General features: G+C 73.9%; 52 protein-coding genes and 1 pseudogene (1 of these 53 only partly in view). 28 read left to right on the top strand and 25 right to left on the bottom strand.

The genetic code is table 11. The features are described from left to right. Positions 1-214: 214 nt before the first annotated feature. Entirely contained in the window at positions 215-607 is a 393-nt protein-coding gene (locus tag ACFWBN_RS04760) for a hypothetical protein (RefSeq protein WP_385170561.1), read from the top strand. Here the strand turns inward: ACFWBN_RS04760 and ACFWBN_RS04765 are convergent. Further along, positions 561-1967: a hypothetical protein gene (locus tag ACFWBN_RS04765; RefSeq protein ID WP_385170564.1), complete on the bottom strand. Its 1407-nt coding sequence runs from the start codon at positions 1965-1967 to the stop codon at positions 561-563. The genes ACFWBN_RS04760 and ACFWBN_RS04765 overlap by 47 nt on opposite strands. Positions 1968-2170: 203 nt before the next feature. Continuing rightward, positions 2171-3685, bottom strand: a complete 1515-nt coding sequence (locus ACFWBN_RS04770; RefSeq protein ID WP_385170567.1) for an FAD-binding oxidoreductase — start codon at positions 3683-3685, stop codon at positions 2171-2173. Between the two features lie 145 nt (positions 3686-3830). On the opposite strand from ACFWBN_RS04770, the gene ACFWBN_RS04775 reads away from it, so the two are divergent. Further along, positions 3831-5018, top strand: coding sequence for a cytochrome P450 (locus ACFWBN_RS04775; RefSeq protein WP_385170569.1), 1188 nt, complete (start codon positions 3831-3833; stop codon positions 5016-5018). A gap of 22 nt (positions 5019-5040) precedes the next feature. Here the strand turns inward: ACFWBN_RS04775 and ACFWBN_RS04780 are convergent, their stop codons facing one another. Continuing rightward, positions 5041-5730: a class I SAM-dependent methyltransferase gene (locus ACFWBN_RS04780; RefSeq protein WP_385170572.1), complete on the bottom strand. Its 690-nt coding sequence runs from the start codon at positions 5728-5730 to the stop codon at positions 5041-5043. A 33-nt stretch (positions 5731-5763) separates the two neighbouring features. Then, positions 5764-7278 (bottom strand): IucA/IucC family protein, encoded by a 1515-nt coding sequence (locus tag ACFWBN_RS04785; protein WP_385170574.1) that lies wholly within the window; start codon positions 7276-7278, stop codon positions 5764-5766. Between the two features lie 118 nt (positions 7279-7396). Between ACFWBN_RS04785 and ACFWBN_RS04790 the strand changes: the two genes are divergently transcribed. Next, entirely contained in the window at positions 7397-8953 is a 1557-nt protein-coding gene (locus tag ACFWBN_RS04790) for an IucA/IucC family protein (RefSeq protein WP_385170576.1), read from the top strand. 116 nt (positions 8954-9069) lie between these two features. Beyond that, a complete protein-coding gene (locus ACFWBN_RS04795) occupies positions 9070-9897 on the top strand; it encodes a GntR family transcriptional regulator (protein ID WP_385170578.1) in 828 nt (275 codons plus the stop codon). Here the strand turns inward: ACFWBN_RS04795 and ACFWBN_RS04800 are convergent. Together ACFWBN_RS04800 and ACFWBN_RS04805 are read right to left on the bottom strand one after the other, a co-directional pair. After that, positions 9877-11439 carry a S8 family serine peptidase gene (locus tag ACFWBN_RS04800; protein ID WP_385170581.1) on the bottom strand — a complete coding sequence of 521 codons (1563 nt, stop codon included), beginning with the start codon at positions 11437-11439 and terminating at the stop codon, positions 9877-9879. The two genes, ACFWBN_RS04795 and ACFWBN_RS04800, sit on opposite strands and share 21 nt — an antisense overlap. 89 nt (positions 11440-11528) lie before the next feature. Continuing rightward, complete coding sequence (locus tag ACFWBN_RS04805; RefSeq protein ID WP_385170584.1) at positions 11529-11780, bottom strand: AsnC family transcriptional regulator; 252 nt, start codon at positions 11778-11780, stop codon at positions 11529-11531. A gap of 229 nt (positions 11781-12009) precedes the next feature. On the opposite strand from ACFWBN_RS04805, the gene ACFWBN_RS04810 reads away from it, so the two are divergent. The 3 genes from ACFWBN_RS04810 (at position 12010) to ACFWBN_RS04820 (ending at position 15990) form a co-directional block, all read left to right on the top strand. Then, positions 12010-12951 carry a SigB/SigF/SigG family RNA polymerase sigma factor gene (locus ACFWBN_RS04810; protein WP_385170587.1) on the top strand — a complete coding sequence of 314 codons (942 nt, stop codon included), beginning with the start codon at positions 12010-12012 and terminating at the stop codon, positions 12949-12951. A 184-nt stretch (positions 12952-13135) separates the two neighbouring features. Further along, entirely contained in the window at positions 13136-14197 is a 1062-nt protein-coding gene (locus ACFWBN_RS04815) for a glycine betaine/L-proline ABC transporter ATP-binding protein (protein ID WP_385171223.1), read from the top strand. Beyond that, positions 14197-15990, top strand: coding sequence for an ABC transporter permease/substrate binding protein (locus tag ACFWBN_RS04820; RefSeq protein WP_385170589.1), 1794 nt, complete (start codon positions 14197-14199; stop codon positions 15988-15990). The genes ACFWBN_RS04815 and ACFWBN_RS04820 overlap by 1 nt, the downstream gene beginning before the upstream one ends. A gap of 87 nt (positions 15991-16077) precedes the next feature. Here ACFWBN_RS04820 and ACFWBN_RS04825 read toward each other — a convergent pair whose 3' ends face one another. Then, on the bottom strand, positions 16078-18291 hold the full coding sequence (locus tag ACFWBN_RS04825; protein ID WP_385170592.1) for an MMPL family transporter: 2214 nt from the start codon (positions 18289-18291) through the stop codon (positions 16078-16080). Positions 18292-18565: 274 nt separating this feature from the next. Here ACFWBN_RS04825 and ACFWBN_RS04830 point away from each other — a divergent pair, with 274 nt between their 5' ends. The 3 genes from ACFWBN_RS04830 to ACFWBN_RS04840 all read left to right on the top strand — a co-directional run bounded on the left by ACFWBN_RS04830 (position 18566) and on the right by ACFWBN_RS04840 (position 20786). Then, positions 18566-19744, top strand: a complete 1179-nt coding sequence (locus ACFWBN_RS04830) for a sensor histidine kinase (protein WP_385170595.1) — start codon at positions 18566-18568, stop codon at positions 19742-19744. Continuing rightward, entirely contained in the window at positions 19741-20409 is a 669-nt protein-coding gene (locus tag ACFWBN_RS04835; RefSeq protein ID WP_385170598.1) for a response regulator, read from the top strand. The genes ACFWBN_RS04830 and ACFWBN_RS04835 overlap by 4 nt, the downstream gene beginning before the upstream one ends. Positions 20410-20552: 143 nt before the next feature. Next, the gene (locus ACFWBN_RS04840) at positions 20553-20786 is read left to right on the top strand and encodes a hypothetical protein (RefSeq protein WP_385170600.1); all 234 of its coding nucleotides are present in this window, start codon (positions 20553-20555) and stop codon (positions 20784-20786) included. On the opposite strand, the gene ligA is transcribed toward ACFWBN_RS04840, so the two are convergent. Continuing rightward, on the bottom strand, positions 20776-22854 hold the full coding sequence (ligA, locus tag ACFWBN_RS04845) for an NAD-dependent DNA ligase LigA (RefSeq protein WP_385170603.1): 2079 nt from the start codon (positions 22852-22854) through the stop codon (positions 20776-20778). The genes ACFWBN_RS04840 and ligA overlap by 11 nt on opposite strands. Before the next feature lie 237 nt (positions 22855-23091). Between ligA and ACFWBN_RS04850 the strand changes: the two genes are divergently transcribed. Further along, complete coding sequence (locus ACFWBN_RS04850; protein ID WP_385170605.1) at positions 23092-26289, top strand: TIM-barrel domain-containing protein; 3198 nt, start codon at positions 23092-23094, stop codon at positions 26287-26289. 6 nt (positions 26290-26295) lie between these two features. Here the strand turns inward: ACFWBN_RS04850 and ACFWBN_RS04855 are convergent, their stop codons facing one another. Further along, a complete protein-coding gene (locus ACFWBN_RS04855) occupies positions 26296-26826 on the bottom strand; it encodes a DUF6817 domain-containing protein (protein WP_385170607.1) in 531 nt (176 codons plus the stop codon). A gap of 184 nt (positions 26827-27010) precedes the next feature. On the opposite strand from ACFWBN_RS04855, the gene ACFWBN_RS04860 reads away from it, so the two are divergent. Then, on the top strand, positions 27011-27919 hold the full coding sequence (locus ACFWBN_RS04860; protein WP_385170611.1) for a LysR family transcriptional regulator: 909 nt from the start codon (positions 27011-27013) through the stop codon (positions 27917-27919). On the opposite strand, the pseudogene ACFWBN_RS04865 reads toward ACFWBN_RS04860, so the two are convergent. Together ACFWBN_RS04865 and ACFWBN_RS04870 are read right to left on the bottom strand one after the other, a co-directional pair. Beyond that, positions 27902-29149: pseudogene (locus ACFWBN_RS04865) on the bottom strand (MFS transporter); the annotation flags it as partial. The gene ACFWBN_RS04860 and the pseudogene ACFWBN_RS04865 sit on opposite strands and share 18 nt — an antisense overlap. A gap of 38 nt (positions 29150-29187) precedes the next feature. Further along, positions 29188-29781: a TetR/AcrR family transcriptional regulator gene (locus ACFWBN_RS04870; RefSeq protein WP_385170615.1), complete on the bottom strand. Its 594-nt coding sequence runs from the start codon at positions 29779-29781 to the stop codon at positions 29188-29190. Between the two features lie 184 nt (positions 29782-29965). On the opposite strand from ACFWBN_RS04870, the gene ACFWBN_RS04875 reads away from it, so the two are divergent. Together ACFWBN_RS04875 and ACFWBN_RS04880 are read left to right on the top strand one after the other, a co-directional pair. Then, positions 29966-31747, top strand: coding sequence for an enoyl-CoA hydratase-related protein (locus ACFWBN_RS04875; protein WP_385170618.1), 1782 nt, complete (start codon positions 29966-29968; stop codon positions 31745-31747). Next, entirely contained in the window at positions 31744-31986 is a 243-nt protein-coding gene (locus tag ACFWBN_RS04880; RefSeq protein WP_385170621.1) for a DUF6158 family protein, read from the top strand. The genes ACFWBN_RS04875 and ACFWBN_RS04880 overlap by 4 nt, the downstream gene beginning before the upstream one ends. 15 nt (positions 31987-32001) lie before the next feature. Here ACFWBN_RS04880 and ACFWBN_RS04885 read toward each other — a convergent pair whose 3' ends face one another. The 5 genes from ACFWBN_RS04885 to rpmG form a co-directional block, all read right to left on the bottom strand. Next, positions 32002-32514, bottom strand: a complete 513-nt coding sequence (locus tag ACFWBN_RS04885) for a DUF6328 family protein (RefSeq protein WP_385170623.1) — start codon at positions 32512-32514, stop codon at positions 32002-32004. A gap of 63 nt (positions 32515-32577) precedes the next feature. After that, positions 32578-32820 carry a 30S ribosomal protein S18 gene (rpsR, locus tag ACFWBN_RS04890; RefSeq protein WP_385170626.1) on the bottom strand — a complete coding sequence of 81 codons (243 nt, stop codon included), beginning with the start codon at positions 32818-32820 and terminating at the stop codon, positions 32578-32580. 50 nt (positions 32821-32870) lie between these two features. Beyond that, a complete protein-coding gene (locus tag ACFWBN_RS04895) occupies positions 32871-34013 on the bottom strand; it encodes a CobW family GTP-binding protein (RefSeq protein ID WP_385170629.1) in 1143 nt (380 codons plus the stop codon). Further along, complete coding sequence (locus tag ACFWBN_RS04900) at positions 34010-34258, bottom strand: type B 50S ribosomal protein L31 (protein ID WP_329124852.1); 249 nt, start codon at positions 34256-34258, stop codon at positions 34010-34012. The genes ACFWBN_RS04895 and ACFWBN_RS04900 overlap by 4 nt, the downstream gene beginning before the upstream one ends. Before the next feature lie 37 nt (positions 34259-34295). After that, positions 34296-34460, bottom strand: a complete 165-nt coding sequence (gene rpmG, locus ACFWBN_RS04905; protein ID WP_030162346.1) for a 50S ribosomal protein L33 — start codon at positions 34458-34460, stop codon at positions 34296-34298. A 64-nt stretch (positions 34461-34524) separates the two neighbouring features. Here rpmG and rpmB point away from each other — a divergent pair, with 64 nt between their 5' ends. Both rpmB and rpsN read left to right on the top strand, forming a co-directional pair. Beyond that, the gene (gene rpmB, locus ACFWBN_RS04910) at positions 34525-34761 is read left to right on the top strand and encodes a 50S ribosomal protein L28 (protein WP_385170634.1); all 237 of its coding nucleotides are present in this window, start codon (positions 34525-34527) and stop codon (positions 34759-34761) included. Beyond that, complete coding sequence (gene rpsN / locus ACFWBN_RS04915; protein ID WP_385170637.1) at positions 34761-35066, top strand: 30S ribosomal protein S14; 306 nt, start codon at positions 34761-34763, stop codon at positions 35064-35066. Before rpmB ends, rpsN begins: the two co-directional genes overlap by 1 nt. Positions 35067-35127: 61 nt before the next feature. Here the strand turns inward: rpsN and ACFWBN_RS04920 are convergent, their stop codons facing one another. Then, positions 35128-35295 carry a DUF6126 family protein gene (locus tag ACFWBN_RS04920; protein ID WP_385170640.1) on the bottom strand — a complete coding sequence of 56 codons (168 nt, stop codon included), beginning with the start codon at positions 35293-35295 and terminating at the stop codon, positions 35128-35130. Positions 35296-35421: 126 nt separating this feature from the next. Here ACFWBN_RS04920 and ACFWBN_RS04925 point away from each other — a divergent pair, with 126 nt between their 5' ends. Both ACFWBN_RS04925 and ACFWBN_RS04930 read left to right on the top strand, forming a co-directional pair. Continuing rightward, a complete protein-coding gene (locus ACFWBN_RS04925) occupies positions 35422-36003 on the top strand; it encodes a TetR/AcrR family transcriptional regulator (RefSeq protein ID WP_385170643.1) in 582 nt (193 codons plus the stop codon). A 38-nt stretch (positions 36004-36041) separates the two neighbouring features. Beyond that, positions 36042-37565: an MFS transporter gene (locus ACFWBN_RS04930; protein ID WP_385170646.1), complete on the top strand. Its 1524-nt coding sequence runs from the start codon at positions 36042-36044 to the stop codon at positions 37563-37565. On the opposite strand, the gene ACFWBN_RS04935 is transcribed toward ACFWBN_RS04930, so the two are convergent. Next, on the bottom strand, positions 37528-38916 hold the full coding sequence (locus tag ACFWBN_RS04935; RefSeq protein WP_385170648.1) for a tetratricopeptide repeat protein: 1389 nt from the start codon (positions 38914-38916) through the stop codon (positions 37528-37530). The genes ACFWBN_RS04930 and ACFWBN_RS04935 overlap by 38 nt on opposite strands. A 139-nt stretch (positions 38917-39055) precedes the next feature. Here ACFWBN_RS04935 and ACFWBN_RS04940 point away from each other — a divergent pair, with 139 nt between their 5' ends. After that, the gene (locus tag ACFWBN_RS04940; protein ID WP_385170651.1) at positions 39056-40414 is read left to right on the top strand and encodes a M64 family metallopeptidase; all 1359 of its coding nucleotides are present in this window, start codon (positions 39056-39058) and stop codon (positions 40412-40414) included. Between the two features lie 13 nt (positions 40415-40427). On the opposite strand, the gene ACFWBN_RS04945 is transcribed toward ACFWBN_RS04940, so the two are convergent. Both ACFWBN_RS04945 and ACFWBN_RS04950 read right to left on the bottom strand, forming a co-directional pair. Next, positions 40428-41261, bottom strand: a complete 834-nt coding sequence (locus tag ACFWBN_RS04945) for a DUF1206 domain-containing protein (RefSeq protein WP_385170654.1) — start codon at positions 41259-41261, stop codon at positions 40428-40430. Positions 41262-41270: 9 nt separating this feature from the next. Further along, entirely contained in the window at positions 41271-41927 is a 657-nt protein-coding gene (locus ACFWBN_RS04950) for a TetR/AcrR family transcriptional regulator (protein WP_385170656.1), read from the bottom strand. A gap of 165 nt (positions 41928-42092) precedes the next feature. On the opposite strand from ACFWBN_RS04950, the gene ACFWBN_RS04955 reads away from it, so the two are divergent. Together ACFWBN_RS04955 and ACFWBN_RS04960 are read left to right on the top strand one after the other, a co-directional pair. Next, positions 42093-43670, top strand: a complete 1578-nt coding sequence (locus ACFWBN_RS04955) for an APC family permease (RefSeq protein ID WP_385170659.1) — start codon at positions 42093-42095, stop codon at positions 43668-43670. A gap of 91 nt (positions 43671-43761) precedes the next feature. After that, positions 43762-44874, top strand: coding sequence for an agmatine deiminase family protein (locus ACFWBN_RS04960; protein ID WP_385170662.1), 1113 nt, complete (start codon positions 43762-43764; stop codon positions 44872-44874). A 95-nt stretch (positions 44875-44969) separates the two neighbouring features. Here ACFWBN_RS04960 and ACFWBN_RS04965 read toward each other — a convergent pair whose 3' ends face one another. After that, positions 44970-45161: a DUF6381 family protein gene (locus ACFWBN_RS04965; RefSeq protein ID WP_385170665.1), complete on the bottom strand. Its 192-nt coding sequence runs from the start codon at positions 45159-45161 to the stop codon at positions 44970-44972. Between the two features lie 167 nt (positions 45162-45328). On the opposite strand from ACFWBN_RS04965, the gene ACFWBN_RS04970 reads away from it, so the two are divergent. Continuing rightward, positions 45329-46174, top strand: a complete 846-nt coding sequence (locus ACFWBN_RS04970; RefSeq protein ID WP_385170667.1) for a class II glutamine amidotransferase — start codon at positions 45329-45331, stop codon at positions 46172-46174. A gap of 50 nt (positions 46175-46224) precedes the next feature. Here the strand turns inward: ACFWBN_RS04970 and ACFWBN_RS04975 are convergent, their stop codons facing one another. After that, positions 46225-46971 (bottom strand): VOC family protein, encoded by a 747-nt coding sequence (locus ACFWBN_RS04975; RefSeq protein ID WP_385171226.1) that lies wholly within the window; start codon positions 46969-46971, stop codon positions 46225-46227. A gap of 195 nt (positions 46972-47166) precedes the next feature. Between ACFWBN_RS04975 and ACFWBN_RS04980 the strand changes: the two genes are divergently transcribed. After that, complete coding sequence (locus ACFWBN_RS04980) at positions 47167-48153, top strand: isopenicillin N synthase family dioxygenase (RefSeq protein WP_385170670.1); 987 nt, start codon at positions 47167-47169, stop codon at positions 48151-48153. A gap of 82 nt (positions 48154-48235) precedes the next feature. Continuing rightward, on the top strand, positions 48236-49411 hold the full coding sequence (locus ACFWBN_RS04985) for an alpha/beta hydrolase family protein (protein WP_385170673.1): 1176 nt from the start codon (positions 48236-48238) through the stop codon (positions 49409-49411). 43 nt (positions 49412-49454) lie between these two features. Here the strand turns inward: ACFWBN_RS04985 and ACFWBN_RS04990 are convergent, their stop codons facing one another. Continuing rightward, positions 49455-50714, bottom strand: a complete 1260-nt coding sequence (locus ACFWBN_RS04990) for a sulfite oxidase (RefSeq protein WP_385170676.1) — start codon at positions 50712-50714, stop codon at positions 49455-49457. A 150-nt stretch (positions 50715-50864) separates the two neighbouring features. Between ACFWBN_RS04990 and ACFWBN_RS04995 the strand changes: the two genes are divergently transcribed. The 3 genes from ACFWBN_RS04995 (at position 50865) to ACFWBN_RS05005 (ending at position 53449) form a co-directional block, all read left to right on the top strand. Then, complete coding sequence (locus ACFWBN_RS04995; RefSeq protein ID WP_385170680.1) at positions 50865-51398, top strand: GNAT family N-acetyltransferase; 534 nt, start codon at positions 50865-50867, stop codon at positions 51396-51398. Positions 51399-51602: 204 nt separating this feature from the next. Continuing rightward, positions 51603-52265, top strand: a complete 663-nt coding sequence (locus ACFWBN_RS05000; RefSeq protein WP_385170683.1) for an ankyrin repeat domain-containing protein — start codon at positions 51603-51605, stop codon at positions 52263-52265. Next, on the top strand, positions 52262-53449 hold the full coding sequence (locus ACFWBN_RS05005; protein ID WP_385170688.1) for a hypothetical protein: 1188 nt from the start codon (positions 52262-52264) through the stop codon (positions 53447-53449). The genes ACFWBN_RS05000 and ACFWBN_RS05005 overlap by 4 nt, the downstream gene beginning before the upstream one ends. A gap of 7 nt (positions 53450-53456) precedes the next feature. Here the strand turns inward: ACFWBN_RS05005 and ACFWBN_RS05010 are convergent, their stop codons facing one another. Together ACFWBN_RS05010 and ACFWBN_RS05015 are read right to left on the bottom strand one after the other, a co-directional pair. Continuing rightward, the gene (locus ACFWBN_RS05010; protein WP_385170691.1) at positions 53457-53738 is read right to left on the bottom strand and encodes a hypothetical protein; all 282 of its coding nucleotides are present in this window, start codon (positions 53736-53738) and stop codon (positions 53457-53459) included. Further along, positions 53735-54472 (bottom strand): HNH endonuclease family protein, encoded by a 738-nt coding sequence (locus ACFWBN_RS05015; RefSeq protein WP_385170694.1) that lies wholly within the window; start codon positions 54470-54472, stop codon positions 53735-53737. The genes ACFWBN_RS05010 and ACFWBN_RS05015 overlap by 4 nt, the downstream gene beginning before the upstream one ends. 202 nt (positions 54473-54674) lie before the next feature. On the opposite strand from ACFWBN_RS05015, the gene ACFWBN_RS05020 reads away from it, so the two are divergent. Next, on the top strand, positions 54675-55071 hold the 5' portion of the coding sequence (locus ACFWBN_RS05020; RefSeq protein WP_385170697.1) for a DUF4132 domain-containing protein. The gene runs 470 nt beyond the window's last position; 397 of the gene's 867 nt are visible here — the first part of the coding sequence; the start codon lies at positions 54675-54677; the stop codon falls past the right edge of the window.

Below are 55071 nucleotides of genomic sequence, written 5' to 3' on the forward strand. Positions count from 1 at the left end.
CGCCGTGGCCCGGCGGTGGCGCGGGGCGGCGCCGAAATTCAGCCCGCCCGGCGTTTGAGGGCACGGGCGCGGAGCGCACGTACGGGGTCCGGGGCGGAGCCCCGGGTGGGGGCCCCTCCCGGACGGAGTCCGGGGGAGGTGGAAGGGCGGGTAGGGGAGTTGCCCCGCAGGGCCCGGCTCGTACCCCGGGAGGGGCCCGGCTCGTTGACCCGGCATGGAACTGCCGACCATCGCGGCGCCGGGTGTCCGGGAACGGGCCGACGCCGTGGCCGATGCCGCCTGCCACCTCTACGACACCGTCGTGCCCTGGGGGACGGGGGCGCCCGGAGGCTGGAGCCGGACCGCCGCCGAGGACGCCGCCGAGGCGATCGAGACCACCGCGCACGCCCTCGCCTGCATCGACCCGGGCGCCGAGCTCGTCCTCGCGCCCGTCCACGCGGCCCTCGCCGACCTGCGCCGCCGGCTCGGGCTCGCGCCCGCCGACCCGCTGACCGCCGACGGGCTCCCGGCGACCCCGCGCACGGTCGGCAACCCGCGCCGGACCCGCTGGGTCCGGGTGCTCACCCCGCCTTCGCCCCGGCAACCGCCTTCTCGTACAACTTCCTGATGTCCGTGCCGAAGTAGGAGCTGTAGGAGGTGTCGGCGGTGTCCCCGCCCGTCTTCCAGCCGCCGATGACCCCGACCACGTCACCGGTTCCGGTCCGCGCGTCGTAGCGGGCCAGGAACGGGCCGCCGCTGGTCCCGCCGGGATAGCCGGTGCAGTCGATCCGCAGGAACGATCCGGGGATCCGCGCGTCGGTGCTGGTGAACTTCGTCGTCCGGTTCACGCACAGGCGCGGGCGCGCGGCGGAGGCCGGATACCCGATCAGGGTGATGCTCGGGTGGACGTAACCGGCCCCGGTGACCAGGCGGTTGCCGCCGACCACGTCTTCCACGGGGAAGCCACGGGCGTCCGGCCCCACCTGGGCGAAGGCCACGTCGAGGGTGGCCGCGCGGTCGGCGCCCTGGGAGCGGTAGCGGGGGTCGATCCAGATCTTGGAGCGGCCGGCCGTGTCCCGCACGACCGGGAACATCCCGTAGGGCTGCGGTTTGGCGCGCGTGTACTGCGGTACGAAGGCGATCTGCCGGGTGTCGGAGCCGAGCAGGCAGTGCGCCGCGCTGAGCACTAGGTTGTGGCGGGGTGAGGCGACCACGCTCGCGGTGCAGAAGTACGCCCCGCCGCCCTTGACCACGAACATCCGGCCGACGACGGGAATGCCGTTGAAGTCCTGCCCGACGCCGGGGCCTGCGGCCGGCAGCAGGGCGGGGAGGGGACGGGCGGCCGGGGTGCGGGCAGGCGTCGGCGTTGGCGTCGGGGTGAGGCTCGGGCTCGGTGTGAGTGTCGGTGCCGGCGTGGGGGCCGCAACCGTCGGCTCCGAGGACGGGGCCGGGTCCGGGGAGGGCGTTGACGCGGGGGAAGGGGCCGGGGCGGGCATTGACCCGAGCGAGGGAGACGGGGAGGGAGAGGCGGCTGGGGACGGCGTCGAGGCCGGCTCGGGCGCGGGGGTCGAGGCCGGCTCGGGCGTCGGGGCCGATGCCGCCCCGGGCGCCTGGGGCGCGGCCGCCTCGGGCGCCGCAGGGGCGGCGGGTCCCGGATCGGGTGCCGGCACGGCGGCGGGTCCCGGATCGGGTGCCGGCACGGCGACGGGCCCCGGATCCGGTGTCGGAGCGGCGACCGGTCCCGCGGCGGGTGCCGGCATGGCGACCCGTTCCGGATCCGCTCCCGGCCCGGCCACCGGTTCCGGATCCGACGGCATCGGCACGGCGGCGGCCATCCGTTCGGCGGTCCAGAAGGACTCCGCCTCGCGGGCGGTCCAGTGCCCCGCGGCCACCGGGACGGCGGCGTTCCCGGCCTCGGCGACGGGAAGCGGCCCTCCGGGCACCAGCAGGGCGGCCGCCGCCGCGGCCATGGTCAACATACGTCGCACGGGAGCTCCTAAGGGGTGTCTTGTGGGTCAGGCCGGATCAGGGAGCGGAGCGGTGTCTGGTGCCGTGCATGGCAAGGCGGAGGAGGGAGTTGACGCGGTGGGGGCACCTCCCAGCGGTAGCTGGGGGACGTCGGCGACCGACGGCAACGCGGCGAGGCGCGGTGCCAGACATCGCGAGCCCGGCATGATCCACAAGACACCCCCTACAGGGCCTGGGGGAAGCGGAAGAGCCGGTCGGGGTCGTAGGTGCGCCGGACCTCGGTCAGCCGGGCGAGGTTCGGGCCGTAGTAGGCCTCGCGCCAGTCCGTCAGCCCGGGGTCCGTGTAGTTCTGGTACGCCCGGCCGCTCGCCCAGGGCCGCAGGTCCCGCCAGAGCCCGTCGAGCCAGCCCTGGTGCCGGGCCGTTTCGGCGGCGGTCGCCTTCGCGGGCCAGTAGGCGAGGTACTGGGCCAGGAAGGCGCTGTCGCGGTGCACGAAGGCGGTGTCCGCGGCCGGGACCCGGTTCACGGCGCCGCCGCAGACCCCGTCGAACTGGACCACCCCGAGGCCGCCGGGCGGCACGGCCCGCCCGTACCGCCCCACGGCGGCCAGCACGGCACGGACGGCCGCGTCCGGCAGCCCCGCGCCCGTCCAGAAGTCGGAACGGGCGGCGTACGAGTCCCTGCCGAGCAGGCCCTGCGGGTCGCGGCCGGGCAGCGTGCCCGGCAGCCGGCACTGCGCCGGACTGCGCTCCGCGCAGCCCGACATGGCCCGTACGGTGTCCCCGTAGTCCCGTACGACGATCCAGCTGTCCCGCACCGGCCGGCCGACCAGGTCCGACAGCCGGGTCAACTGCCGTTCCAGCTCGGAGCGCCCGTCCAGGCACACCACCCGGACCGCCGGGGGCGCGGCGGGGGAGCCGGCCTCGACCGTGAACTCGACCTGGCTCCAGAACGGATCCGGCAGCGCGGCCAGCCAGCGCTGCCAGCCGCTCAGCACCGCCGCCGAGTCGGCATCGGGCCAGTGGAGCTCGGCGAAGGCGCAGTCGCCCGCCGGGTGGGTGCGGAAGCGGAATTCGGTGACGACCCCGAAGTTGCCGCCCCCGCCGCCGCGCAGGGCCCAGTACAGCTCCGGATCCCGGTCGGCGGCCACCTCGCGGACGGCCCCGTCGGGGGTGACCACCCGGGCGCCGGTGAGCCGGTCGGCGGTGGTTCCGTAGACCCGCGAGGCCAGCCCCAGGCCGCCGCCCAGGGTGAGTCCGGCGATGCCGACGGAGGGGCACAGGCCGGTCGGGACGGCGAGCCCCCGCTCCGCCAGGGCCGCGTTCACGTCGCCGAGCCGGGCCCCCGCACCGATCCGTACGCCGTCCCCCTCGACCGTGACGGCCGCCATGGCTCCGGTGTCGACGACCAGCCCGGCGGCGCGGGTGGACCAGCCGGCGTAGCTGTGCCCGCCGCCGCGCGGGACCACCGGCACGGCCGAGCGGCGGGCGAAGTCCAGGCAGACGGCCACGTCATCGGCGTGTGCGGGATAGGCCACCGCGGCCGGCGCCACGGAGTCGTAGCGGGGCTGGAACAGCTGCCGGGCCTCGGGATAGTCCCGGTCGCCCGGGAGCACCACCCGCCCGTCGATCGCGCGGGCGAGCACGCCGTAGTCCGGGTCCCGGGCCGCCGCCGCCCCGAGGCAGGAGACGAGGGCCGCGGCCGCGGTTCCCAGGACCTGGCGGCGATGGAGGCTCATGACTCCTTCCTGCCACCGCCGGGCCCGATCGCCGTGAAGGCGGGCCCACACACTCCGGCCTGCCCCCCGAACGGCGCACAGGCGGAACGATTCGGCCGGTCATATTTCCGGTTCGGTCAGGGGGTGTTGGTCGTACCCTTCCCCCATGCCTCTCGTGGATCTCGGCGCGCACGCCGAAGAGTTCAACGCCGACCCGTACCCCTTCTACGCCGCGCTGCGCTCCGCCGGGCCCGTCCACCGGGTGATGCTGGGCGGCGACCGGTCGTGGCTGGTCGTCGGCCACGAGGAGGCCCGACAGGCCCTGAACCACCCGGCCCTGTCGAAGGACTGGCTCGGCTCCGAGCTGTTCGGGAACACCCCGGCGAGCGCCGCCGCCAGCAACATGCTGGAGGCCGACCCGCCGCACCACACCCGGCTGCGCCGCCTGGTGGCCCGCGAGTTCACGCCCCGCCGCATCGAGGCCCTGCGGCCGCGGGTCCAGGAGGTCACCGATGAGCTGCTGGACGCGATGGCGGCGGCTCCGGACCGCCGGGCCGACCTGATCGCGGCCCTGGCCGTACCGCTGCCGATGACCGTCATCTGCGAACTGCTCGGCGTCCCCGACCTGGACCGGGAGCGCTTCCGCTACTGGTCGGGCGAGATCGTGGCCCCGCTGGACCCGGCGGGCACGGACCCCCGCGTCGTGGAGCAGATGACCGCGTACCTCTTCGAACTCGTCGAGGCCAAGGCCAAGACCCCGGGGGAGGACCTGCTCAGCGCCCTGATCCGGACCCGCGACGAGGACGGCGACCAGCTCTCCCCGGAGGAGCTGATCGGGATGGCCTTCCTGCTGCTGGTCGCGGGCCACGAGACCACGGTCAACCTGATCGGCAACGGCGTACGGGCCCTGCTCGCCCACCCCGACCAGCTGGCCGCGCTGCGCGCCGATCCGGACGGGCTGATCGACGGCGCGGTGGAGGAGATGCTCCGCTACGACGGCCCGGTGCAGCACGCCACGTACCGCTTCGCCCGCACGGACCTGGAGATCGGCGGCGTCCGCATCGAGGCGGGCTCCTCGGTGGTGGTCGCCCTGGCGGCGGCGGACCGAGACCCGTCCCGCTTCGCGGAGCCGGACGCCTTCGACATCCGCCGCCCGGCCCAGGGCCACGTCGCCTTCGGCCACGGCATCCACTTCTGCCTCGGCGCCCCGCTGGCCCGCATGGAGGGCCGCATCGCGATCCGCACCCTGCTGGCCCGCTTCCCCGCCCTCGCACCGACCCCGGAATCGGCCGACCCCGACTGGCTCCCGGGCACCCTCATGCGCGGCGTGACCCGCCTCCCCCTCCGCTGGTAGGCGCCACGGCGGGAGCGCGGGCTCAGGACGACCGGACGGCCCCGTCGGGATCGGCGGCCGCCGCCTTGCGTGCCAGCAGGATGCCCTGTGGGGACCTTTCGCCGGCGTCCGGTGCGCGGATCAGGCGGGCCACCTCCGTCAGGCCGGCGTCCGTCAGGAGGGCGGCCATGCGGTCCGGGGGCGTCCAGTACACGTCGAGGGCGACCGGGTGGCCGTACGCGTGCTCCAGGCGGACGAGTTCGTCGCCCGCCTTGAAGGCGATCAGCGCGTGGCCGCCCGGCGCCAGGACCCGGGCGAACTCCGCGAACAGCGGCGGGAGCTCCGAGGGCGGCGTGTGCACCGTCGAGTACCAGGCCAGGACCCCGCCCAGGACCCCGTCCGCGATGTCGAGCGCGGCCATCGAACCCACCTCGAACCGCAGCCCCGGATAGGTCCGGCGGGCCACCGCCACCATCGCCGGAGAGAGGTCGACGCCGAAGGCCCGTACGCCGAGGCCGTCCAGGTGGGCCGTCACCCGCCCCGGACCGCAGCCGAGGTCCGCCACCGCCCGGCCCCCGCCGCCCTCCTCACCGCGCACGCACTCCGCGAACGCGGCCAGCATGGCCCGGTCCAGCGGCTTGCGGTCCAGTTCCGTGCCGAGCAGCCGCGCGTAGTCGACGGCGACGGTGTCGTAGGACGTCCGTACGGAACTCAGGTACGAGGTCTCTCCCATGCCCCTGGACAGTAGCCCGACCGTCGCCGAGTCTCACCCCCCGGCCGCCGGATTGGGCAGCTCCGCCCACTGGTCGCCGGGGATGCCGGGGCTCAGCCGCATCAGCGTCAGCGCCTTGGTGGGCAGCGGACCCGTCAGCAGCGCCCCGGTGTCGGCGGTCGGCGGCAGGCCGGCGGCCTCGGACAGGGCCTCGGCGAAGGCGCCCGCCGAACCGGCCGTGGCACCGAGCGCCCCCGTCAGCAGGGACCCGAACAGCTTGCGCCGCAGCACCGTCACGTCATCGGTGATCAGCCGGCCGGACAGCGGCGGCACCGGCAGGCCGTGCCGGACCAGGCGCGCCGGGCTGATCCGGATGTCGGCGAGATCGCGGTAGACCAGCCGGACCGGTGCGTCGGTGGGGGAGAGGACGACGAGGAGGTTCTGGCCGTGGGCCTCCAGGGCCACCCCGAGCTCCAGCACCCGCAGGCACACCGACAGCGCCAGCCGGGCGAACTCGGCCCGCCAGGCGGCCGAGCGGGCCGGCGGGAAGGAGCCCAGCGCCGCCACCGGGAGCACCCGCTCACCGGCGGCGGCGTCCGCGAACACCTCCGGCGGCTCGCGCAGCACGGCCGCCAGGTCCGGGCTGTGCGCGGTCGCCGCGCCCAGGGTGCGCGTGACGTGCAGACGGCCGTCGAGCCGCTCGGACAGGGTCTGGGCGAAGGCGGAGACGGCCGCCGCCGTCTCGATGGAGTAGACGGAGATGTCCCGTACGGAGGAGGTCAGCCGGGTGCTCAGCGCCGTCTTGACGTGCGCCCCGCCCGCCGCGGGCGCGAGCGTGCGCAGCGCCATCAGCGGGTGCGCCGCGAGAGCGCCCCGCACCCGCTCGTGCTTCAGGGCGTGCGCGGCCTGCCACGGATGCACCGGGACCAGGATCCGCCCCCCGTCCCGCAGCTCCGCCGGCCAGTCGCCGGTGACCAGGCACTCCTCGGCCCGTACGGCGACCAGCCCGAGCTCCACCACCGGCCGGTGCTCGGGCGCGTACGCCAGCTGCTCGGCCACCGAGAACCCGGGCCGGGAACGGCAGTTGGGGTGGTACGGATGCCCGTCGACCACCCGCTGCTCCCACTCCCAGGTGCTCCGCGCGGGGCTGTCCCGCCCGGCGGGAGGCTGCCCGGCCCGGGACAGGGCCAGGGAGGCCGTGCTGCCGTCCAGCTCGGCGGCGAACCCCTCCCCGTGCGGCACCCCCAGGGCCGAGACCAGCCGCGCGGCCTGCCGGTGGGCCCGGCCGTCGAGCAGCAGCTCCTCCACGTACGGCTCGGTCGCGTACGGGTCCGGCGGCGGCCCCTCCAGCCGGCCGCCCCCGGCCAGCCGCAGCACCAGGCCGCCCGGTCCCCGCTCCCGGCCCACCACCCACGGCAGCGGTTCGAAGGCGAGCGCCCGCCACAGCCGGGTCAGCACGGCCGCGCGGGCACCGGGCAGCGCGGCGGCGTACGAGGGCCCGAGCGCGGGGCGTACGCCGGCCAGCTCGGTGGCGAGGGCCTCCTCGGCCGGGGAGGCGGGAAGATGCATGCTGGGGCTCCGCACATCGGGTTGTCGCTTTGCAGGATGGTCACGTCATCATCGCGGATACTGAAGATCACGGCCGGTGGTCGCGTCCCGCGATCCTCCGGCGCACCGGATGGACCGAATGGAACCAGTGGACTTCAACGCCGTCGCCGACGCGTACGCCGCGACCCCCCTCCTGAACTGCCTGCTCCGGGAGGTCGCCGACCCCGTCGGGCCGGGTGCGGACGTCCACCGGCTGCGCGGCAGCGGGCGGCTGCTCCGGGTGCACGGCGGCCGCCGGCCCGTACGCCCCGAGCTGAGCACGGGGGACGGCTGGCATCCGCTCGGCCACACCGAACTGGTCAAACTGACCGCCGACGAGCTGCTCCGCTACACCGGCGTCCCGAACGACGAACTCCCGGTCGAGATCGACGACAGCCGGGACGCCATCGCCGCACTGCTGGCCGCCCGCGCGGTCGCGGAGCCCCCGGTGGACCCGTACCTGCTCTCCGAGCAGTCCCTGGTGATGGGCCATCCGCACCATCCCGCGCCCAAGGCCCGGGGCGGGGCCCCGGCCGGGAGCTGGCTGCCGTACGCGCCCGAGGCCCACGCCCGTTTCCCGCTGGTGTTCCTGGGGGTCCGCGAGGACCAGGTGGCCGAGGAGGGCGGCCCGGCCGCCGCCGACGCGGTCGACTCCCTCGCCGACGCCCTCGACGGGCCGCGCCCGCCCGCCGGTTACCGGCTGCTGCCCGCGCACCCCTGGCAGCTCGACCTCGTCGGCTCCCGGCCGCCGGTGCGCGAGGCCTTCGCCGACGGGCGGCTGCTGTGGCTCGGCGAGAGCCGCCTGCCGGCCTGGCCCACCGCCTCGATCCGGACGCTGTACGTGCCCCGGCCGGGCGCCGACCTCTTCGTGAAGTTCAGCCTCGACGTCCGGATCACCAACGACGTGCGCCGGCTGTGGCGGCACGACCTGCTGAAGCTGCGCCGCACGGACGCGGCGGTCGAGGCGGGCTTCGGAGCCCTGCGCCGGAGCGGCCGGGACGGGGCGGACACGGAGCGCGCGGCCTGGCTCGCCGACCGCGGCTACCGCACCGCCGAGTTCGCCTTCGAGGAGCTCGCCGTCCTGGTCCGCGACGGCCTGCACGCCCACGGCGCGCCCGGGTCCACCCCGCTGCTCGCCGCCGCGCTCGCCGAGGGCTACGCCGGGAGTCCACTGGCGGCCACGGCCGAACCGGCCGCCTGGTGGCGGGCGTACCTGCGCCACGTGGTGCCCCCGGTACTGGAGCTGTTCGCCCGGCACGGCATCGTGCTCGAAGCCCACCTCCAGAACACCCTGGTCGCCGTCGACGCGGCGGGCCTGCCGGTGCAGGCGCTCTTCCGGGACGCCGAGGGGGTCAAGCTCCTGCCCGACCTGGACCGCGCGGCGGCCTGGCAGCGGCTGGTCTACTGCCTGGTGGTCAACAATCTGGCGGAGATCGCCGGGGCGTTGGCGGAGCTGCATCCGGACATCTCGCCGCTCGTGTGGCCGGCCGTGCGGGAGGAGTTCCTGCGCTGCGACGCCGCGCACGGGCTCCCCGAGATCGCGGAGCTCCTCGCCGCTCCGGCCCTGCCGGCCAAGACCAACCTGCTGCTGCGGTGGACCCGGGCGGACGGCGCGGACGCCCGCTACCTGCCGCTGCCGAACCCGCTGCGGGGGTAGCGAAACCGGCCAAGGTGGTCGCCGTTCCCCGAAGCCCTCTCACGGAAAGGTATAGACCAATGCTACGTTGGTCGGGCAGACCGCGCAGTCCTTGACCACCCGTCAGAGGAGAAGCCATGCCCTCCCCTTCGCGGGGCGGCGGCCCGGCCGCCATGCCCAAGTACCAGCGGATCGCCGCAGCGCTGCGGCACGAACTCGACCGCGCCGCGCACACCCCCGGCGGCAGACTGCCCTCCGAACGCAGACTGGCCGCCCGCTACCAGGTCAACCGGCAGACCATCAGGGCCGCGCTCCAGCAGCTGCGCGAGGACGGCCTCGTCGTCACGGGCCGCCGCGGCACCCGCCCTGCCGCCGGTGTCCCCGGTGTCTCCGCTGTCTCCGGTTTCGAGGGTGTCGAGGATGTCGAGGGCACCGCCGTCGCGGTCGCCGTGCAGGCCCCGGCATCCACGACCGTCCCGTTCCCGGCCCAGAGCTGGCTCACGCGCGTCACCGTGCCGCCCTCGCTCGCCGCGCTGCTCGGCATGAGCGGCGGGGACCGCACCCTGGTCCACCACCGCCGCGAGCACGGCCCGGCGGGCGAGACCCTCACGCACGCGGTCACGTACCTGAGCCCCGGCGCCGTCGCACACAGTCCCGAACTGGCCTACTATCGCGACCGGTTGGCGCCGGTCCGCGACGAGGACCTGGGCCCCTTGAACCGCTGGTTCGACCGCGCCGCGGTGGAGGGGCGGGTCACCGAGACCCTCACGATGACCCGCACCACCCATCCGCCGGCCGCGGCCCCCCAGGCCTGCGGCCTGACCGTGCGCCGCACCCTGCACGACGGCTCCGGCCGGCTGCTGGCCGTCACCGACCTGGCCTTCCCCACCTGGGACCGGCTGACCTTCCACCGTGACCCGGAGCGCTCGTACTCCGTGAAGGGCTCAGAAGCGCAGCGCCCATGAGTCGATGTAGCCGGTGTGGTCGCTCCGGGTGTCGAACACGCGCAGTCGCCAGATCCCGTTCGCGGTCTCCGAGGAGGCGTTGATCGCGTAGACGACGGTGTAGTCGGTCTCGATCCATGCCTCCCACTCGTCCTTGACGGGGTAGGCCGTGCCGTCCGGGGCGATCACGTCGATCCGCAGGTCCCCGACGTCCGGATGTTTGATGGCGATCTCGACGTCGAGGTCCGCCGGGGCCCTGCCGGACACCCCGCTCACGGTCACGGGGGAGTCGACGGTCGCCAGGTCGGCCACCGGGAAGTCCGTGGTGTTCGCGAACCGCTTGCCCGCCGGCCGCTGCGGGGAACCGCCGGAATGGACGAGCCGGTTGGGGGACCCCGGGCCGGGATCGATGACCGAACCGGTGGAGGCGTAGGCGGTGAGGGCCGCGCCGACCTGGGCCGGGGTCGCCGTCCGGTGGGTGGAGAGGTAGAGGGCCGCCACGCCGGTGACGTGCGGGGTGGCCATCGAGGTGCCCGACATCGTCATGTACCAGTCGTCGGAGAAGTACGCGGCCGACTCGATGTCGTCCCCGGGGGCGAACAGGTCGATCAGCGGCCCGTGGTTGGAGTACTCGGCGCGGTGGTCGTAGTCGCCGACCGCCCCCACCGTCAGCGCCTGCTGCACCCGGGCGGGGGAGTGGCCCGAGGCGTCGATGTCCTGGTTGCCGGCGGCCACGGCGTAGGTGAGCCCCGAGGCGATGGAATTGCGGACGGCGGCGTCCAGTACGTCGTCGGGGTCCCCGCCCAGGCTCATGTTCACCACCGCCGGCTTCACCGCGTTGCGGGTCACCCAGTCGATGCCCGCCACGACCTGCTCCGTGGTCCCCGTGCCGGTGTAGTCGAGCACCCGTACCGCGACGATCTTCGCCTGCTTGGCCACGCCGTGCGTGGTGCCCGCCACTGTGCCGGCGACGTGGGTGCCGTGGCCGTGGTCGTCCTCGGAGGTCATGTCGTCGTCGATGGCGTCGTAGCCGTAGGAGGCGCGACCGCCGAAGTCCTCGTGCGTGATGTGGACGCCCGTGTCGACGATGTACGCGGTGACGCCCTGCCCGGCCGAGTCCGGGTAGGCATAGGCGGTGTCCAGCGGGAGCCGGCGCTGGTCGATCCGGTTCAGGCCCCAGGAGGGCGGGTCCGGCTGGGTGGCGTCGAGGGTCAGCTTCCGGTTCTGTACGACCTCGGCGACGGCCGGGTCCGCGGCGAGCCGCCGGGCCTGCCGCTCCGACATCTCGGCGGAGTAGCCGTTCAGCGCGGCGTCGTACGTGCGGCGGATCCGGCCCCCGGAGCGTTCGACGACGCTCCGGCCCCGCGGAGTGCGCGAGGTGGCGCGGGACGGGTTCAACAGGACGAGGTAGCTGCCGGCGACGGCCCCGGGCGCGCCGGCGTAGCGGACGGAGCCCTCGGGAGGACTCACCGCGGAGGCCCCGGTGTCCACCCCGAGGACGAGCGCGGCGGCGAGCGCGAGGACGGCGCCGCAGCGCCCCGATAAGTACGGTCTCGTGGTCATGCGGCCCAGGCTGGGCCCGCGCCCGACCGAGGCACAAGAGGGGCTGTGACTTTTGGCACAGAAGGGGATAAAGGGACGGAAGGGGTGGCTCAGTCCGTGGCGAGATCCGGGACCGGGGTGCCCGGGGCCGCGGCGGCGCCGGTCAGGAGGGCCAGCAGCCCGGCCACTTGGACGCCCGCCTCCGCAGGGTGGCGGAAGACGGCCCCCGGGGAGATCTCGTACCGGTTGCGCCGGCCGTCGCGGACGCGCCGCAAGTACCCGTCCGCCTCCAGGTCGGTGACGATCGTCTGCACGGTCCGTTCGGTCAGTCCGCAGACCGTGGCCACATCTCTGAGCCGCACGGCCGGGTCCCGGGCGATGGTCACCAGAACGCGGGCGTGATTAGTCAGGAATGTCCAGTTCTGTCGCTGTGGCATGCTCCCCATGCGGTCATGATGCGATACACGATTCACGTGATGCAAGACGTGAAAAGGATTTCCTGCAATTCTTGACGTGCGACACGAAGAGGGCCACCATCTACGGCAGTCAAGGTCCCGCGCCGCAAGCCGACCAGCCCAAGGAGCGAACCCCATGCCGGTCCCTGCCCCGTCCCCCCATACCGCCGCCACCCACGCCCCGGTCCCCCAGCCCCGTCGCGGCTCCGAGGCCGCCCGTATAGCGGGCCTGCCCCGGATCGACGAGCCCCGGGAGATGGCGCCCGCGGACGCGAGGGAGCTGTCGAAGCTCTTCTTCCGGCGGCTGCGCGAGCTGACCGAGGGCACTCCGGAGTACCAGTACGTCCGCAACACGCTCATTGAGATGAATGCCTCACTCGTCCAGTACGCCGTGCGGCGCTTCCGGAACCGCGGCGACGGCGGCGACATCGAGGACATCGTGCAGGTCGGCACCATCGGCCTCATCAAGGCCATCGACCGCTTCGACCCGGCCCGCGAGAACGAGTTCTCCACCCTCGCCATGCCGTACATCACAGGCGAGATCAAGCGGCACTTCCGCGACACCACCTGGGCCGTCCGCGTTCCGCGCCGGCTCCAGGAGCTGCGCATCGAGATAGCGAAGGCCAAGGAAGAGCTGACCGTCACACTCGACCGCTCGCCCACCGTCGCGGACCTCGCCGACCACCTCGGCCTCTCGGACGAGGAGGTCATAGAGGGTCTCGTCGCCGCCAACGGCCACACCAGCGGCTCCCTGGACGCCCCGCCCACCGCGCACGCCGAGTACGGCGGCGGCTCCACCGAGACCCACAGCCTCGCCGACGTCATGGGCGAGGAGGAGCCGGCCATGGAGCTGGTGGAGGACATCCAGACCCTGGCGCCGCTGCTGGAGCAGCTCACCGCCCGCGAGCGCCGCATGCTCCAGATGCGGTTCGGCGAGGAGCTGACACAGGCCCAGATCGGGGATGCCCTCGGCATCTCGCAGATGCAGGTCTCCCGGCTGCTCACCCGGCTCCTCGGCCACCTGCGCGATTCGATGCTGCTCGACGAGACCGGGCCCGACTCCGGGGCCCACGCGTGAGGTAGATCACCTTTGCGTTTGCTGAGGTGAATGCCGGGCAGGTGCGCCGCTGGAGCGGAACCATGTACTCAGGCCATCGAGCCGGAGGCGCGGCGCACACGGGCAGATCCCGTCCCGCTCCACGGCCCGCCTCCCCGGTTCTCCGCAGCGCGGCGCCGTACCCGGTACGACCCGCGAGGTGTATGTGTCCACGCTCCAGGCCGAGCACGTGTACAAGGTCTTCGGCAGACACCCTGACGACACGGCGGCGGCGGTCCGCGCGCTCGAAGACGGCGCGGGCCGCGACGAGCTGCGCGCGGCCGGCACGACCGCCGCGGTGATCGACGCCTCCTTCCGCGTCGAGCCCGGCCAGATCTTCGTCGTCATGGGCCTGTCGGGATCCGGCAAGTCCACCCTGCTGCGCATGCTCAACGGGCTGCTGGAACCCACCGCGGGACGCATCCTCTTCGACGGCGAGGACCTCACCACGCTCGGCCCCCGCGAGCTGCGCCGCGTACGCTCCACCAAAATCAGCATGGTCTTCCAGCACTTCGCGCTGTTCCCGCACCGCGACGTCCTGGAGAACGCCGGCTACGGACTGGAGGTCCAGGGCGTCCCCCGGGCCGAGCGCGAACGCCGGGCCGCCGAGGCCCTGGCGCTGTGCGGGCTCGGCGGCTGGGAGAAGTCCTGGCCCGACGAGCTCTCCGGCGGCATGCAGCAGCGCGTCGGCCTGGCCCGCGCCCTGGCCACCGACGCCGACCTGCTGCTGATGGACGAGTCCTTCAGCGCCCTCGACCCGCTGATCCGCCGCGACATGCAGGACCAGCTCCTCGAACTCCAGCGGCGGCTGAAGAAGACCATCGTCTTCATCACCCACGACCTCAACGAGGCCATGCGCCTCGGCGACGGCATCGCCGTCATGCGCGACGGCCGCATCGTCCAGCAGGGCACCGCCGAGGACATCCTCATGCGCCCCGCCGACGAGTACGTCGCCTCCTTCATCCAGGACGTGGACCGTTCGCGAGTGCTTACGGCCGATGCCGTCATGGACGAGCCCTCCCTCGACGCGGACACCTGCGGCTGCCCCACCGTCCAGACCGACACTCCGCTCGCCGACCTGTGCGCGATCAGCGCCCGCGTCCCGCACCCGGTCGCCGTCACCGACGCGGACGGCGCCGTCATCGGCTCCGTACCGCAGGACCGCCTCATCGCCTTCATCGGCGACGAACAGCGGCCCCCCATGGCCTGCGTGGAGGTGGCAGCCTGATGCCCCGCCTGCACCTCGGCGCCTGGGTCGACAGCGGTGTCGACTTCCTCCAGCGCCACCTGTCCTGGCTGTTCGACGCCATCAGCGCGCTCGTCACCGGCCTCTACGACGGCATCGACGCGGTCCTGTCCGCCCCCGCCCCGCTGCTGTTCGCCGGCATCCTCGCCGTCGCCGCCTGGTGGCTGCGCGGTCTCCTCGCGGGCCTGCTCGCCTTCGCCGGCTTCGCCCTCGTCGACTCCGTCGACCTGTGGGCCGACGCCATGTCCACGCTGTCCCTGGTCCTGGTCGCCACCCTGGTCACCCTGGTGTTCGCGATCCCGCTCGGCATCTGGGCCTCGCGCTCCGACCGGGTCAGCGCCGTCCTGCGGCCCGTCCTGGACTTCATGCAGACCATGCCGGCCATGGTCTACCTCATCCCCGGCATCATCTTCTTCGGGGTGGGCGTGGTGCCCGGCATCATCGCCACCATCATCTTCTCGCTGCCGCCGGGCGTACGGATGACCGAGCTCGGCATCCGCCAGGTCGACGCGGAACTGGTCGAGGCCGCCAACGCCTTCGGCACCACCCCGCGCGACACCCTCGTCCGCGTCCAGCTGCCGCTGGCCCTGCCCACCATCATGGCGGGCGTCAACCAGGTCATCATGCTCGGCCTGTCCATGGTCGTCATCGCCGGCATGGTGGGCGGCGGCGGCCTCGGCGGCGCCGTCTACCGGGCCATCGGCAACGTCGACATCGGCCTCGGCTTCGAGGCGGGCATCTCCATCGTCATCCTCGCCATGTACCTCGACCGGATGACCGGCGCGCTCGGCCGCCAGGTCTCCCCGCTCGGCCGGCGCGCCCTCGCCAAGGCACGGTCCGCCGCTACCGGCGCGGCCAAGCTGTGGAACCACCGCCCCCAGCCCGCCTACGCCGTGACCGGGGCCGTCGTACTGGCCCTCGTCGCGGGCGCCCTGCACACCTTCGGCGGCTCCGCCGCCGAGGACGGACCGGCCGGCGCCGCGAACACCGGCAAGGGCCGCACGGTGTCCATCGGCTACATCCCGTGGGACGAGGGCATCGCCTCCACCTTCCTGTGGAAGGAGCTCCTGGAGCGGCGCGGCTTCAAGGTCGACGCCCGCCAGCTGGAGGCCGGAGCGCTCTACACCGGCCTGGCCGGCGGACAGCTCGACTTCCAGACCGACGCCTGGCTGCCCGTCACGCACGCCCAGTACTGGGAGAAGTACGGGAACAAGCTGGAGGACCTCGGCTCCTGGTACGGCTCCACCTCGCTGGAGCTGTCCGTGCCCTCGTACGTGAAGGACGTGCGCTCGCTCGCCGACCTCAAGGGCAAGTCCGGGCAGTTCAAGGGCCGGATCATCGGCATCGAACCGAGCGCGGGGGCCATGTCCATCCTGAAGGACAAGGTGCTCAAGGAGTACGGGCTGGAGGGTGAGTACGAGGTCGTCGACGGCTCCACCCCCGGCATGCTCGCCGAGCTCAAGCGGGCCTACGACAAGAAGGAGCCGGTGGTGACCGTCCTGTGGTCGCCGCACTGGGCGTACTCCTCGTACGAGCTGACCAAGCTGGAGGACCCGAAGGGCGTCTGGGGCAAGGGCGACGGCATCCACACCCTGGCCCGCAAGGGCTTCGGCGCCGACGAGCCCGAGGTCGCCGCCTGGCTGCGCTCCTTCAAGCTCACCGAGGAGCAGCTCACCAGCCTGGAGGCGACGATCCAGGACACCGGGAAGGGCAAGGAGCAGCAGGCGGTCCGCGCCTGGCTGAAGGACCACCCGGAGATCGACAAGCTGTCCTGATCCCCGAGGGGACGCCGAAGGCGCCGGTGTGCGCGGGACCCGTACGGTCCTGCGCGCGCCGGCGCCTTCGCACGTCCGGGCGGTGCTTCAGCGCACGAGCACGCGGTCCGGTGCCTGCGCCGGGCCGGTCTCCGACGGGCCGTCCTGCGGCGCGGCGGGCCGGGACCGGGACGGCCACCAGAGGGACCGGCCCAGCAGCGCCGCGCAGGCGGGCACCAGGACGATCGACAGGACGAAGGCCGAGAGCAGGATCCCGAGCGCCGTCGCGAAGCCGATCTGCTGGGTGGCCGGGGCCGGGCTGACGGCGAGGCTCCCGAAGGAGGCGGCCAGCACCAGTCCGGCCGTCGCCACGGCCGGCGCGGTCTGCCGCACCGCGCGGGCCACGGCGGCGCGCGCCGGACCGGGCCGCTGCATCTCCTCGCGGATCCGGTCGGTCACCAGGATGTTGTAGTCGGTGCCCAGCGCGACCACGAACAGGAACAGGATCAGCGGGAGCGTGAAGGCCACGCCCGGCCGGTCCAGCGCACGCTGGAAGACGAGCGCCGAGGCACCCAGCGTCGCGGCGAACCCCAGCCCCACCGACAGCAGCAGGACCAGCGGGGCGAGCAGACTCCGCAGCAGCACGAACAGGATCAGCGCGATCAGCGCCGCCGCCACCGGGAACACCAGCCGCAGGTCCTCGTCCACGGCCGTCGAGATGTCGGCGAACACCGCCGCGGTGCCCCCCACATGCGCCTCGGTGCCCGCCGGCCGGTGCGCGGCGACCGCCTCCCGGACCGGGCCGGACGCCAGATCGCGGGCCTCCCGGCTGTTCGGACCGGCGTTCGGGAACAGGTCGATCCGCGCCGCCCACCGGTCCTCGCTCAGCACGGTCGGGGCGAGCCGGCCCACGCCGTCCACCTCGCCGAGCGCCCCGGCCAGGCCGCCGAGCCGCTCGGCGCCGAGCACACCGCCGTCCGAGGCGGTGACGAAGACGCTGATCGGGTCCGACACCCCGGCGGGCAGCGCGCGGGAGATCTCGGCCGCGGTGGCCGCCGCGGCCGTACGCTCACCGCCTTCGGCGCCCGATCCGTAGTCCATCCGCATGCCGGCCACTCCCGCGGCCAGGGCCCCGAGGAGCGCCACGCAGACGAGGACCGCCGCGAACGGCCGGCGCGCCACCCGGTCGCCCAGCCGGGCGGCCCAGCCCCCGCGGGGCTCCCGCTTCCACGTACGCGCGGGCCAGAACATCTTGCGCCCGGTGACGGCGAGCAGAGCCGGCATCAGGGTGAGGCTGCCGAACAGCATCACCAGTACGGCCACGGCGATGGCCGGACCGAGCACCCTGAACTGGCCGAAGGAGGCCACCCCGAGCGTGGCGAACGCGGCGACGATGGTCAGCGCCGCCGAGGTCACCGCCGTCCCCACGCGCCCGCCGACCTCGGCCGCGGCGGTGCGCCCCGACTGCTCGGGCCGCAGGCGCAACTGCTCGCGGAAGCGGAAGAGCAGGAAGAGGAAGTAGTCGATGCCGATGCCCACGAGGACGACGTTGATGAGCTGCGGGGTGGACGGATCGAGGTCGATGCCGGTCAGCATCGCGACGCCGACCACCGTGCCCGTAGCGGCGCCGCCGACGATCGAGACGACGAGCAGCGGCAGCAGTGCGGCGAGCAGGCTGCGGAAGACCAGTACGTGCAGCAGCACGATCACCGCGAGCATCACGATGCCGATGACCACGGACCGGGTCTTCTCGGCGTCGGCGCTGTCCACGCTGTCGGCGATCCCGCCGGTGAACCCGGTCCGCAGCCCCGCCTCGGCGAACTGGGCGCGGGCGGCGTCGCGGAAGGCCCGGTAGGTGTTCTGCATCCCGGGATCCTGGGGATTTCCGCTCAGCTCCACCGTCAGCAGGCGAAAGCTCCGGTCGGGAGCCGTCATCGCCGCGCCGACCCGGGGGACTTGCGAATGGTCCTGGGCGAAGGGCAGGTCGTCCTCGGACGCGGGCATGGCGATCCGGTGGCGGGCCAGCTTCGCGGCCTCCCCGTCGATCAGCCGCTCGTCGTCGGCGCCGAGCGGCGCGCCGTCCGGCCTGGCGACCAGCACGGTCAGGGGGTTGGCGCCCGGCTCGACCCCGAAGCTCTCCTCGGCGACCTTCAGGGCGGCGGCCGAATCGTAGGTCGCGGGCAGGAAGTCGCCGGCGCTGCTCTGCGTGGCGCGGAACACCAGCGCCTGGCCCAGGACGGTCAGCGCCATGCCCAGCACGGCCCAGGCGGCGATCACCTTCCAGGGACTTCGCGTCGAGAATCCGGTCAGGGCGCGGATCACGTGACTCCTCCGGTCTGTGCGGTTCCGGCCGGGGGTCCCCGGCCGATCTCCAGACCATCAGGCGGGGCCGGGGGCCACATCGGGGCGGCGGAGGAGCCGTGGCCCGGGAGCAGGGTCCGGACTCCGGCCCGGACCAGGACCCTGGTCCTGGTCCGTCACCCGTCTCCGGGACGGTGCCACCGGCGGGGCCCGCTGACAGAATGGATCATGAGAGACCGGCTGCGCGCCGCCCCGGCACCGGCCGGGCGGGGCAGTCGGCGGGGGAGGACCGGCCATGACGGGCAAGGGCGCCGACAGGCTGCGCTGGACGCGCAACGACGCACTCGTGGCCGTCGGGGCCGCCGCCGTCGACCTCGTGGGATTCTCGTTCGGCAGCCAGCCCGAAGGGGTGCCCATCACCGTCACGGCGGCCTTCGCCCTCGTGGCCGCCGCGTTGTCGCTGCTCGCCCGGCGCAGCCACCCCGTGGCCGTGCTCGCGGCGGTGCTGGCCTTGGGCGTGGTGCCCAACCTGGCCACGCCGGTGGTGTCCGCGCACTTCTCCCTCAGCCTCGCCATCGCCCTGTACTCGGTCGCGAGGTTCTGCCGTCCAGCGGTGGTCGCGGGGGCCCTCCTCGCGTCCGTTCCCCTGCCCGCCGTGGGCATGGGCGGCACCCTGCTCCCCGCCGGCTGGATCCTGTTCGCCGACGCGGTGGCCGCGATCCTGGTCGTCATCACGGCCGTGGTGGTGAAGCGCCGGCAGCGGGAGGTAGCGGCCCAGCACACCCTGCAGGCCGAGCGCGCGCTGGCCGAGGAGCGCCGCCGGATCGCCCGCGAACTGCACGACATCGTCGCCCACCACATCACCACCATGCAGCTGATGGCCGGCGGGGCCCGGGCCAACCTGGCCCACGATCCCGGGGTGGCGCGCGAGGCCCTCGTCACCCTGGAGGACTGCGGGCGCATGGCCTTGCGCGAGATGCGGCAACTCCTCGACGTGCTCCGCGCCGGAGAGGAGGCGGAGGACACCCCTCCGGCACCGCAGCCCGGAGCCGGTGACCTCGACCGGATCATCACCGAGTCGCGGCTGGCCGGGACGGAGACGGAGTTCACCGTGGACGGGCCGGTCCGGCCGCTGCCGCCGACCGTGGGCCTCACCGTCTTCCGGATCGTGCAGGAGGCACTGACCAACACCCGCAAGCACGCCGGGGAGGCGCGGGCGCACGTACGGCTGACGTACGGCCCCGACGAAGTCGCCGTGGAGGTACGCGACGACGGGGCGGGGGCCTGGGCACCGGGTCCGCGGCCCGCACCGCCGCGCCCCGGGTACGGTCTGATCGGAATGCACGAGCGCGTCGCCCTCCAGGGCGGCACCCTGGAGGCCGCCGCACTCGACGGCGGGGGTTTCAGGGTGGCGGCCCGCCTCCCGGTCCCGGGAGGCGCCGGGGGCGGTGAGGGAGGGGAACGACACCGATGATCCGCGTACTCATCGCCGACGACCAGCCGCTGGTCCGGCGGGGCCTCGCCCTGATCCTGGCGCCCGACCCGGAGTTCGAGGTGGTGGGCGAGGCCGAGGACGGCTCCCAGGCCGTCGCCCTCGCCCATGAACTGCGGCCCGACGTGGTCGTCATGGACATCCGGATGCCGGTCCTCGACGGGGTGCAGGCCACCGGGGAACTGGCCCGGACCCTCCCCGGGACCCGCGTGCTCGCCCTCAGCACCTTCGACATGGACGAGTACGTGGTCGCCGCCCTGCGCGCCGGCGCCTACGGCTTCCTGCCCAAGGACATCTCCCCGGAGGAACTGGGCGCCGCGGTCCGCATCGTCCACGGCGGCGAGGCCGCCGTCGCACCCCGGCTCCTCACCCGGCTGCTGTCCACCTACGTACGGACCCCCGCCCGCGCCCGGCCGGCCGCCGCCGCGGTCCCGCCCGAACTCACCCCGCGCGAACTGGAGATCTGGCAGCTCCTGGCCACCGGCCTCGACAACGCCGAGATCGCCCTGGAACTGGACATCAGCGTCTCCACGGTCAAGAACCACATCACGGGCATCTTCGGCAAGCTGGGCGTCCGCGACCGCGCCCAAGCGGTCATCGCGGCGTACGAATCGGGCCTGGTGGAAGCCGGTGGCACGCGCGGTTGATCACCAAGTGCCCGTAAGAGGACCGGAATCCTCCTGCTGACCACACCTCTGACCAGCCAAAACACTGGATGATTCGCCCGTGCGGACAAGGGCCTGTCCATGGCACAGTGCCATCAGCCCAACCGCACGACCAGGGAGCCTCCATGCGCGATCCGCACTCCACGCCCCTCGCGGCCGCACCCGGGTGCCTGCCGGAACCCGGCCCGCTGCCCTGCTGTCCGGTGTGCGACAGCGCGCCGGAACGCATCTCCTGGCGCCAGCGGCCGGGACAGCCGGTGGTCCTGGTCTTCGACCCCTGCGGGCACCGGTGGTCCACCCCGGCGCCGCCCGTCCTGGCGGTCACCCCGGTGGGAGGGGCGGATGGCGTCAGCGGGTGAGGAAGGCGGCGATCCGCTCGGCGAACGCCTCCTCGCCGAGGATCTCGATCCCGGCCGCCTCGGCCTTGGCGACCTTGCTGCCCGCCTTCTCGCCCGCCACCAGGAGGGTGGTCCGCCCGGATATGCCGCTCGCCGACTTCCCGCCCGCCCGCTCGATCAGCTCGCGCACCCGGTCGCGGGTGTCGTACGCCGCCAGCGCCCCCGCCATCCGGCCCGTGACCACCACGATCTGACCGGCGAGCGGCCCCGCGCCGTCCCCGTCCCCATCCGCGTTCCCGTTGCCGTCCGCGGCACCGGCGGTGGCGGCCGACGGCTCCGTGAGGTTGACCCCGGCGGCCGCGAGCTTGTCGATGACCGGCCCCAGCTCCGCCACCTGGGCGACGATCCCGGCGCCCTTGGCGTCGCCGACCAGCTCCACCGCGGTCATCGCGACCGCGTCCGCGGCCCGGATGGCCTCCATGGTCCCGAAGTGCCGCGCGATCCGCCGGGACATGCCCCGCCCGGTCCCGAGGATGCCGAGCGCGCAGAACACCCGGGACAGCGGCAGGCCCTTCGCCACCTCGATCCGCTCCACCAGCTTCGCCGCCCGCTTCTCGCTCCCGGCCGCCTGCGCGAGCCGCGCGTGGTCCAGCGTGAACAGGTCCGCCACGTCCCGGACCTGACCGGCCTCCACGAGCGCCCGTACGTACCGCTCGCCCAGACCGTCGATGTCGAGCTGGTCCCGGCCGGCGGCGTACAGGATCGCCGCGATCCGCCCGCAGTCGGCCGGCTGCGCGCAGCGCCACCGCTCCTGGGAACGGTCTATCTCCCCCGCACACCCCGGGCACACGGCCGGCGGCTCGATCGGGCGCTCCGCGCCGGTGCGCAGCTCCACCACCGGGGCCTCGACGCGCGGGATGACGTCCCCGGCCTTGTAGACGGTCACGGTGTCGCCCAGCCGCAGGCCCCGGCGCTCTATGTCGGCCGGGTTGTGGAGGGTGGCGTGCCGCACCACCGAGCCGTCGATCTCCACCGGTTCCAGGACCGCGGTGGGCGCGAGCACCCCCGTACGCCCCACCGACCAGGTCACCTCCAGCAGCCGCGTGCGCCGCTCCACGGCGGGCAGCTTGTACGCGGTCGCCCAGTGCGGGTGGCGTGAGCCGCTGCCCGCCGCGGTCTGTTCCGCCAGGGCGTTGGCCTTGACGACCACCCCGTCGATCCCGAAGGGCAGCCGGGCGCGGAGCGCGGCGATGCGGTCGACCTGCTCCTGCACCTCGGCGATGGTGTCCACGACCGTCAGCCCGGCGGGGGTGTCGGCCGCCGTGCGGATGCCCGCCGCGGCGACATGCGCCATGACCTCCGCGTGGCCGGCGCCCGGCAGCGCGGCGCCCCCGTCGAGCTCCACCGCGCCGAAGGCCCAGAAGCTCATCTCCACCGTGTACGGGCGCCCCTTGGCCCGCAGCGTGCCGGCCGCGCCGTTGCGGGGGTTGGAGAACGGTCCGGCCCCGTGCTCGGCCCGTATCGCGTTCGCCCGCTCGAACTGCTCCGCCGTCAGCAGCACCTCGCCGCGCACCTCGAAGGAGGCGTCGGTGGCCAGCTCCCGCGGGAGGCCGGCGATCGTCCCGATCGCGTGCGACACGTCCTCGCCGCCCGTCCCGTTGCCCCGGGTGACCAGCTGCACCAGCCGGCCCTGGCGGTAGCGCGCCGCAAGCGAGGCCCCGTCGAGCTTCGGTTCGACCGCGTACCCGCCCGCGACCGGTGCCCCGAGCCGCCGGACCAGCGAGGCCTCCCAGTCCAGCAGGTCCTGCGGGCCGAACACGTTGCCCAGCGAGAGCATCGCCGCCGTGTGCGGGACGTCCCCGGCCGGGACGGCGCCGCCGGCCACCTTCCCCGTCGGCGAGGAGGGGTCGGTGTGCTCCGGATACCGCTCCTCGTACGCCTTGATCAGGCCGAGGAGGAGGTCGAACGAGGCATCGTCCAGGGCGGATTCGCCGGAGCCGTAATAGGCGGCGGAAGCCCTGAGGGCGGCGCCGATCGCATCGGCGTACTCGTCACGGGTGGCCAGGGCGGGAGCAGTGGTCGTCGTCATGCCGAGATCCTCCCGCAGGGGTCTGACAACGGCCCGAGTGCGCAGGTCGGAGGGGTACCAGGGGCAGTCGGCGGCTGCCGTCCGGGGTGAGCACCACAGAACCTGACACATGTTCAAAGATGCTCGATGACAAGCCACTTCGAGCATCTTCCTTCAATTCGCCTCCGCGGGGCGCTATCTTGCCAGGCGCATGCCAAAGCGGTGTGTCCGCGATCCGGACCGCACGAGGAGTGCCCTATGAGACTGCCAAGCATCCACAGGAGCCCGGGCCGGCGCCGGCGCACCCCGGTCGCCGCCCTGCTCGCCGCCGCCCTCGCCGTCGCGGGCCTGGCCGCCGCTGGGCCCATCGCCTCACCCGCCGCCGCGGCACCCGCCGGGGCCACCGCCACCGCGGGCAACGTCACCGGATTCACCCAGACCGGGAACACCTTCACCGTCACGGCCTCCAGCGGAGCCAAGGCCCGCGTGGTCGTCGCCCGCGCCGACATCTTCCGGCTCTGGCTCTCGCCCGACGGAGCCTTCACCAACGACCCGGCCGGCAAGGACCTCGCCCCCACCACCGACTTCGGCTCCGTCACCACGAGTTATTCCGACGCCGGCACGTACTACCGGATCACCACCGGCGCCCTCTCCATCCGCGTCAACAAATCGCCCCTCCAGTTCTCCGTCTACCGCGCCGACAACGCCACCCCCGTCTGGCAGGAGACCCAGCCCACCAGCTGGACCGGCAGCCAGACCACCCAGTACCTCGCCCGCGGCGCGGACGAGCAGTTCTACGGCACCGGCCTGCGCCTGGGCGAATGGGCCCTGCGCGGCAAGACCGTCCCCGTGGCCGTCGACAACAAATGGCGCGAGAACAACAACGCCAGCCCCGCCCCCTTCTACATGTCCACCAACGGCTACGGCGTCATGCGCAACACCTGGGCCCCCGGCTCCTACGGTTTCAACGCCCCCACCACCCTCACCCACAACGAGAGCCGCTTCGACGCCTGGTACTTCACCGGCGACTCCCTCAAGGGCGTGCTCGACGCCTACACCGACGTCAGCGGCAAGCCGTTCATGGCCCCGATGTGGGGCTTCGAGCTCGGCAACGCCGACTGTTTCAACGCCTCCAACCCCGACTACCAGGGCGACCACAACCGCCTCCGCCACCAGACCACCCCCGATGTCGTCGGCTACGCGACCGACGCCCGCGCCGCCGACATGCCCTCGGGCTGGTTCCTGCCCAACGACGGCTACGGCTGCGGCTACACCGCCCCCCTCAAGTCCACGGTGGACGCGCTGAAGGCCAAGGGCTTCCAGACCGGCCTGTGGACCTCCACCGGCCTCGGCTCCATCGCGGACGAGGTGGGCACGGCCGGCAGCCGCGGCGTGAAGACCGACGTGGCGTGGATCGGCAGCGGCTACAAGTACGCCTTCAACGGCGTCCAGCAGGCCGTCGACGGCATCGAGAAGAACTCCGACGCCCGCCGCTACGTCTGGACCGTCGACGGCTGGGCCGGCACCCAGCGCAACGCCGTCGTCTGGACCGGCGACACCAACGGCACCTGGGACGACATGCGCTGGCACGTCCCCGCCATCACCGGCGCGGGCCTGTCCGCCCTCAACTACGCCTCCGGCGACGTCGACGGCATCTTCGGCGGCAGCCCCAAGACGTACACCCGCGACCTCCAGTGGAAGGCCTTCACCCCCGCCTTCATGACCATGTCCGGCTGGGGCGCGACCAACCCGTCCGCCGGCTACCAGGACAAGCAGCCCTGGCGCTTCGCCGAGCCGTACCTGTCCATCAACCGCAAGTACCTCCAGCTCAAGATGCGGCTGATGCCGTACCTCTACACGATGAGCCGCGCCGCGCACGAGACCGGCGTCCCCAGCACCCGCGCGATGGTCCTCGAATACCCGGACGACCCGGTGGCCCGCGGCAACCTCACCAGCGGCCAGTTCATGGCCGGCGACTCCCTCCTCGTCGCACCCGTCGTCTCCGACACCTCCGTCCGCGACGGCATCTACCTCCCTGCCGGGACCTGGACGGACTACTGGACCGGGAAGACATACGCCGGTCCCGGGTGGCTCAACGGCTACCAGGCCCCGCTCGACACCCTGCCCCTCTTCGTCAAGGGCGGCGGCATCGTGCCCATGTGGCCGCAGATGAACCACACCGGCGAGAGGCCCGTCTCCACCCTCACCTACGACATCCACCCGCGCGGCACCAGCTCCTTCAGCCTCTACGAGGACGACGGCCTCACCCGGGCCTTCCAGTCCGGGGCCTACGCCCGCCAGCGGGTCGACGTCACCGCCCCCACGGCCGGCTCCGGCAATGTCGACATCTCCGTCTCCGCCCCCACCGGCGGCTACACCGGCAAACCGGCCTCCCGCGGCTACGAGTTCACCCTCCACGTGGCCTCCGCGCCGACCGCCCTCACCGCCGACGGGACCGCCCTGGCACGCCTGACCTCGAAGGCCGCCTACGACGCGGCCGCCACGGGGTGGTTCTTCGACCCGTCCGACCGCTCCGGCATCCTCTGGATCAAGACCGGTACGAAGTCGGGCGCGTTCAGCGTCTCGGCCGCCGGCGCCACCCTGCCGCCGGCCCAGCCCCTGCCCTCCTCCTCACCCATCGACCGGTCGGGCTGGTCCCTGGTCTCCGCCGACAGCCAGGAGACGAGCGCCGAGAACGGCGCCGCCCGCAACGCCTTCGACGGGGACCCGGCCACGATGTGGCACACGGCCTGGTCCTCCGGGAAGCCCGCCGGCCTTCCGCACGAGATCCAGATCGACCTCGGCGCCCGCTACGCGGTGGACGGCCTCGGCTACCTGCCCCGCCAGGACGGCGGCCTCAACGGCCGGATCGGCGGCTACGAGGTCTACCTCTCCGACACCACCTCCGACTGGGGCACCCCGGTGGCGAGCGGCACCTTCGCCGACACCGCGACGGCCAAGAACGTCCCGATGGCCGCCAGAACGGGCCGCTACCTCCGCCTCAAGGCCCTGACCGAGGCGGGCGGCCGCGGCCCCTGGACCAGCGCCGCCGAGATCAGCCTCACCGGACGCCCCGCCCCGCTCCCCACCGACGCCACCCTCGTCAACGCCGCCTCCGGCACCTGCCTGGACCTCCCGCACAGCGCGACCACCCCGGGCACCGAACCCACCCTCTACACCTGCCACGGCGGCCCCAACCAACGCTGGACCCTCCAGTCCGACGGCCGCCTCACCGGCCTGGCCGGGGTCTGCCTCGACGCCGCGAACGCCGCGCGCGTGAGCATCCAGCCCTGCAACGGCAGCGCCGGCCAGACCTGGCAGGCGGGCCCCCAGAGCACCCTGCGCAACGCCGGCCAGTGCCTCACCCCGGCCGGTTCCGCCACCGCCAACGGCACCCCGCTCACCCGCACCGCCTGCGACAACACCCCGGCCCAGCGCTGGACCTTCACGCCCTGACAGCGGTCAGCCGCCGAGCACGGCCTGGCACTCCCGCCAGGCCGGCTCGCTCAGCAGCGGGCGGAACCGGTCGAACAGCGCGAGCAGTTCGCCTCCCCACGCCGCTCGGAACGCGGGATCGATCCGGGCGAGGTCGAGCTCGTTGGCCGCCGACAGTTCGGCGAGGTCACGGCGCAACGCCACGGCGGGGGAGTGCACCCGGCCGGTGAACCGGTCCCGGAAGGCCGCCTCATCGTCGGCGAGCGAAGGGTAGGACGCCGCCCGGTCGCAGGCGGCGTAGAGGTACACGATCTCCTCCGCCTCCGCCCCGATCACCGCGGCCAGCTCGGCCCGCCGGTCCGGCGGCAGCAGGGCGGTCGCGAACCCGTCCGTCCCGTAGAACGCGTGGCACAGGCCCGCCCGCTGGAGCGCGGGCCGCGCTCCCCAGGAGCCGAGCAGCTCCCGGACCCGCCCCAGGTGCGCGAGGAGGGTCCCGCCGGGGTGCTCGACACGGCCCGCGCCGAGCTCCCGCAGCCATGCGACGACGTGGTCCGGCACGGGACCCTCCTTTCGGGGGCGGTGGCGGGTCGACACCCGTCCCCCGCCTCCGCCGGGGGTCCGGACCCCTGTGGCGGAGGCCGGAGCGGGTTGCCGCCCGGGCCCTGCACCGATCGTGATCCAGCCCAACCCCCAAGTCAATCCTCCGATTTCCTCCCCTCACCCAAGGGATACCTTGGGTTCCATGACCCTCGACGACCTCCGCGTGTTCGTGGCCGTGTGCCGCGCCGGAAGCCTCAGCGCCGTCGCCCGCGACCTCGGCCGGACCCAGTCGGCCGTCAGCCAGCACGTCCGCCGACTGGAGAAGGAGACCGGCGCGAGCCTGCTGGAGCGCCACGCCCGCGGGGTCGTGCCCACCGAGGCCGGCCGCATCCTCCAGGCGGCCGCCGCCGACGGCATCGCCGGCCTCGACGGCGCGCTGCGCCGCCTGGACCACCTCGTACGGGGGGACGGCGGCTCGGTGCGCGTCACCACCGGCGCCACCACCGTCCGGCACTTCATGTCCGAGGCCGTCGTCGCCTTCCGCCGCCGGCACCCGGAGGTGAGCCTGGAGTTCCAGACCGAGAACTCCAGCCGCAGCTGCTTCGACGCGCTCGCCGCCGACGACCTCGACCTCGCCTGGATCACCATCGGCGGCCCGGTCCGCGGCATCGAGCAGCGGCCCGTCATGGAACTGCCCTGGGTGCTCGCGGTCGGCGCCGACGACCCCCTCGCCGCCCGTCCCCGGATCGAGACCGCCGACCTCGCCGGAATCCGCCACATCCGGCTTCCGGAAAACTCCGCCTCCCGCGCCCACCTCGACGCCGCCCTCGCCGAATCCGGCATCCGCGTACGGTCCGACACCAGCGTCGCCGACTGGGACACCGCCCTGCTCCTGGCCGAACTGGGCCTGGGCCACGCCGTCGTGCCCGCGCTACCCGGCTGGCGCGTCCCCGGCACCGACGGTCCGATCCGCCTGGTCCCCATCCCCGCCCTGCCGCCCCTCGCGGTCGGCTGGGCGGTCCGCCGCTGGTCCGCCCTGGCCCCGCCCGCCCGGGCCTTCGCCGCCGAGGTCGCCCGCAACTGCCGGGCGCGAGCCGCCGGGCAGCAGTGATGCCGGCAGCAGCCCCACGGCGGCCAGCGCGACCAGCGCCCCCGTCGCGGAGCCCGTCACCCCTGCGCCCGCGGCGACCGCGATTCCGAGGACCGGCCCGATGTTCACGGCCGTCTGCTTGAGCCCGCCCACGACCCCGGCGTACCCGGCCGGGGCCTCCCCGACCACCGTCCCGGTGGCCGTGACCATCACGGTGGCGAACCCGGCCCCGAGCAGCCCGAATCCGAGCGCCGAGTCGGGTGCGGCGTCCAGCGCCGCGATGCCGAGGACGACCAGGGCCGTCCCGGTCAGCGCGGTCGGCCGCGGACCGCAACGGCGCACGGCCAGGCCCGCCACCGGAGCCGCGGCCACCATCAGCGCGGTCAGCGGCAGCACCCGCAGCCCGGTGGCGAGCGGGTCCAGCCCCTGTGCGTCCTGGAGCCGGAAGGTGGCGGTGAACAGCGCCCCGAACAGCCCGCCGGAGACGGCCGACAGCAGCGCCATCGAGGCCACCACCGGCACCGACCGGGCCACCACCGGCGGCACGAGCGGCTGCGCGGCACGCCGTTCGCGGCGCAGGAACAGCACCCCGAGCACCGCGGCGCCGCCGAACCCGAGCAGCGTCGGGGTGGATGCCCAGCCGTGGGCCGGTACGCCGACCAGCGCGTGCACGAGTACCGCCAGGGCCGCCGCGAGCAGGGCCGCGCCCGCGAGCGCCGGCCGTCCGTGCCGCGCCGGCGGCGGCGCGGGCGCCCGTACGGCGAGCGTCAGCACGGCGATCACGAGCGCGACCGGCACGTTCACCGCGAACACCGCCCGCCAGCCCCACTCCGCGACCAGCACACCGCCGAGCAGCGGACCGGCCGCCGCGGCCACCCCGATCGCGCCGGTCCGCACGGCGACCGGGCCGGCGAGCCGGTCGGGCGGGTACGCGAGCCGCAGCAGCGCCAGGGTCGCGGGCTGCAGCAGCGCGCCGAACGCGCCCTGCACGGCGCGCAGTCCGATCACCCAGCCCACGCCGGGAGCGAAGGCGATGCCCGCCGAGGCCGCGGCGAATCCCAGAACGCCGATGCACAGCAGCCGGGAGTGCCCGTAGCGGTCGCCGAGCCGTCCGGCGACGACGAGCAGCGCGGCCACGGCGAGCAGATAGGCGGTGCTGGTCCACTGGACCTCGGCCATGCTCGCGCCGAGGTCGCGGCGCAGGCTCGGCTGGGCCACGGTCAGCACGGTGCCGTCCAGGGCGACGATCATGGCCCCGGAAACACTGGCGGCGAGCGCCAGGGGCCGCCTCACGAGGGCTCCGGACCGAGGTGGGCGTCGACGGCGGCGGCGACCAGCCGCTCCACCGCGGCCTCGCTCCCGAGGGTGAGGGGCAGACTCCCCCAGCTCCACAGCTGCGCCACTCCGTGCAGGTTGGCCCACAGGGCGGCGGCGGTCACCGCCGGGTCCGCCGCCCCGCAGCGGGAGACCAGCGCGACGAGCAGCTCGAACAGCGGGAGCGTCGACTCCCGCAGCCGCGGACCGCCCGAGGGCTCCTGGCCGGTGCTGTCCAGCAGGTCGTGGCGGAACATCAGCTCGAACATCCCGCGGTGCTCCAGCGCGTAGCCGACGTACGCGGACCCCAGGGCCCGCACCTGTTCCCGTGGGGACGAGGAGGCCCCCGAGCGCGCCGCCGCGAACCGGGCGCCGAGATCGGCGAACCCGCGCCGGGCGATCGCCGACAGCAGGGACTGGTGGGTGGGGAAGTAGCGGCGCGGCGCCCCGTGCGAGACCCCCGCCCGGCGGGCGATCTCCCGCAGCCCGAGGGAAGCGGTGCCCTCGGTCAGCACGAGGTCCACACCGACGTCGATCAGCCGCTCGCGGAGCGGGCTCTCCTGGTCCATGGACCGTGTCTACCAGGCGCGAGTAGACATTGTCTACTCGCGCCGGCATGCGACCGAATGGCCCTGTGGCCACCCCGCTTTCGGATGACACCCCCGCTCGGCGCCGGGCGAGCCCGCCCCCGCGTGCCCGACCATCTCAGGCGGCCGGTCCTGTTCCGGCCCCGGGCCGCCGCTGGGAGATCACGTGCACGTCCTGCTCCTCGCGAGCGCCTTCAACAGCCTCGCGCAGCGAGTCCACGCCGAGCTCCGCGACCACGGCCACAGCGTCGCGGTCGAACTCGCGCTGCCGCACGTCTCCTTGACCGAGGCCGTCGGCCGCCACCGGCCCGACCTCGTCCTCGCCCCGATGCTCAGGACCGCCGTCCCCGAAGAGGTCAGGGCCGCCCACACCTGCCTGGTCGTCCACCCGGGCCCGGTCGGCGACCGCGGCCCCGCCTCCCTCGACCGGGCCATCCAGGAGCAGGCGACGCGGTGGGGCGTCACCGTCCTCCAGGCCGAGGGGGAGATGGACGCCGGCCCCGTCTGGGCCCACGTCGACTGCCCCGTACCGCCCCTGGGCAAGAGCGACCTCTACCGCGGCGAGATCGCCGACGCGGCCCTGGCCGCCGTCCTCCTCGCTATCCACCGCTTCGCCTCCGGTACGTACACCCCGCAGCCGCCGCCCGCCGGGCACGCCCGCCCCGCCCTGCGTCAGGAGCACCGCCGCATCGACTGGGAGGCGGACTCCACCGAGCGCGTCCTGCGCGCACTGCGCGCCGCCGACTCACAGCCCGGCGTACGGGACGAACTGCTCGGCGCCGAGTGGTTCCTGCACGGCGGCCACCTGGAGGACCGCCTGCGCGGCCGCCCCGGGGAACTGCTGGCCACGCGGGCGGGCGCGATCTGCCGGGCCACCGTCGACGGAGCCGTCTGGATCCCCGAACTGCGGGCCCCGCGCGCACCCGGCGGGCCCGCCGCCCCCAAGCTGCCCGCCACCGTGGCGCTCGCCGACCGGCTGCCCCCGCTGCGGGAGCACCCCGCCCCGCTCCACACCGACCCGCGCCGGCGCACCTGGTCCGACATCGGCTACCGCGAGGAAGGCCAGACCGGCTTCCTCACCTTCTCCTTCCCCGGCGGCGCGATGAGCACCGCGCAGTGCCGGCGCCTGCTGAACGCCTACCGGATCGCCTGCACCCGCCCCACCTCGGTCCTCGTCCTCGGCGGCGGCCGCGACCTCTTCTCCCACGGCATGCACCTGGGCGTCATCGAGGCCGCCGCCGATCCGGCCGAGGAGTCCTGGGCCAACGCCACCGCCCTGTACGACCTGGTCGAGGTCGTCCTCACCACCACCGACCGGCTGGTCGTCGCCGCCCTCGGCGGGAACGCCGCCGCCGGCGGAGCCATGTTCGCCCTCGCCGCCGACGAGGTCTGGTGCCGCTCCGGTGCCGTGCTGCACCCGCACCACCGCCTGATGGGTCTCGACGCCTCCGCGTACGGGACGTACACCCTGCCGCGCCGTGCGGGCACCGGGGTCGCGGACCGGCTCACCACCGAGGCCCTGCCGCTGAGCGCCGAGGCCGCGCACCGGCTCGGGCTGGTCGACCGTACGATCCCGTGCGCGCCCCAGGCCTTCGCCGCCGAGACGGCGCGCCTCGCGGCCAGGCTGGCCGCCCTGCCCGCCACCCCCGCCCGGATCGCCGCGAAGAAGGCGCAGCGGGACCGCGACGAGGCCGAGCGGCCGCTGGCCGCCTACCGGGAGGCCGAACTGGCCCGGTTGCGGCAGGCCTTCCGCGATCCGCAGGCCCCGTACCACGCCCTGCGCCGGGCCTTCGTGCGCAAGGAGCCCCCGGCCGCCACCCCGCCCCATCTCGCGCGCACGGTACCGGGACGGCACACGGCGCCCCTGCCCTACCGGCGGAAGGACGGGGTGGAGGGGATGATGGAAGCGGACACCCGCTCGGGCGTGGAGGAGGTGCACGGGTCATGACGGAGCACGACGGCGGTCCGTCGGCGCGGAATCTGGAGGAGGGCCGGCTCCTCAAGGAGCTGGAGGCCATCCACCGCACGCGCCACGAGACCCTGCTGCACGGGTCGGACGACGCCCTGGTCACCCATACGCAGCGGATGAACGAGCTGGAGCACGAGTACGTACGCCGTCACCCGCAGCGGGCGAAGACCGCGGGCCGCACCCGCTCGGGCGCCCGCGCCCGCAGCTCCGGAGAGTAGGGCGGGGGCCGACGGTCAGCCCTTCCTCGTGTAGCGGGCCCGCGCCCACAGCGGCAGCACGAACCAGCACACCAGGTACCACGCCAGTACGCCCGCCACGAGCCATGGCGCGGCGGGGTTGTGGACGGCCACGCGCAGGATCAGCAGGAGCGCGGTGGTGAGCGTGGCGAGCAGCAGGATGATGCCCACGAAGATGAGCCGTGAGGCCCAGGCGACGGCCTGGGGCTTGATGCGGCGGCCCGAGACGATGCGGTGGAAGGCCACGGGGGCGATGAGGGCGCCGGTGGCCAGGGACGCGAGGATCACGGTGACCACGTAGAGCGTCTTGTCCGTCTGGGGCAGCCCGTGGAACTGCGGGGTGAAGGCGACGGTCAGCAGGAAGCCGAAGAGGATCTGCACGCCGGTCTGGGCGACGCGGATCTCCTGCACCAGTTCCTGCCACTGCCGGTCGGCGCGTTCCTCGGGGCTCTCGTCCCTGCCGTCGCCCCTGCCGCCGCCCTGGTCGTCGCCCTTGTCGTCGTCCCGCATGGCGCCTCCGCGGTGGGTGTGCCCGCCCGGGCGTCCACCCGGGCGTACACCCTCATGCTGCACCTAGACCTGGCGGCTCGTGTAGGGGAGCAAGGCCATCTCGCGGGCGTTCTTGATCGCGGCGGCGATCCGGCGCTGCTGCTGGGCGCTGACACGGGTCACGCGGCGGCTGCGGATCTTGCCGCGGTCGGAGATGAACTTCCGCAGCAGGTCGGTGTCCTTGTAGTCGATGTGCGTGATCTTGGCGGCGTCCAGCGGGTTGGGGCGGGACTTCACGGGCTTGCGGGGGGTGATGCGGCGGGACATGCGGATTCCTTGGGTCGGTCGACGGGTTGCGAGACGGGTTGCGGGACGGGCTACGAGACGGGGTCGAGGAGGACGTCGAAGGCGGCGGGCAGGCGCTTCCAGCCCTCGCGCCCGGCGGTGTACTCGGCATCGGTCAGCAGGCAGGAGTCGAGCAGCCGCTCCAGCCCGTCGCGGTCGAGGCCGGGCGAGGTGAAGACGAGGTGCTGGCAGCAGTCGCCGTGCTCGGGATGCCAGCCCAGGGCGGCCGCGGCCCGGCGCACGGGCGGGACCATCTCCCACGCGGCGTCCGGCAGCGAGGCCAGCCAGGGTCCGGCGTTCTCCACGCAGAGGGCGCCACCCGCGGCGTCCCAGGCGAGCAGGGTGTCGGGGCGGTCCGCGAGCCAGAACCGGCCGCGGCTGCGGGCGGCCGCACAGGTGAGGTCCTCCAGCGCCTCGTACAGCCGCTCGGGGTGGAAGGGGCGGTGGCGGTGCCAGACCAGGGTGGCGACCCCGGCCTCGTCCGCCTCCTGGGGCAGCAGCGCACAGGCCGGGTGCTGGGCGGCGGCCGCGGCCTCGGTGTCGAATCCGGCGAAGGCGAGCGCCGCCAGCTCCCCGGACCCGGCCTCCACCCGGCGAGCGGTCGGGTGGAGCTGGGCGAGCAGCGCGCGGTCCTCGTCGTCGGCCTCGCCGCCGTCGACGAGGGCGAGTACGGGGGCGTACTCCAGCTGCCGGGCCCAGGTGTCGCCGACGGTCCGCTGGTCGGTGGCCGCGGAGGCGAGGCCCGCGTCCGCGAGGTCGTCCCCGTTGGCCAGGTACGGCAGGACCAGCGCGGGATCGACGGCGGTGATCACGTTGGTGAGGTCCAGCCCGCCTTCGGCGTGCGCCGCCACGACCTCGGCCATCGCCCGGGGCTCGACGGAGTCCCACAGCTCGACGACGGCCAGCCGGGTCGTGCCGCCGGCGGCCAGCCGCCACAGCTCCGGCACCAGGTCCTCGCGGAGCGCGCAGCACGCGCAGTCGTTGACCAGCGGAGCTTCGCCCGACCCGAGCAGCCCGGTGGCATCGCGGACGGTGCGCCGTACGGTGCCGCCGGCCGCGGTGGAGAGGTCGTGGTGCAGGGCGACGCTGCCGGGCACGGTGGCGAGCAGCCGCTCCACGGTGGTGCGGCGGGCCTCGGAGTGGAGCCCGCCGACGATGACGACGGGCAGGGTCACGCCTTGCTCCCGTACCGGCGCTGGAAGCGCTCGACGCGGCCGGCGGTGTCCAGGACGCGGGCGGTGCCGGTGTAGAAGGGGTGGCTCTGCGAGGAGATCTCGACGTCGATGACGGGGTAGGTGTTGCCGTCCTCCCACTCCACCGTCTTGTCGCTGGTGGCGGTCGAGCGGGTGAGGAAGGCGAAGTCGGCGGCCTTGTCGCGGAAGACGACGGGGCCGTAGGCGGGGTGGATTCCGGGCTTCATGGCGATGTCCTTCGGGTGGGGCGGGGTGGGGAGGCGGTCAGCGCTCTTCGCGGAAGTCGACGTGCCGGCGGACCACCGGGTCGAACTTGCGCAGCACCATGCGGTCGGGGTCGTTCCGGCGGTTCTTGCGGGTGACGTAGGTGTAGCCGGTGCCCGCGGTGGAGCGGAGCTTGACGATCGGGCGTACTTCGTTGCGTGCCATGGGGCTAGTATATGGCAATGATTTCCATTACCAATAGTGGTCCCGACGAGAGGAAGGCAACACCTTGTCCGCGCACTGCCAGCTGACCGGCGCCGAGCCGGGTTTCGGCAACAACATCTCCCACTCGCACCGGCGCACCCGGCGACGGTTCGACCCCAACATCCAGCGCAAGCGGTACTGGCTGCCGAGCGAGGGCCGGTACGTCCGCCTGACCCTCAGCGCGAAGGCGATCAAGACCGTCGACGTGATCGGCGTCGAGAGCGCCGTGGCCCGGATCCGGGCGCGAGGGGTGAAGGTCTGATGGCGAAGCAGAGCAAGATCGCGCAGAACGAGAAGCGCAAGGCGCTCGTCGCGCGGTACGCCGCCCGGCGGGCGGAACTGAAGGACATCCTCCGGCGGCCGTCCTCGACGGATGCCGAACGCGCCGCCGCACTCCGGGAGTTGCGTCGGCAGCCGCGCGACGCCAGCGCCACCCGGGTCCGCAACCGCGACGGTGTGGACGGGCGCCCCCGCGGCCACCTGCGCAAGTTCGGACTCTCCCGGATCCGGATGCGCGAGCAGGCGCACGCCGGACTCCTGCCGGGGGTCACCAAGTCCTCCTGGTGAGGTCCGGAAACGCCGTCGGGCCCGCACCCCTGAGGGGTGCGGGCCCGATCGGCTCGCGGGGCTACTTCTGGGCGTGCTGCCCCAGGTAGAAGAGCAGCCATACGAAGCCGGCGAAGACGTGGGTGCCGAAGATGTAGAAGAAGGCGCGCAGCGCGACGCCGTTCTCCTTCCACTTCTCGTGCTTCGCCGCCGCCTCTTTCGCGGCTGCTTCCTCGTTGTCGTCTGTCACGGCGCCTCTCCGGGGATGGTCGCCCCCACGGTAGCGAACGGCGCGCCCGGCTCGGCGGGTGGTGAATCAGAATTGCTTCGCGTGAGACAATTTTGTATCGTTCGAGGCGAAGGAGGCTCACCCGTCATGGTGCACGAAGAAGAACTGCTCGACGCCGCAGCGCGCGTCCTCGCCGGCGACCACAGCGCCTCGATGGTGCAGATCGCCGCCGGAATCGGGACCAGCCGCGCCACCCTCAGCCGCCGCTACGCGACCCGCGAGGCCCTGCTGAAGGCCGTGGCCGTCCGCGCGATCCACGTCGTCGACGAGTGCCTGACCCCGGCCGACCTGGCGGAGACCGCCGACGGCGCGGCCTTCGACGCCGCGCTGGAGGACCTCGTCATCGCCCTGCTGCCCGCCGCGCACCTGTACGGATTCACCTCGCGCGACGCCACCGTGCTCGCGGACCCGGAGTTCCGGGCGGGCGTGGACCGGCAGGACCAGCGGGCACTGGCCTTCCTCGCCCTCGGCCAGCGGCTGGGGCGCCTGCGCACCGACCTGCCCCCGTACTGGATCTGGTACTCGCTCTGGGGTCTGCTCGACGCGGCCGCCGAGGGCGTACGCGACGGGCATCTCGCCCCCCGCCAGATCGGCCGGCTGGTCCTGACCTCCTTCCTCAGCGGAACGCGTACCAGCGCGGTGCCCCCACCCCCGGCCGCCGCACCCTGACCCGCTCCGCACCGTGCTCCACCCTTGAACGGAACCTCATGCACACCCCCTCGCAGGACCCCCGCCGGTGGATCGTCCTGGCGATCCTCTCCGGCAGCCTCCTGCTCATCTCCATGGACACCACGATCCTCAACGTGGCCTTCCCCTCCCTCGTCGGCGACCTCCAGCCGAGCGCCGTACAGCAGCTGTGGATCATCGACGTCTACGCGCTCGCCCTGTCCGGCCTGCTGGTCACGGCCGGCGCGCTCGGCGACCGCTGGGGGCGCAAGCGGCTGCTCATGGCGGGCTTCGGCATCTTCTCGCTGGCCTCGCTCATAGCCGTGTTCTCCACCGAGGCCTGGCACGTCATCGCGGCCCGCGCGCTGCTCGGCATCGGCGGCGCGGCCATCATGCCCTCCACCCTGTCGATCCTGCGCAGCGTCTTCACCGACGCCAAGGAGCGCGCCTTCGCCCTCGCCGTCTGGGCGGCGGTCTTCGGCGGCGGCATGGCCTTCGGCCCGGTCGTCGGCGGGCTCCTGGTCCAGGACTACGGCTGGCACTCCGCCTTCCTCCTCAACCTGCCCGTCGCCGCGCTCATCATCGCGACCGGTGCGCGCTACCTCCCGGAATCGCGTTCCCCGCGCAGCGCCGGCCGCTGGGACTGGTGGGGCGTCGGCCAGTCGGTCGTCGGCATGCTCGCCCTCGCCGGCGGCATCAAGCAGCTCGGCAAGAGCGGCGTCTCCGACCCGCTGCCCTGGGCCCTGATCGTCCTCGCCGTCGTGGCGCTGACCGTCTTCGTCCGCCGCCAGCTGCGCGTGGACAACCCGCTGCTCCAGGTGCGGCTGTTCACCAAGCCCGCCTTCAGCGTCGCGGCCACCGCGATCTTCCTGCCCATGATGGGCATGGGCGCGATCCTGTTCCTCGTCACGCAGTGGTTCCAGTACGGCCAGGGCTACACCCCGCTGGAGGCCGGCCTGCGCCTGCTGCCGGCGCCGCTCGCGCTGATCTGCGCCTCGATGGTGGCCCCCACCCTCATGCAGCGCTTCGCGATCCGGCACGTGCTCGGCGCCGGACTGGTCGTACTGGCCGCCGGCATGGCCCTGCCCTGGGGCTTCCAGCAGTTCACCGAGCTCGGCTACCCGGCCTTCGCGGCCGCCCTGACGATCATGGGCCTGGGTGCCGGACTCGCGACCACGGTGGCCTCGGTCACGCTGATCTCCGCCGCTCCCGCGGACGAGGTCTCCAGCGCCGCCGCCATCGAGGAGACCTGCTACGAGCTGGGCTCGGCCATGGGCGTAGCCATCCTCGGCTCCACCGCGGCCGCCCTCTACCGGGGCAACCTGCCCGTCCTCGACCTGGACGGGCCGAGCGCCGCGGCGGCGCGCGACTCCGTCGGCGAGGCCGCCCACACCGCCGAGCGGCTGGGAGGTGCCGTCGGACAGGCCCTGAGCGACGCCGCCTCGCACGCCTACACCCTCGCCATCACCCCGGCGTTCCTGATGGCCGGAGCCCTCGCGGTCGCCGCGGCGGCCACCACCTGGGCGCTCATTCCGCGCGATCTCCAGCCCACCGAGAACCACTGACCCGGTCGGACCGGAACACCGGGGCGGCGGGCGCCGGGCCCAGGGTGGTGGTGCCCGGCGCAGACCGGTGGCCCAGGCCCGTGCGGTAGGCGTCCAGGGCCGCCTCGACCCGCCCGGTGCGCCGCAGCAGGTCGCCCAGGAGCCGGCACAGATCGGCGAGGTCGCCCGTGGCCCCGCTGCGCTCCAGCAGGGCGAGGGCCTGTACGTAGTGCTCCTCGGCGGACTCGGGCTCGCCGCGCTCCTCGGCCATCAGGCCGAGGAGCCGGTGCGCCCCGCCCGCGTGCACGGCGCCGTGGCTGTCCCCCAGATCACCCGGATCCAGCAGGGCCGACAGCAGCTCGGCGGCTTCCCCGTACCGGCCGAGCCGGCGCAGCACGTCGGCCAGCTCGACCTCGACCTGGGCCGTGTACAGGGCGGCGCGGCGGGCCGACAGCATCTCCCGGGCCGTACGCAACTCCCGCTCTGCCGCCTCCAGTTCGCCGTTCTGGGCCTGGACGTAGCCGCGCATCCAGTGGCAGTGCGCCAGATCGGTCCGCAGCCGCAACTGCCCGTAGATCGCCTGGGCCTTGGCCAGGGAGGCGTCGGCATCGGCCACCCGCCCCTCGGCGAGGAAGGTCCGCGCCACCTGCCGGTGCATGCCCGCGACCAGCGCCGGATCGCTGACCTGCGGAGCCAGCGCGAGGGCGAGCTCGGCCGCGTGGGCCGCGCGGGCGTGCGCGCCCATGTCGATGTACGGCCCGATCACCGCCGCGTACAGCAGCACCAGCGCCTCGGGGTCGGCCAGCCCGCTCGTGCCCAGCTCGTCGATGGTGGATTCGAGGAGGTAGCAGGCATAGCGCAGCTCGCCCGCGAGCAGGTGCGCGACGGCGCGGCCGCGGATCGGGCGGGCCCGGCGGGGGAGCGGCTCGCCGGCCAGCAGGCGTTCCGCGGCCTCGAAGTGGCCTATGGCTTCCGGTAGTTCGCCGGATTCCAGGGCGCAGTCGCCGAGACCGAGCCGCGCCTCCGCCTGTTCGGAGGCGAGACCGAGGTGTTCGGCTTCGGCGAGCAGGCGTCGGTAGCGGGCGGCGGCCTCCTCGGCGGCCCCCGTGGCGAGCGTCTGCTGGGCGTCGGCCAGGGCGAGCCGCAGTTCGGTGGCCAGGTGGGCGGGGCGGCCGGTGGCCAGTTCCTCGTACGAGGTGTTCAGCCGCCCGGCGAGGAAGCGCAGCGCGGTCTCCGAGGGGCGGACCTTGCCCGACTCCAGCGTCGAGATGTAGGCGGGCGTATAGCTGGGCTCCGCCAATTGCCGCTGTGTCATGCCGAGTTCGGTGCGCATGCGCTGAACCCTGCGCCCGATGCGGGCCGGTTCGTCCACGAAGTCCCCCTGGTTGCTCGAACTCCCCAGTATTCAGGGGGATCGGGCCATTGCGCACGCCCCCTGCGCCACCTAATTTAAGCAGCTGTTTCAGCGTACTTATCCGGCTGCTTAACCACCTTTCCCGGGGGAGGACTTCATGAGTCCAGCCATACGACGTCCAGCCGTCCGCTCCGTTCTGCGCGGGGCCGTCGCGGCGGCCTGCGCGACCGCGATGCTGCTCGCCGCCGGTCCGGCGGGGGCGGCCGACGCTCCGCCGAAACCCCGGGTGGAGGTGGAGATACCGGGGCCGGAGCACGGCGGCGAGGCCGGCTCCGGACACACCCTCGTACCGGCCGCGGGCAGCCGGGCGAAGAGCGCGGGGCGGCTCTCCGAGGCCCAGCGCGAGGCCGACGGAGCCGTCACCAAGATGGTCGACAACGGCCCCACGGCCGACCGCCTCGACGTGGTCGTCATCGGCGACGGCTACACGGCCGCCGAGCTGGACCGGTTCCACGCCGACGCCGTCCAGAAGTGGGCCGAGGTGACCGCCGTGGAGCCGTACACCACCTACCGCAACCTGTTCAACGTCTGGACGGTCGACGCGGTCTCCCGCGAGTCGGGTGTCTCCGGAGACCCCGACCGGGCCACCGTCCGCGACACCGCCCTCGGCTCGTACTTCTGGTGCGAGGAGATCGAGCGGCTGCTCTGCATCGACCAGCCCAAGGTCGACGCGTACGTGGCGAAGGCCCCGGCGGCGGACCTGGTCATCGTGCTGGCCAACAGCGCGAAGTACGGCGGCGCGGGCTACAACGAGCGCAGCGCCACCTTCGGCTACGAGGGGATCTCCACGGCCTCGGCGGGCCACGCCAAGTCCGGGCAGGTCGCCATCCACGAGACCGGCCACTCGCTCGGCAAGCTCGCCGACGAGTACTTCTACGCGGGCGTCCCGGACTACGAGAAGTACACCGGCCCCGAGCCGGCCGACTCCAACAGCTCCACCCTGACCGCGGACCGGATGGCCGCAGAGCGGGCCAAGTGGTTCCGCTGGCTCGGCGAGCAGTCCCCGGACGGCGGCACCGTCGGTACGTACGAGGGCGGCGGCTACTTCGCCACTGGGCTCTACCGGCCCACCGACAACTCGATCATGCGGGTGCTGGGCAAGCCCTTCAACCTCCCCGGAGTCGAGGCGATGATCGCCGGGTTCCACCGGCACGCGCGCACGGTCACCCCGCTGACCCCGACCGACCGCACGCTGCGGGCCCGGCACACGGCGAAGGCCGCCGTGCCGAAGCTGGCGGGCGCGGACGGGCGGCAGCTGGTGGTCCGCTGGTACCTGGACGGGCGGGAGCTGAAGAGGTTCGCGGGCCGGACGGAGGTGCGGGTGGCGGAGCTGTGGCTGTTCGACCTGCGCACGCACCGGCTCTCCGTCACGGCGGAGGACCGCACGCCCTCGGTGCGCGACCCGCAGATCGCCCGCAGCCTGAGCTCCACGGCCGAGTGGACCGTCCGCCTCTAACCGCAGGCTCCGCTCAGACCCGGCGCCAGATCGCCATGGCCCAGGAGAACAGCCCGAACAGCACGAGCCCGGCGGCGACCACCACGAGGAGCCACGGTCCCGCCGGGGTCTGGGTGAAGGCGCGAAGGGTGCCGTCGACACCCTTCGCCTCCGCCGGGTCGTAGCGCAGCGCGGCGTAGACGACGAAGCCGCCGGCCGCGGCGAAGACGGCGCCGCGGGCCACGCCGCCGGTCACGCCGAGGAACTCGACCGCCTTGCGGACCCCTTCGGGCGTCCCGTCCATCGCCAGGTGCTTGCGGAACTTGCGCAGGGCCGCCCGTACGGCGATCACGACGCCCCCGACGGCGATCGCCACGCCCACCGCGGCCACCCACCACGGGCCGCCCGGCAGGTCGAGGGCGCTTGCCGTCACGTCACGGGACTGCTCGTCGCCGGACTTCCCGCCGCCGGACCCGGCCGCGAAGGACAGCACGGAGAACGCGACGACCCCGTAGAAGACGGTCCGGGCCGCCGACGCCAGCCGCTTGCCGGCCTTGTCGCCGTCGGGACCCGCCGCGCCGAACACCGCCTCCGACAGCCGCCACAGCATCATGCAGACCAAGCCGATTCCGACGGCCCATACGAGGAAACCGCCGAAGGGCTTCTCCGCCAGCTCCTGCAAGGCGCCCGTGCGGTCCGCCTGCTGTCCGCCGTCGCCCTCACCGAACGCCACGCGGACGGCCAGCACTCCGACGAGCACGTACAGCGCTCCGCGTGCCACCAGCCCGCACCGGGCGACGACCTCCCGGCCCGTGCCTCCCTGGGACGCGGTCCGTACTCCCTCGCGTGCCGCTTCGCCGCCCGTCATGTCACGCGGCTACCCGGGCTCGGCCGCTCCATGCCCGCGGGACGTCCGTGCGGCGAGACCGTCGAGGACCAGGCCGAGGCCGAGCTCGAAGCCGCGGTCGTCGAGTCCGGCCAGGCCGGCGCCGGTGGCCGCGGCGCCGGTCAGCGAGTCGGCCAGGGCCGGGTAGTCAGGCCGGTACTCCGCGGCCGGGCGGGTGAATCCCGCGGTGAAGGTCTCCAGTGCCGAGCCGAGGACCAGGTAGTCGATGGCGGCGGCGGCCTCGGCGGCGCGGGCCGGAGTGCAGCCCGCCCGGATCAGGGCGGCGAGCAGCGCGTCGTAGCCGCGCAGGGCCGGGGCGGCCTCGACCGCGCGCCGCGCCGCCGGGGCGATCGCGTTCGGGTGGCGCAGGTACACCCGGCGGTAGCCGCGGGCGTAGGCCGCGATCCCCTCCCGCCAGTCGGGCCCGTCGAGCGGGCTCAGGTCGATCTCCTCGTTGATCAGCTCGGAGACCGCGTCGAGGACGTCGTCCTTGGACGCGACGTGGTGGTAGAGGGAGGCGCCCCTGACCCCGAGCCGGTCGGCGAGCGTACGCATCTTCAGGGCCTGGGGGCCCTCCTCGTCGAGGAGTTCGAGGGCCGCGCGCGCGATGTTCCCACGGCTGAGCAGCGGCTGGTTCGGTCGGCCCACGGTGTGTTCCCCCTCGTCATCGGCCGTCAGGTTACCCGTACGGAGGTCTTCCCAAGGGGTTCAGGTCGGGTTAAGGTCCCCGCATTCCCGCAACCTAACAACGTTAGATTTAGCTTCCGGGACGCGCCGGCCGACCGGCGCGTCCCGCATTGCGAGAGGTGCGCCATGCCCGACCTTGCCCCCGCACGCCCTGAACCGGGCGGCGCCGGTTCCGCCGCCGACACCGACGCCGCCCGCCTGGCCGACCTCGGCTACACCCAGGAGCTCAGCCGCAGCCTCGGCATCCTGGGGAACATCGCCATGGGCTTCGCCGTCGTCTCGCCCGTCGTCGCCCTGTACGCCGTCTCGATGGTCGGCACGATGATCGCCGGGCCCGCCTGGGTCTGGGCGCTGCCGATCGTGCTCCTCGGCCAGTGCCTGGTGGTGAACGTCTACTCCGAGCTGGCATCCCAGTGGCCGCTCGCCGGCGGCCCGTACCAGTGGGGCCGGCGGCTGCTCGGCCCGTCCTTCGGCTGGATGAGCGGCTGGGTGTGGCAGTTCGCCGTGATGTTCGGCAACACCACCGTCGCGTACCTGGCGGCCCCCTGGGCCTTCGCCCTCGTCGGCGCGACGCCCACGCCGGGCTCCCTGGTCGCGGTGGCCGCCGGGATCCTCCTCGCCTGCATGCTGGTCAACGCGTACGGGATCAGGATGCTGAGCTGGTTCGTCTCGCTCGGCATCGCCGCCGAGGCCATCGCCTCCGTGCTGGTCGGCTTCGCGCTCCTGCTGTTCTTCCGCGAGCACGGCTTCGCGCTGTTCACCGAGACCCTCGGAGCCGAGGAGCTGTCCGGCGGATCGACCGTCGTGGCCTTCCTCGCCGTCCTGGCCGTCGCCGGCTGGGGGTTCATCGGATTCGACGCCTGCGTCTCGACCGCCGAGGAGACCAAGGACGCCGGCCGGCAGGTGCCCCGCGCCATGTGGTGGGCACTGCTCAGCGTCGGCCTGGTGGTCATCCTCAACGCGATGGCGGTCGCCCTCGCCCACCCCGCGCCGCAGGCCGTCGTAGCGGGCGAGGACCTCGACCCGGTGACCACCGCCGTCACCACCGCCTTCGGGTCCTGGTCCGACAAGCCCTTCGTGGCCGTGGTCCTCGTCGGATTCCTCGCCTGCGCCATGGCCTCCCAGGGCGGGGCCGCCCGCGGGGTCTACTCGCTGGCGCGCGACGGCGTGTTCCCCTTCTCCCGCCAGGTGCGCAAGGTCAACCGCCGCCAGGCCCCCATCGGGGGACTCGTCGCCTCGACCCTCGTCAGCTGTACGGGGCTGCTGCTCGGCCTGAACGCCACCGCCATCGGCAGCCTGATCGCCTTCGGCACCGCGGCCACCTTCCTGCCGTTCTTCCTGGTCAGCCTGGCCGCCCTGATCGCCCGCCTGCGCGGCACCTGGGTCCCCTCCGGCCACATCCGGCTGGGCCGCAAGGGCACCTTCCTGAACGTGCTGGCCGTCCTCTGGACCGCCTTCGAGGTCGCCAACGTGTGCTGGCCGCGGGCGATCCTGGCCCCGCCGGGAGCCCCCTGGTACCAGATCTGGGCGGGCCTGCTGGGAACCGGCGTGGTGATCACCGCCGGGCTGGTCTACCTGGTGGTGAGGAAGCCTCAGGACGCGCTCCGGGCCGCGCAGGCCCGCGAGGAGAGCGGACCGGCCGCCGCGCGGACCGACCCGAGCGAGGACGGGCAGGCGGGCGTGCTCGCCGCCGAGCGCCCCTAATCCCCCCTCATCCATCCCATCCATCCCCTGCATCCCCCGCCAGGGTCATCCGGCCCTGGCCGCAAGGAAATCCCACCGAAGGAGTAGTGTCATGGACCTGCCACGAATGACGCGCCGCGGCTTCGGCGCCGCCGCCCTCACGGCCGCCGCCCTCCCCCTGCTCGGCCGCACCGCCTTCGCCGCGCCGAGCGCGGACCCGCACCACGCACCCGCCGAATGGGAGCCGCACGCCGCCTGCGTGATGGCCTGGCCGTGGGACCGACAGGTCGGCTGGGGCGGACTGCTCGCCGACGTCCAGGCCGAGGTGGCCGGCATCGCCCGGGCCATCGCCCGCTTCGAACCGGTGGTCATGGTCGCCGAACCGGGCCAGGCGGCGCAGGCGCGCGCCCAGTGCGGCAGCACGGTCACGGTCATCGAGTACCCGATCAACGACTGCTGGGCCCGGGACACCGCCCCGATCTTCGCGGTCAATGCCGGGAAGACCCACCGGATCGGCCTCGACTTCGGATTCAACGGCTGGGGCGGCAAGTACCCCTTCGACAAGGACGACTTCCTCCCCGTCGGGGTGTGCGCGCACCTGGGCGACACCCGCAAGCCCGTCGACATGGTCCTCGAAGGCGGGTCCGTCCTCACCGACGGGCAGGGCACCCTCATCACCACCGAGGAGTGTCTGCTCAACCCCAACCGCAACCCCGGCATGACCCGTGCGCAGATCGAGGCCAAGCTGCTCGCCTCGTACGGAGCGAGCAAGCTCATCTGGCTGCCGTACGGGCTCCACCACGACGACATCACCAACGGTCACGTGGACCTCGTCGCCGCCTATCTGGGCCCCGCCAAGGTCCTGCTCCACACCCAGCCCGACCCGGCCCATCCCAACCACGCCCGGATGGCCGCCAACAAGGCGGTCCTCGACGCCGCGACCGACGCCTGCGGCCGGCCCTTCCAGCTGGTGGAGATGCACCACCAGCCGCAGTTCCGCCAGAACGGGCTGACCGTCGAGACCTTCAGCTACACGAACTACTACCTGACCAGCGGCAGCGTCGTCGTACCCACGGCAGGGGAACCGGCGGACGCCCCCGCCCTCGCGCAGTTCGCCACCCTCTTCCCCGGGCGCGAGGTGGTCGGCGCCCGGGCGCGCGTCCTGGCCTGGGGCGGTGGCGGCGTCCACTGCGTGACCCAGCACGTTCCGGCGGTCACCGCCTGAGGCCGTCACCACCACAACGTGCCGGCCGGTGTCCGCGGCGACGGGGGATCGCGGCGGCCACCGGCCGGTGTCACGAGAGGACTGGGCGAGGAGGGCTACATGGGGTCCATGCCCTGGTCGTCCATCCGGCGGCCCTCCTGCTCGCTCTGCTCCTGCAGGCGGCGGGCCTTCTCCTTCAGCCGCTTGCGCTCTTCGGGGTCGGTCGAGCGGTCGGCCGCATCGTTCAGCTCCTGGGCCTTGGCGCGCATCTGCTGGGACCGGCCGCGGGACTCGCCTGAAACGCTCATGATCACTCCTGGGATCGGTGGGGGAGAGCGGGCGGATTCAGCGAACCAGCAGCGCCCGGAGCCCGCATCTCGAACGGTCACCGAGCGTGACCCGTCCGGCTCCCCGGACGCGCCCGACCCCGTCCGCTGGCTTAGGCTCGGACCAGGCCGAGAAGGGGATGGTGCTCATGTGTCGCTGGCTCGCCTACTCCGGTTCGCCCCTGGTCCTCGACGCCGTGCTCTACCGCCCGGAGCACTCGCTCATCAACCAGAGCCTGCATGCCCGGATGGGCGTGGAGTCCACCAACGGCGACGGCTTCGGCATCGGCTGGTACAGCGCGGACGGCAACGGCGACGGGACCCCCGCCGTCTTCCGCGACATCGCGCCCGCGTGGAACAACCGCAACCTGCGCGAGCTGGCCGGCCACGTGCGCTCGCCGCTGTTCTTCGCGCACGTACGGGCCTCCACCGGCTCGGCGATCCAGCAGACCAACTGCCACCCCTTCCGGCACGGGCGCTGGCTGTGGATGCACAACGGGGCGATCACCGACTTCAGCCGGCTCCAGCGGGACCTGTGCATGGCCGTCGACCCGGCCCTCTTCTCCTCGATCGAGGGCTCCACCGACTCCGAGGTGATGTTCTACCTGGCGGTCACCTACGGCCTCGACCAGGACGTGCCCGGCGCGGTCGCGCGGATGGCGGGCCTGGTGGAGCGGCTGGGCAAGGAGCACGGGGTGGCGGACCCGCTCCAGATGACCGTGGCGGTGAGCGACGGGGAGCGCCTCTGGGCCTTCCGCTACTCGACCCAGGGCCGGTCCAGGTCGCTGTTCTACAGCAGCAAGGCCGAGACCGTGCGCCACCTCCACCCCGAGCTGGAATTCCTCGCCGACGTCTCCGACGCGACGCGGCTCGTGGTCTCCGAGCCCCTGGGAGACCTCCACGGACTGTGGAACGAGCTGCCCGAGGCGAGCTACACGGTGATCCCCGCGGCCTCGGACGAGGAGTACCTCCCCTTCGTCCCGGAGCCGCCCTGACCAGGCCCCGCCCTGACCAGGCCCCGCCCGGGCCGTGAACCGGCGCCTGCCTAGTCCACGTCCGCCGCGAGGGCCGTGGTGAGGGTGAACAGCGCTCCGTCCGGGTCGCGCAGCGCCACCCACCGTTCCGTGGCGTTCGAGGTGATGTCCGAGACGGTACGCCCGCCCAGCGCCACGGCGGCCTCGACGGCGGGCTTCAGCCGGGGCACCCGGAAGTGGACGTGCCAGCGGGGCCGGGTGTGCGGGGAGTACGCGGCGATCTCGACGGGGCCGCTGTTGAGGCGGGCCACGGGCTCGCCGCCCTGCCTCAGGACCACCTGGTCCTCCTCGTACGAGACCTCGCAGCACCCGGTCCGGCCGGTGGCCCACTCCAGCACCGCCCCGTAGAAGATCGCCGCGTCGAAGGCGTTCCTGGTGCGCAGCTCCAGCCAGGCGGGCGCCGGGCCCCGGCCCACCCGCCAGTCGCGGGACACGGCCCCCTCCCAGATCCCGAAGACCGCGCCGTCCGGATCGGCGACCAGCGCCGCGCGGCCGCCCGTGGGGAAGGAGACCGGCCCGACCGCGATGGTGCCGGTGCGCTCGCGGATGCGGTCCACCGCCACGTCGGCGTCGTCGACGGCGAAGTACGGCGTCCAGGCCACGGCGACCCCCAGGTCGCCGGCCAGTGCCCCGATGCCCGCCACCGGGACCCCGTCCGTCTCGGCGACCGAGAAGGCCTCGCCCAGCCGGGCCGGCCGGAAGGTCCAGCCCGCGACCGCGCCGTAGAAGCGCTGGGCCGTCGCCAGGTCGCGGGCCATCAGACTGACCCAGCACGGAGCCCCGAAGACCTCCCTCGTCGAAAGCTTCACCACGTGCTCCGTCCCTCGCGGCCCCACCGTCTCATTCTGGTCCTTTTCGGGACGGTCTTCGAGCGAAGCGCGCCCCCGCGCGGCGGTGCACCCCCTAATCTCGGAACCGGACGCTCCGAGCACGCCCGGAAGGCAGGTCTCCCCATGGCCGGATCCAAGGTTCCCGTGATCGATCTCGGGCCGTGGCGGTCCGACGACCCCGAGGCCAGGGCCCGTACGGCGGCCCGCGTCGACACGGCCCTGCGGGAGGCCGGGTTCCTCCTGGTGACCGGCCACGGCGTGGATCCGACCCTGCCCGCCCGGATCCGAGAGGCGGCGCGCGCGTTCTTCCGGCTGCCGGCCGGGGTGAAGGAGCCGTACGCGGTCACCGTCGGCGGCCGCGGCTGGCTCGGCCCCGGGGCCGAGGCGAACAGCTACGCCGAGGGGAAGGCCTCGCCGCCCGACCTGAAGGAATCCTGGTCCTTCGCGGCGGACGACCCCACGGGCGACGCCGCCGTGGACGCCGAGTGGTTCCGCCCCAACGCGTGGCCGGCGGAGGTGCCCCCGCTGAAGGAACTGGTGACGGAGTACCTGGGCCTGATGCGGGCCCTCTCCGACGAGCTGCTGGAACTGCTCGCCTCCGCCCTGGGCCTCGACGAGGACCACTTCACCCGGCACACCTCCCATCCCACCTGGGGGTTCAACCTCAACTGGTATCCGGGCACCGAGGTCGTCGGCCCGCCGCTGCCCGGCCAGTTCCGGATCGGCCCGCACACCGACTTCGGCACGGTCACGATCCTCGACCGCCAGCCCGGCTCGGGCGGGCTCCAGATCCACACCGACACCGGCGGCTGGGAGGACGCGCCCTACGATCCGGCCGCCCTCACCGTGAACATCGGCGACCTGATGGCCCGTTGGACCGGAGACCGGTGGCGGGCGGGCCGGCACCGGGTACTGCCGCCGCCCGCCGACGCGCCCGCCGAGGAGCTGATCTCCCTGGTCTACTTCTACGAGTGCGACGCGCACACCCGCGTGGAGTCCCTGCCCGCCCCCGTGGGGCGGGTGGTGCACGACGCGGTGGACTCCCACACGTACCTCCGGGAGAAGCTCCGCGCCATCAGTGTCCTGGAGGGGAGTACGACTTCGGAGTGACGCGAGTCCCTCCTCGTGACGGATGGCCGGATCCATCGGAGAGGTGACGATCGGCCGGGCGGCGCTGCGTAGCGTCGGTTCCATGACCCGACGCCGAACAGCCGCCGCAGCCGCCTTGCTCGCGCTCCTCCTGCCGCTCCCGCTCGCCGCCGCGGGCACCGCCGTCGCGACGGAGCCCCCGTCTTCCCGGTCCGTTTCCGAGAACGTGCGCACGGCGCTGGAACTCCCGCGCCCCACCGGGCGTTTCCCCGTAGGACAGGACACGCTCCACCTCGTGGACCGAAGCCGCACCGACCCCTGGTCGAAGTCCGGGCCGCGCGAGCTGATGGTGACCCTGCGCTATCCGGCGCAGCGCGGCACCGGGGACAGGCCGGCCCGCTACCTCACCGACGAGGAGGCCCGGCTGCTGCTGATCGACCGCGGGCTGGACCAGGTGGTTCCGGTGGAGACCCTGACCGGTACGAAGACCCACTCCAGGCTCGGGGCCCGGCCCGTCGGAGGCCGCCATCCGCTCGTCGTCCTGTCCCCGGGCTTCACCGTGCCGCGCGCCACCATCACCTCGCTGGCCGAGGACCTCGCCTCGCGCGGCTACGTCGTCGCCGCCGTCGACCACGCGTACGAGAGCGTCGGAACCGAATTCCCCGGCGGCCGCGTGCTGCGCTGCCTGGCCTGCGAGCAGACCGGCGGAGAGGCGGGCTACCGGACGGTCACCGACACCCGGGCCCAGGACGTTTCCTTCCTGCTCGACCGACTCACCGGACGCCACCCCGCGTGGCGCCACGCGGGGCTCATCGACCGCGACCGCATCGCGATGGCCGGGCATTCGATCGGCGGCGCCTCGGCGGTCGCCGCGATGGCCGGCGACGCCAGGATCCGGGCCGGGATCAACATGGACGGCGGACTCCACACCCCGGTGCCCGAGACCGGGCTCGGCGGACGCCCCTTCCTGCTGCTCGGCGCCCAGAGCAGCGCCCCCGGGGGCATGGCGTCCTGGGACCTCGACTGGCCCAGGCTCGACGGCTGGAAGCGCTGGATCACCTTCGCCGGCTCGGGCCACTTCACCTTCACCGACTTCCCGGCGATCGCCGAACAGCTCGGCCTCCCCGACGAGGACGCCCCGCTGCCCGGGGGACGCTCCGTCGAGCTGACCCGGCGCTACGTCGCGGCCTTCTTCGACCTGCACCTGCGGGGCCTGCCCCAGCCCCGCCTCGACGGCCCGTCCGCCGACGCGCCGGAGGTGCGCTTCCACACCCCCTGACCCCCTCCGCTCTGATCCCTACCGACCGCCGCCGGGCGCCCGCTCAGACCACCGTCACCGGGTGCCGCACGATCGCGTCGAAGAGGTAGCCCTGCGTGTTGTGGGCCGTCGTCGCGGGCTGGGTCCGCCCGGTCGCGTCCGTCGCCCGCGCCAGCAGCGCCGTCGGCCCCGTGGCCCGCGGGGTCCACGGCACCGACCAGCGCACCCAGCCGCCCCGGCGCGGCGCGTCGTGCAGCCGGGCCCGCTGCCAGCGGGCCCCGCCGTCGGTGCTGACCTCGACCCGGTGCACGGGGGCCGCGCCCGACCACGAGCGGCCGGTCAGCAGCCGCGTCCTGTGCACGGGAACGGACGCCCCCAGCTCCAGCTCGAAGGCGCTCTTGAGCGTCTGCCGGGTCAACGGAGCACTGCCCTCCGCCGGCTGTCCGGGCCCGAACAGCCGGTACGTGTCGGTGTTCCACGGCGAGTACAGCGGCTCGGCGCTCACCTCGATGTCCCCGACCCACTTGATCGAGGAGATCCCGACCCACTCCGGCACGACGAGGCGCACCGGACCCCCGTGGTCCGGCGGCAGCGGCTCCCCGTTCATCTCGTACGCGAGCAGTACGTCGTCCAGCGCCTTCGAGACCGGCAGCGGGCGCCGCACCCGCCCCAGGTTCACCCCGTTCGCGACCACCTCGTCGTCCAGCCCGCGCGGCAGCACGTCGACGGCGCCGCGCAGCACGCCCGCCTGCCGCAGTACGTCCGACAGCCGGGCCCCGCGCCAGCGCGCGACCCCGATGGCGCCAAGGGTCCACGCGGTGCCGGTGACCTGCTGCCCCTGCTGAGTGGAGTAGAAGCTCCGGCCGTTGCCCGCGCACTCGATGAACAGCGTCCGCTCGACCGCCGGCAGGGCGCGCAGCCGGTCGTACGAGAAGGTGGCCGGGCCGCCCGCCAGCCCGTCGCCCCACACCTCCAGCCGCCAGTCGCCGGCCTCGATCCGCGGGGTGCGGGTGTGGTTCCGTACGAAGAACCGGTCGAGGGGGGTGAGCGGCCCGGTGCCGCGTAGGGCCGCGAAGTTCGTCTCCGCGTTGGTGCCCCGGATGGTGAACAGCTCGGGCGGCAGCGGCTTGACGATGCCGGGCGGCTCGGCGGCGGCCGCGGCCGTTCCGCCCGCGGCCAGGCCCAGCGAACCGGCGGCGGCCCCCGCCGCGAAGAGCTTGAGCAGGTCCCGGCGGTCCACCCCGGCGGACCGGGCGCGGCCGCGGGCCCACTGCCGCAGGCGCGTGCGGTCGTACTGGCTCTCGTCGGACAGGTCGAGGGGCATGCTCGGACACTCCTTGGTCGCGGTTCCCGACGGACCGTAGGGGCCCGCGGCACGTCGCGGGAACCTTCCCGGCGTGATGGCCACGAACCTGAAACACGGCGGCAACGGCCGATTACCGCTGGTCCGGCGAATTTCGGCAGGATGTGGGTCATGACCGAGATCCGCACCCCCCGACTCCTCCTCCGCCGCTGGACCGACGACGACCTCGTCCCGCTCTCGGAGATCAACGCCGACCCGGAGGTGATGCGCTGGATCGGCGACGGCTCCGTCCTCGACCTGGACCAGACCGCCGAGGTCATCGAGCGCTGGGAGGAGGAGTGGGACGAGGAGGGCTTCGGGCTCTTCGCCGTCGAGCTCCTGGCCTCCGGCGAGCTGATCGGGGTCGTGGGCCTGTCGATCCCGGAGTACCTGCCCGAGGTGCTGCCGGACGTGGAGATCGGCTGGCGGCTCGGCCGCCAGTACTGGGGCCAGGGCTACGCCTCCGAGGCCGCCCAGGCCACCCTGGAGTTCGCCCTGCAGGACCGGGGCCTGGACCGGGTCGTCGCCATCAACCGGGCGGGCAACGAGGACTCCGAGAACGTGATCCGCAAGCTGGGCATGGTGCACGAGCGCGACACCACGGACCCGCGTTACGGACACCTCCTGCAGATCCACGGCATCGACCTCACGGAGTACGAGGCCTGATCCGGCCGACCGCACGGGCCGACCGCACCGGCCGAAACCCAGGCCGACCGCATCAGCCGATCGGTGGACCCGGAGGTCGTCCGGACCGCTCGCGGGCTCCGGCCGCCGGGCGGACCGGAGAGCGGCCCCCGCGCGGCGAGCATGGACCGGGGGAGCGGGAGGGCGGACACGGGTCCTCCCCGCCCCGGAGCCGAGAGGGACACCATGAACGCGCACGACCGACTCCTCCTCGACGCCGCCCGGCGCGGCGACGCGGCCGCGGTGGCCGGGGCGCTCGCCGCGGGCGCCGCGGTCGAGGCCCGCGACGAGCAACTCCGCACCCCGCTGCTGCTCGCCGCGCTCGGCGACCACCTCGACGCGGCCGGGCTGCTGCTCGCCGCCGGAGCCGACCCGAACGCCCCGGACTCGCGCGAGGACAGCCCCTGGCTGGTCACCGGCGTCACCGGCAGCGTGCGGATGATGCGGCTGCTGCTGCCCGCCGGACCCGACCTGAAGCAGCGCAACCGCTTCGGCGGGATCTCCCTCATCCCGGCCGCCGAGCGCGGGCACACCGCGTACGTGCGCGCCGTGCTGGACGAGACGGACATCGACGTGGACCACGTCAACCGGCTCGGCTGGACCGCCCTGCTGGAGGCGGTGATCCTCGGCGACGGAGGCCCCCGCCACGAGGAGATCGTCGCCCTGCTGCTCGCGGCGGGCGCCGACCCGGCGCTGGCCGACCACGACGGCGTGACCCCGTACGAGCACGCCGCGCGCCGCGGCTTCGACGGCATGGCGCGCATCCTGCGGGCGGCCGAGCGGGCCGACGCGGGCGGTGCGGCCGGCGCGGGCGGTCCGGACGGGCCGGAGCGGGGGACGGGCCGGTGAACCGCCGCGCACGGGGCGCCCGTACGGCCGGTGGCGCGGGCACACCGCCGACCGCCAGGACTGCCCGGGCCGCCAGGACCGCCAGGGCAGCCCGGCCCGTCCTTGCCGCGTTCGCAGCGGCGCTGCTGCTCGGCGCCTGCACCGGGAACGGGGAGTCCGCGCCCGCCCCGGCCCCTTCCGCCGCCTCCCCGCTGCCGGCCACCGCGCCGACCCCGCAAGGGCTGCTGCTGACCGCCGACTTCGGGGCCGACACCGTCACCTTCGTGGATCCGGAGCGCGGCGCGGTCGCCTCCGTCCCCGTGGGCCGGGCCCCGTACGGGCTGGCCGTCGGCGCGGACGGCCGCGCGTGGGTGGCCACCGCCGAGGGCGTCGCCGTGGTCGACACCCGCACCCGCGAGCGGGTGGCCCGCATCCCGTACCGCACGGGCACCGGCCCGGTCACCGACGGCGAGTACCGCGGCGGCGGCATGGGCATCGCCCTGTCGCCCGACGGCGCGCACGCGTACGTCGGGGTCAACGTCCCCGGTACGACGGGCGTCCTGGAGGTGGTGGACACGGCGACCCGCGAGGTCACCGCCGTCGTGCCGGTGGGCCGGCGCCCCTTCGACGTGGACGTGTCGCGGGACGGCTCCGAGGTCTACGTCACCGGCCACGACTCCTTCGACGTCACCGTGGTCGCGGCCGGCTCCCTGAGCCCGCGCCGGATCGAGGTGGCCCCGTACGGGACCGAGGGCGGGCTCGGCTCCTGGCTGAAGCCGCACTACGCGGTCGTACGCCCCTCCGACGGGATGCTGCTGCTCCCCTTCGAGGGCGAACGGCTCGCCGTGGTCGACCCGCGGACCGGCCGCACCACCATCGAGGCGATGACCGCCGACACCCACCAGCACGGGGCCGCGACGACCGGCGACGGCAGGCTGCTGGTGGTCGGCACGGGCCCGGTGGAGCCCGGCGAGGGCAAGGGCCCGTCGCTGACGGTCCGTTCCCCGGACGGCGCGGAGCGCGTGTACCCCCTCTCCGGACCGCACGAGGACGTGGCCGTCTCCCGGGACGGCCGGACCGCGTACGTCACGGGCGGCTACACCCGCGACGGCTACTGGAACGGCATCACCGTCGTCGACCTCGACTCGGGCGCCACCCGCCGCCTTCCGGCCGGCGCCAGGCCGCTGGGGATCGCCGTCCTCTGAGACGGGTTCAGGAGGGTGCGGTGCCCGGGGCCTGGGCCCCGCCGCCGGCGCGGATCGCCTCCAGGGCGGCGGCGTGCAGGGCGGCCGGGTCGCCGTGGTGGGGGACCGGGCTGCCGGTGAGCGCGTACCACTCGTCGGCGTCCTTGTACTGGACGTCGAACCGGACCAGGTCCCCGTCCACCGCGGTGGTGCACAGCGTGAGCGGGCCGGTGATCACGCCGACCTCGTCGGTCATCGCGCCTCCCGGCCCGGCGAGGACCTCGTCCTGCCACTGCTGCGCTCCGGTCATGAGGCGCAGGTGTCCAGCATGGTGGCGAGCATCTTCTTCTCCGGTTCGGTGACGGTCAGGTCGTAGGAGGACTTGACGGTGGTCCAGGCCCGTCCGTACTGGCACCAGCTCGTGCGGTCCGGCGGCTGCCACAGGTCGGGGCTCTGGTCGCCCTTGGAGCGGTTCGAGGCGGCGGTCACGGCCAGCAGCTGAGGGCGGGTCAGGTCGTTGGCGAACGCCTTGCGCTTGGCGGCGTCCCAGCCGGCCGCGCCGGACCGCCAGCCCTCGGCCAGCGGCACCATGTGGTCGATGTCCATCTTGGCAGCGTCGGTGACGGCCACCCCGTCGTACAGGCTCTTCCACGTGCCGGACACGGCCCGGCACTCGGCGTCCTGCGCGACATCGGTGCCGTCGCGCTTGAGGACGACCTCGCGGGTGTCGCACTTGTTGCCCTGCTGCGCCCAGTGCGTGAACTTGTCGCGGCTGTACCCGGCCATCGTGCCGACCGGCGCGACCTTCAGCGCGGCCAGCTGGGTGCGGGCCACGGCGGTGCTGACCATGCCGGGCAGCACGTCCCCGCCGGCGGGCTTGGCGTCGTCGCCCGGCGGGGAGGCCGGCGGGGAGGAGCGCGACGCGGACGGCTTCGCGTCGGTGTCCGCGCCTCCGCCGGGCGCGTTCGGACCGGAACAGCCGGCCAACGCCAGCAGCAGCGCCGCCGCCAGGACCGCACCGGGCACCCGTATCTGACGAACCATGACCCCACCCCAACCGATTCAGCGCCGTCAATGTCCCCTGAACACTACCCAGAACCGGACATTCAACCGGACATCCACCCTCCGCCCGGCGTTGTCAGTGCCTCTCGCTAGTCTCCCGGCATACCGCAGCTCAGGGGGGCTTTGACCCCGCTGTCAGGGCTGCGCGGAAACGGTCGGGACAGGCGGGGAAGGGTACGTGCTGATGGCATGGCTGGCAGCGGGCGAGGGGTACGAGATCGCCCTGATCGAGGGGCGGGTGGCGGCGCGGTCCACCACCGGCCGGGCGGCGGGGCGGCAGTTGAAGACCCTGCCCAAGGCACTCAAGGACCATCCCGAGGTGGACCGGCTGCGCCGGCTCTCCGCATGGCTCGACCGGCACGCCGCGGCCTGCGTCGCCCAGGTGGACACCTGGATGGTCTCCTCGCTGCCGGTGCCCACCGCGCTGCTCGCCCGGCTCTGGCCGGACGAGGCCTGGCAGGACGCCCTGCGCGACCTGGCCGTCGTCGGCGAGGACCCCGACGAGGTGGGCTTCCTGCGGGACGCCACCGACTCCGGTGAGCTGAAGGTGGTCAACCTCGACGGCGAGACCGTACGGTTCT

This window comes from Streptomyces sp. NPDC059989 (assembly GCF_042736975.1).
In the GTDB taxonomy this organism is placed as follows: Bacteria; Actinomycetota; Actinomycetes; order Streptomycetales; family Streptomycetaceae; genus Streptomyces.

Excerpts from the sequence above, each read along its gene's own strand:
- ACFWBN_RS04760 (WP_385170561.1), top strand. The coding sequence starts at position 215 with ATGGAACTGCCGACCATCGCGGCGCCGGGTGTCCGGGAACGGGCCGAC.
- ACFWBN_RS04770 (WP_385170567.1), bottom strand. The coding sequence starts at position 3,685 with ATGAGCCTCCATCGCCGCCAGGTCCTGGGAACCGCGGCCGCGGCCCTC.
- ACFWBN_RS04775 (WP_385170569.1), top strand. The coding sequence starts at position 3,831 with ATGCCTCTCGTGGATCTCGGCGCGCACGCCGAAGAGTTCAACGCCGAC.
- ACFWBN_RS04780 (WP_385170572.1), bottom strand. The coding sequence starts at position 5,730 with ATGGGAGAGACCTCGTACCTGAGTTCCGTACGGACGTCCTACGACACC.
- ACFWBN_RS04785 (WP_385170574.1), bottom strand. The coding sequence starts at position 7,278 with ATGCATCTTCCCGCCTCCCCGGCCGAGGAGGCCCTCGCCACCGAGCTG.
- ACFWBN_RS04790 (WP_385170576.1), top strand. The coding sequence starts at position 7,397 with ATGGAACCAGTGGACTTCAACGCCGTCGCCGACGCGTACGCCGCGACC.
- ACFWBN_RS04795 (WP_385170578.1), top strand. The coding sequence starts at position 9,070 with ATGCCCTCCCCTTCGCGGGGCGGCGGCCCGGCCGCCATGCCCAAGTAC.
- ACFWBN_RS04800 (WP_385170581.1), bottom strand. The coding sequence starts at position 11,439 with ATGACCACGAGACCGTACTTATCGGGGCGCTGCGGCGCCGTCCTCGCG.
- ACFWBN_RS04810 (WP_385170587.1), top strand. The coding sequence starts at position 12,010 with ATGCCGGTCCCTGCCCCGTCCCCCCATACCGCCGCCACCCACGCCCCG.
- ACFWBN_RS04820 (WP_385170589.1), top strand. The coding sequence starts at position 14,197 with ATGCCCCGCCTGCACCTCGGCGCCTGGGTCGACAGCGGTGTCGACTTC.
- ACFWBN_RS04830 (WP_385170595.1), top strand. The coding sequence starts at position 18,566 with ATGACGGGCAAGGGCGCCGACAGGCTGCGCTGGACGCGCAACGACGCA.
- ACFWBN_RS04835 (WP_385170598.1), top strand. The coding sequence starts at position 19,741 with ATGATCCGCGTACTCATCGCCGACGACCAGCCGCTGGTCCGGCGGGGC.
- ACFWBN_RS04840 (WP_385170600.1), top strand. The coding sequence starts at position 20,553 with ATGCGCGATCCGCACTCCACGCCCCTCGCGGCCGCACCCGGGTGCCTG.
- ligA (WP_385170603.1), bottom strand. The coding sequence starts at position 22,854 with ATGACGACGACCACTGCTCCCGCCCTGGCCACCCGTGACGAGTACGCC.
- ACFWBN_RS04850 (WP_385170605.1), top strand. The coding sequence starts at position 23,092 with ATGAGACTGCCAAGCATCCACAGGAGCCCGGGCCGGCGCCGGCGCACC.
- ACFWBN_RS04860 (WP_385170611.1), top strand. The coding sequence starts at position 27,011 with ATGACCCTCGACGACCTCCGCGTGTTCGTGGCCGTGTGCCGCGCCGGA.
- ACFWBN_RS04870 (WP_385170615.1), bottom strand. The coding sequence starts at position 29,781 with ATGGACCAGGAGAGCCCGCTCCGCGAGCGGCTGATCGACGTCGGTGTG.
- ACFWBN_RS04880 (WP_385170621.1), top strand. The coding sequence starts at position 31,744 with ATGACGGAGCACGACGGCGGTCCGTCGGCGCGGAATCTGGAGGAGGGC.
- ACFWBN_RS04885 (WP_385170623.1), bottom strand. The coding sequence starts at position 32,514 with ATGCGGGACGACGACAAGGGCGACGACCAGGGCGGCGGCAGGGGCGAC.
- rpsR (WP_385170626.1), bottom strand. The coding sequence starts at position 32,820 with ATGTCCCGCCGCATCACCCCCCGCAAGCCCGTGAAGTCCCGCCCCAAC.
- ACFWBN_RS04900 (WP_329124852.1), bottom strand. The coding sequence starts at position 34,258 with ATGAAGCCCGGAATCCACCCCGCCTACGGCCCCGTCGTCTTCCGCGAC.
- rpmG (WP_030162346.1), bottom strand. The coding sequence starts at position 34,460 with ATGGCACGCAACGAAGTACGCCCGATCGTCAAGCTCCGCTCCACCGCG.
- rpsN (WP_385170637.1), top strand. The coding sequence starts at position 34,761 with ATGGCGAAGCAGAGCAAGATCGCGCAGAACGAGAAGCGCAAGGCGCTC.
- ACFWBN_RS04925 (WP_385170643.1), top strand. The coding sequence starts at position 35,422 with ATGGTGCACGAAGAAGAACTGCTCGACGCCGCAGCGCGCGTCCTCGCC.
- ACFWBN_RS04930 (WP_385170646.1), top strand. The coding sequence starts at position 36,042 with ATGCACACCCCCTCGCAGGACCCCCGCCGGTGGATCGTCCTGGCGATC.
- ACFWBN_RS04940 (WP_385170651.1), top strand. The coding sequence starts at position 39,056 with ATGAGTCCAGCCATACGACGTCCAGCCGTCCGCTCCGTTCTGCGCGGG.
- ACFWBN_RS04945 (WP_385170654.1), bottom strand. The coding sequence starts at position 41,261 with ATGACGGGCGGCGAAGCGGCACGCGAGGGAGTACGGACCGCGTCCCAG.
- ACFWBN_RS04955 (WP_385170659.1), top strand. The coding sequence starts at position 42,093 with ATGCCCGACCTTGCCCCCGCACGCCCTGAACCGGGCGGCGCCGGTTCC.
- ACFWBN_RS04960 (WP_385170662.1), top strand. The coding sequence starts at position 43,762 with ATGGACCTGCCACGAATGACGCGCCGCGGCTTCGGCGCCGCCGCCCTC.
- ACFWBN_RS04965 (WP_385170665.1), bottom strand. The coding sequence starts at position 45,161 with ATGAGCGTTTCAGGCGAGTCCCGCGGCCGGTCCCAGCAGATGCGCGCC.
- ACFWBN_RS04970 (WP_385170667.1), top strand. The coding sequence starts at position 45,329 with ATGTGTCGCTGGCTCGCCTACTCCGGTTCGCCCCTGGTCCTCGACGCC.
- ACFWBN_RS04975 (WP_385171226.1), bottom strand. The coding sequence starts at position 46,971 with ATGGCCCGCGACCTGGCGACGGCCCAGCGCTTCTACGGCGCGGTCGCG.
- ACFWBN_RS04980 (WP_385170670.1), top strand. The coding sequence starts at position 47,167 with ATGGCCGGATCCAAGGTTCCCGTGATCGATCTCGGGCCGTGGCGGTCC.
- ACFWBN_RS04985 (WP_385170673.1), top strand. The coding sequence starts at position 48,236 with ATGACCCGACGCCGAACAGCCGCCGCAGCCGCCTTGCTCGCGCTCCTC.
- ACFWBN_RS04990 (WP_385170676.1), bottom strand. The coding sequence starts at position 50,714 with ATGCCCCTCGACCTGTCCGACGAGAGCCAGTACGACCGCACGCGCCTG.
- ACFWBN_RS04995 (WP_385170680.1), top strand. The coding sequence starts at position 50,865 with ATGACCGAGATCCGCACCCCCCGACTCCTCCTCCGCCGCTGGACCGAC.
- ACFWBN_RS05000 (WP_385170683.1), top strand. The coding sequence starts at position 51,603 with ATGAACGCGCACGACCGACTCCTCCTCGACGCCGCCCGGCGCGGCGAC.
- ACFWBN_RS05010 (WP_385170691.1), bottom strand. The coding sequence starts at position 53,738 with ATGACCGGAGCGCAGCAGTGGCAGGACGAGGTCCTCGCCGGGCCGGGA.
- ACFWBN_RS05015 (WP_385170694.1), bottom strand. The coding sequence starts at position 54,472 with ATGGTTCGTCAGATACGGGTGCCCGGTGCGGTCCTGGCGGCGGCGCTG.